Raw genomic sequence first — 57,671 nt, forward strand, 5'->3', positions numbered from 1 at the left:
TTTACAGAGCCTCAATCCGGTCAAAACCGTCGCGACCAATGCGCAAATTCTATTTTTAGTGCTCAATACCTCCTCGGTGACGTTAGTCCCTGTCACTGTGTTTTTGTACCGCGCCCAGCAGGGGGCAGCAGCGCCTGCGGATATTTTTCTGCCGATTTTACTGGCGACCTCGGCATCGACATTAGCGGGCTTGCTGGTTGTGGCCTTGGTACAACGGATTTCCTTATTAAACGCTGTTGTGCTCGGTTATGGGGCTTTGATGCTGGCGGGGTTAGTCGCGAGTGGCTTTTATTTAATGACTTTAAGTGCCGAGGCGATTGGCACAGTATCGACCGTCATGGGCAATGGGGTGTTACTCTTACTCGTATTTGCCTTTGTGCTGGTGGCGGGTATTCGTAAGGTCGCGGTTTATGACGAGTTTATCGAAGGCGCCAAGGCGGGATTTGCCCAATCCATCCAGCTTATTCCCTATCTGCTCGCCATGCTGTTGGCGATTGGATTGCTGCGCGCATCCGGCGCCTTGGATTATCTGTTGCAGCTCATTGCCAGCGGTGTGCGCTTATTGGGATTTGACACCCGTTTTGTCGATGCGATGCCGACCGCATTGATGAAGCCTTTCAGTGGCTCGGGCGCAAGGGCCATGATGCTCGAAACCATGGAGCACCATGGTGTGGATTCCTTTGCTGGGCGTTTAGCGGCGATTTTTCAGGGCAGCACAGAAACCACATTTTATGTGTTAGCCGTGTATTTTGGCTCCGTGGGGATACGCCATGGTCGCCATGCCTTGGCCTGTGGATTAACCGCGGATTTTGCCGGGATCAGCGCCGCAATTGCAGTTTGCTATTGGTTTTATGGTTAACAGGATGGTAAGGGTCTTGAGCGCCTGGAATGTGCTAATAGAATGGTGAGAAGCTAAAAATCAATCAGGCGCATAATGAGCCTGATTGATTTGTAAGAGTTTTAATATTAGGGCTTTGGTAAGTATTTTAATGAGAAGGATTATTGGGCTGGCGCCCATTCTTGCCATTCATTTTCGGCTTTGTGTTGTAATCTAAATACCGTTCCCGTCACCAAGCGATTATCGTCTTGTGTCGTGTCCTTCGTCGCCACATTGATGCCGCCCGCGAGTAAGGTTTCCAGCGAGCCAGTTTCAATTTGCGCCCCCGAGAAGAGGCCCACATCCACTTTAATTCCTGAAGCATCCCAGAACTGACTGCTTTGGTTCACTAAGTGACTGTACTGCGGCTCGATATGGGCCTGCATTAACACACTATTGCCTTGAGTTGATAGACCATAACCGTCGATTTGGCCGACTTTAATGCCCCGGAAGAAAATGGGGCTACCTATCTTCATCGAGCCTAAATTCGTATCTTCTAAGGTAAATTTAAGCGCATCCTCTGGAACATTGGCATAACTGCCCTCAACCATATTGGCAGTAAATTGGGTTGTTTTTTGCCCATTTTTACCCGGTAATACGCTAATGTAGGGACCGGTGATTAAGGTTTCTGGCGCTTTGATCCCCGCGAGGGAAATTTGCGCTTCCACCACATAATACTCACAATCGCTGCGACTAAAATGCTCGGCATATTCGCCATAGAGGTAAGCGGTGGCGGTTAGGGTATTCAGATCTGTGTTTAATTTAACCTGTGAGACTTCACCCACTTGATGGCCTTGATAGCGAATCGCGGCCTTCGCTGCCAGTTTAGCCGAGGCGGGTAGGGTGAGACGAATAGCCTGTGCCTGTGCTAATGCGAGTTGTTGATTCTCGTACAGTTTGAGTGCAGCAGTATTTGGCCCTGTGGTGGTTTTATCAAGCAGCCCTAAGCTGATACTGCCTTTTAATGCACCTTGCAGAGGGGATAAGGCGACGTCTATGCCAGCAAGGCTGGCGCTGATATCAAGGGCACTGTTACGCCAAAACACCTTAGGTTTTTGCAGCAGAGGTTGAAACTGCTTATCAATAGCCAGTTTAATGGCGAAGTCTTCACTCTTACTTTGCCAGTTGACGGATTCTACAGTACCAATTTGCATCTTCTTATAGTAAATCGGTGAGCCTTGACTCACATCGGCGCCATCCTGACTTATCAGCGTTAAGTACACGCGATGTTGGCGTTCAAAATATGCGTCGGCGGCTTCAATTGAACTAAAGAGCGAAAGAGGAGTATTCCCCGCGAGCGGCGTCTTACTGTTACCAGGGATCAGACTAATGGCTCCTTTTGTTAGCGTGGCAAGATCCCTTGTCTTGACCGAAACGCCCTCGAGGGAGGCGTCGATACTCAGGGCCGACTCGGGGACGAAATAACTGTCACTGCGAACTAAACTGGCAAACTCGGGTTGCAGCTCGAGTCGATACTCCACCGCCGATAGGTCTTGGGTTAAGTTAACCGAGAGCACTCGACCAATAGGAAGCTGTTTATACCGAACTTCGGCGCCCGCAGTCACCCCCATGTTTTCAGCGGAACTTAAGGTCAACAGGCGCTTTTTAGATTGCATTAAATCCGGTGCACTTGATTGCAGGGCGAAACTTGCTGGCAATGTAGTGTTAGCACTGGTGCCCGGGAGAAAATTAATCACACTGCCAGTGAGTAACCGTTCTGGGTTTTTGATCCCGGAGAGGGAAATATCGGCGCCCTCAAGCCAAAATATGCCATCACTGGTCAATAAATGGGCATGTTGGGGCTCGAATTTAGCCACTGCGGTAACGCCATTTTCAGAGAGCTGTTTACTTAAAATACTGCCAATGGTGATACCGCGGTAAACAACGTGAGTGCCATTATTTATCCCATTACCCTGCGCCATGGTTAGGTTGACTTCAACCCCACCTAAGGCGCTGATCTCAGAGTCGAATAATGCAAAACTATCACCATTTTGTGCCGTGGGGGCTTTTTCGTCCGAGCTGAAGCTAACACCGCCAGCCAGAATGGACGCTAAACTCTCTGAGCTGACTTTAACGCCAGACAGGGATGCATCAATCTTCACGCCTGAGACGTTCCAAAAGTGGGAGTTTTTCTTCACTAAACTAGCGTATTGCTCTTGAATAAAGGCACTGATAATGACCCTAGCATTGCCATCTAAACGGTAGCTGACAACGCTCCCAACGGGAATTTGGCGAAAGAAAATTGGCGAACCTACGTCTAGTGAGCCAAGTTTATCCGAGGTCAATTCGACCATCACCCCCTCTGAACCGACCTGCATGGGTGGTGGTTGGCGCTCAGCCTCAAAGAAAGCGGTAGAGTTACCTTTGCCTGGTTGAATGGCGATGTAGTTACCCGAAAACAGTGCATCTAAGCCTTCAACGCCGGTGATACTGGCTTTAGGCGTGACTAACCAAAATAAAGTGTGTTTATTTAAGAAAGGCTTAGCGCGATAATCCATCATGACTTTGACATTGACGCCCTTGAGATCCTCATCGATACCAATATCTTTGACTTTGCCGACGGTTAACCCTTGGTATTTGACTAAGGTTTTACCCACCTCAATCCCAGTAGCGCTCGGAAAATGGATTTGAATTTCAATTCCTGATTCTTTTATGCTCTTTATCCCCAACCATGCGCCGAGGACGAGCGCAACGATGGGAAGTAGCCAAATAGGCGAAAAGAGTTTTTTCTTTACAACTTTTGGCGATTCAATTTGTGTCATCTTGAGGTTCCAATCGATCCCAGAGTAAACGAGTATCTAATACTTTTGCGGCAAGCTGAGTCAGCAAAATAACCAATGCAAATGCCGTCGCCGCGGGGGCGGGTTTGGCATCGAGCAACTGCCCCATATTGACGAGGGCAACCGTGAGTGAAATAACAAATAAATCGAGCATAGACCAACGGCCAATCCACTCGATCACATGAAATCCCACCATTAACTTCTTCTTTGAAATCGGCAGATTAAAACTGATGGCGCACAGATACGTGGCAAGCCCGATGATTTTAACCCAAGGCACTAAAATACTGGCAATAAATACGATGATGGCGATGGGGAGCATGTCGGACTGTACTAAATGGACAATGCCGGAAAAAATTGTGTCGTGACGAACTTGCCCCTGATTAGTCAACATAGTAATAGGGTACAAGTTGGCTGGGATCAGTAAAATTGCCGCTGTGATGAGTAACGCCCAACTTTTTTGCAAACTGCCATAATCACGGATCTGCAATACAGACTCACAACGTTGACAATGGGTGCTATCACTCGTGTTGAGTTGCCGACAAACGCGGCATAAACACAGACCTAAGTCGATTCCTTGTTGTTTCATGCTAACTATGCCTATCCAATAGCGTCCACATATGCTCGAGATCGTACTCCCGTTGTAAAAAGAGAGTCACAAGAAATAGCATAGTGAAGCAAAATGTGCCCATTCCAAAATAAATATCCGAAAAATCGGAGAGTTGGAACGACGAAACTAAAAAACTGATGACGTAGATTTCCAGCATAGTCAATTGAGACAGCAGCCCCTGCAGCTTTAATAATTGTTTTAAACTGCGGCGCCAAAAGGCAATTGAAAGCCCCCATTTTACAATCAATATTTGTGCGAGTATGGACAGGATAAGCAAGCCTGGGCCGATAACGGCCGCCGCGAGCACGGCCAGCCCGACAACCCAATAGCCCTGGTCAAATACGGCGAAGGCCCCTTGGAAAACCGTTGTTGTGCGAATGCTACCTAAGAAGTGGATCTCTAAAACGGGCAAAAAATTAGCTGGGAAATAAAAGATCAATGCTGTGACGCACAAGGCTAACATACCATTGACTGAACAGTATGGAGTGTCATAAAGAGCAGTGCTGCAGCGCGGGCATAGGGCTCTAACCCCAGAAGGTAGGGCTCGTTTCCTAATAGCCAAGTCGCAGGAACGACAGAGGATTACAGAGTTTTCTGCGGTATTTTCATGCATATAAAAATATTAACTTAGCCCCAACATCGCTGCAAATGTGTGAATAGCCGATAAAAGCCAAAGAGTCAGTACCCAAAGCTTAAACCCTCAGGCTCAGCTTATAACTAAAACGGCCTAATAATACAGATTAATCAGAACACTTGCATCACAACTTCAATCTATGTCATTCTGCGCACTGTATATAAAAACAGTGCGAGGGCAGTCATGGCAGTTATTACACAGTTTGTCGTGGTAAGAGAAGGGGTTGAAAAGATGACATTCACATCGAAAAAGGAGGCAGATGCCTACGATAAGATGCTCGATATCGCCGATAACTTGATCCCCTTCATTCAAAAAGCGGAATTAGGTATTGATGAGAGTCTGAGCGAACGACTCGCCTTCTATTTTGCTAACAATAAAGATGAGCTGACGAACTTGCTTAAAGGCGCGGTTCAGGTTAATAGTACGCCAACAAATCAAACCGCAGCGAAGAAAGTGGCCAAAAAGGTGGAAGCTGCCGAATAAAGTGGTTAGGAAATGTCATGAAATCTAAATTTTACGAGTCATTGAACCGCCAAGCTCTTGCCCTATTAGAAGGGGAAGATGATGTTGTGGCGGCAATGGCTAATTTTTCAGCCTTACTCAATGATAATCTTACTGAACTCAATTGGGTTGGGTTTTATGTGATGCGTGGTGAACAACTCGTTCTAGGCCCTTTCCAAGGAAAAGTGGCTTGTACGCGCATTCCATTAGGAAAAGGTGTTTGCGGCAGTGCAGCGTTAGCCGACCAAACCCAACGCGTCGCCGATGTGCACCAGTTCGATGGTCATATTGCCTGTGATTCTGCCAGTAATTCAGAAATCGTGGTGCCAGTCAGAGCTCAAGGAAAAGTGATTGCGGTGCTCGATATTGACAGCCCTGTCTTCGATAGATTCGACGAAGAGGACCAAAAGGGACTGGAATTGCTGGTTAAAAGCTTCGAAAGCTGCCTATTTGATTAATTTGCGTACAATAACGCATAATTCATGGTCGCAATCGGTAGCGTGCGCCTTATAATATGCGCTTGCACCGATTATGCTTACGCTGGCGGCCATGTCATCAATAAGCTTGATATGTTAAGCCGTAAAAAATTGTTAAGTTATGTTTTTTTAACTTTAGTAAATGCGGCGAGAATGCTAATTTGTACCTTGGCTCGATAGTGAGCTTAACCAAGATAAACGACACGTAAGAAGCTGATTTATATCACCTCGAATTCGATGTCCCTTTTTGACTGTGGAAGTAATGATGGAATCAACAGATAAGTTGACCGACACCAATGCAATTTTGGCGTATTTGTATGAAACATTTCCTTTGTGCTTTATTGCTGAAGGTGAAACTAAGCCATTAAAAATCGGATTGTTTCAAGATTTGGCTGAAAGGTTGGCTGATGATTCTAAAGTCAGTAAAACTCAACTGCGAGTGGCCTTAAGACGTTATACCAGCAGCTGGCGTTACCTGAAGTCTGTGAAAGCAGGCGCGCAGCGCGTGGATCTTGATGGTGAGCCTTGTGGCGAGTTAGAGCAAGAGCATATCGATCACGCTCAAGCAATGTTGAAAGAGAGTCAGGATAAAGCGAAGGCAAAACGTGCCGCACAGGCGCCTAGCCCAGCGAAAACGCCAGCCAAACGCGCGCCTAAAAAAGTTGCCGTTCCCCAGCGTCCTAAGACTGAGCGTCCCGCTAAACCTGCTCCAAAAGCCGCACCTGTGGTGAATTTAGTCCAGGCGCAACTCACGGATTTAGCGAAGAAACAACGCGTCAATGTTAAGTTAGGTATGACACCCGTAGCCGGTGTGATCACTGACATTAACAAAGAGGATATTCATGTTCAGTTAGATAGTGGCCTAACCATAAAAGTTAGAGCAGAACATATCCTGCTGTAATCATTTATTAAAACGGAGTAACTTGTTGATGCGAAAACTCACTTTGGCTACCTCAATCGCCACTGTTTTTGTCGGATTCTCGGCTTGGGCTGTACCACCCACGATTCAAATCAGCGAGTTACCCACTCTCCAGCAGGAAGCACAACATAAAGTTGCTAGCAAAAGAGTGACGGACTTATACACTCGTTCGCACTACCATAGATTTGCGCTAGATGACGCGTTTTCTGCGCAGATTTTTGACCGCTACCTACAGCAACTCGATTACCGCCGCAATGTGTTAACACAGGCGGATGTCGACAGCTTTAAGCCTTATACCAATCAGTTTGATGACATGCTGACTTCAGGCGAGCTTGAACCCGCATATAAGATGTTTGATGTGGTGCAAAAACGCCGTTATGAAGGTTTTGTCTATGCCTTGTCTCTGCTGGATAAAGAAATAGATTTCAGCGTGCCCGGTGATGCGTATGAATACGACCGAGATGATGCTGCTTGGCCAAAGGATCAGGCTGAAATTAACGAATTATGGCGTCAACGTGTTAAATATGATGCGCTTAATCTCAAATTGACGGGCAAGAAATGGCCTGAAATCGTTGATATTCTGCAAAAGCGTTACAACAACGCCATTAAACGTCTGACTCAAACCAACAGTGAAGACGTATTCCAAGGCGTGATGAATGCCTTCTCCCGCAGCATTGAGCCACACACTAGCTATCTTTCTCCACGTAATGCCGAGCGTTTCCAAATGGAAATGAACTTGAGCCTAGAGGGGATTGGGGCGCAGTTACAACTTGAAGATGATTACACTGTGATCAAGAGTTTAATCGCTGGCGGTCCTGCCGCAGGCAGTGAAAAGCTCTCTCCTGAGGATAAAATTGTCGGTGTCGGCCAAGAAGGTGGCGAGATTGTCGATGTGATCGGCTGGCGTTTAGACGATGTGGTCGATCTGATCAAAGGTCCTAAGGGCAGTAAGGTGGTTTTGCAAATTCTGCCAAAGAAGGGCGGTTCAAATGCTAAACCCTTCAATGTGACCTTAGTGCGTGACAAAATTCGCTTAGAAGATCGCGCCGCGACCTCTAAGGTGATCGAGCCTAAAGAAGGCGAATATGCGAATCGTAAGGTTGGCGTGATCCAAATTCCTGGTTTTTACATGAACTTGTCCCAGGATGTAGAAAAAGAGCTCGTTAAACTTAACGAAGCCAAAGTCGAAGGCATAGTCATCGATTTACGGGGTAATGGTGGCGGAGCCTTAACCGAAGCCGTATTACTGACGGGCCTCTTTATCGACATGGGTCCTGTAGTGCAAATTCGTGATGCCGATGGCCGCGTCTCTGCACACCGTGACAATGATGGTAAAACAAACTATTCAGGTCCCTTGACTGTGATGGTTGACCGCTATAGTGCTTCAGCCTCTGAGATTTTTGCCGCCGCATTGCAAGATTATGACCGTGCGCTAATTGTCGGTGAATCGAGCTTTGGTAAAGGCACAGTACAACAGCATAAGAGTCTTGGCCGTATCTACGATATGTATGAGAAGCCAATCGGCCATGTGCAATATACGATTCAGAAGTTTTATCGCATTAATGGCGGCAGCACTCAGATAAAGGGTGTCACCCCCAATATTGCTTACCCCAGTGCCTTAGAGCCGGGTGAGTACGGTGAAGCGGAAGAAAAGAATGCCTTGCCTTGGGATAAAGTCCCCATGGCACAATATGGCACGCTCAATGATATTACCCCTGAGTTAGTGACTAGCCTTGAAGCTAAGCACCTTAACCGGATCAAAAACAGTGTAGAGTTTGCTTATATCAATCAAGATATTGCAGACTTTAAAAAGCATCATAAAGAGAAGACGGTTTCTCTGGTTGAAAGTGAGCGTATCGCCTCCCGTGAAGCCGATGAGAAGAAAGTGCTCGATAGAACCAATGAACGTCGAGTGGCAAATGGTTTAGCCGCCGTTAAATCAATGGAAGACATTGAAGACGAGGCCGAATTACCGGATGCATTTTTAGATGAAACCGCTTTTATCACCTTAGATATGGTCGATGCTAAAAAGCTCGCCAAAACTAACGCACAATAGGCGATAATCGACTCGGTTTATCCCATTTAAAAACGCGCTTATGGCGCGTTTTTTCTTATTTAGATCAATGTTAAAGGGTTCGAAATGACACAAGCTCAAGCAAAATACTTAAAAGATTATCAAGCGCCTCATTTTACAATAGAAACCATCGATTTAGCCTTCAATTTGGCGGGTAAAGATACCCACGTGAAAGCCGTAAGTAAGGTCAAGCGCACGTCGGCCCACGCATTGCCACTGGTACTCAATGGCGATGATTTAGTCTTGCTTGCCGTTACCATTAATGGTGAAACTGTGCCTTATCAGGTGAGCCAAGGTCAGCTCCAGCTTGAGACAAACCTTGATGAATTTGAACTGACCATAGAGACACAACTCGACCCAGAGTCTAATTCAAGCCTTGAAGGCTTATATATGTCCGATGGTGCCTATTGCACGCAATGTGAGGCGGAGGGGTTTAGACGTATTACCTATTTCCTCGACCGTCCCGATGTGTTGGCAAAATATACTGTACGTATCGAGGCCAATAGGGCGGCATTCCCGTATTTATTGAGCAATGGCAATTTAATCGAACGGGGTGAATTACCCGAGGGACGTCATTATGTTTGCTGGCAGGATCCTTTCCCGAAACCCGCCTATTTGTTCGCCTTAGTTGCAGGGGATTTTGACCTGTTAGAAGATGAGTTTATCACCCGCAGTGACCGTAAAGTGTTACTACAAGTTTTTGTTGATAAAGGCAATTTACACAAAGCATCCCACGCAATGGCATCGCTCAAGAAGTCTATGGCTTGGGATGAGTCTCGCTTTGATCTCGAGTATGATCTTGATATTTATATGATAGTTGCCGTCGATTTCTTCAATATGGGAGCGATGGAAAACAAAGGCTTAAACATTTTCAATACTAAATATGTGCTGGCGGATACCGTAACGGCGACCGATGAGGATTATCACGGTATTGAGTCTGTGGTGGGCCATGAGTATTTCCACAATTGGACGGGTAACCGGGTGACCTGCCGTGATTGGTTTCAGTTAAGCTTGAAAGAAGGATTAACGGTATTTCGCGATCAAGAATTTAGTTCGGATTTAGGTTCGCGGGCAGTGAATCGAATTCACGCAATTAAAGTGATCAAGAATCAACAATTTGCTGAAGATTCAGGGCCTATGTCCCATCCGATCCGCCCAGAATCTGTGATTGAGATGAATAATTTTTATACGGTGACTGTGTATAACAAGGGCGCCGAAGTCATTCGCATGATGCACACTCTGCTCGGTGAAGCTAAGTTCCAGGCGGGAATGAAACTGTATTTTAAACGTTACGATGGCCAAGCGGTGACCTGCGATGATTTTGTGGCGGCCATGGAAGATGCCAGCGGCGTAGATTTAACCCAATTCCGTTTATGGTATAGCCAAGCAGGCACGCCGTCCGTAACCGCGACGGATAGTTTCGATGCGCAAACGGGCATCTATCAGCTGACGCTCAAACAAAGTTTAGCGAACTGTGCATCGCCGTTACATATTCCGTTCAGCATCGAACTCTTAGATGCGAAGGGCCAATCTTTAGTGAATCAAGTGCTCGACTTTACTCAAGCCGAACAGGTGTTTAGCTTTAAAGGATTAACCCATAAGCCGGTTATTTCTCTGCTGCAAGATTTCTCTGCCCCGGTAAAACTGCACTACGATTTTGAGGTTGATCAACTGGTTCACTTAATGCGTTTTGCAACGAGTGAAGTCGCCCGTTGGGAGGCTTCAGTGGTGCTTGTCAGCCAAGCCATTTGGCAAAACGTGGCCCATTTACAGCAACAACAAACGATGACACTCGATGAAAGAGTGCGGGATAGCTTTAAGGGAGTATTGCTGGATACTGAGCTTGACCCAGCCTTAATTGCTGAAATCCTAACGATACCGACGGCCTCAGCCTTAATTGAGCAGGCGGAAAGTGTCGATTTGGACGCCTTAGCATTGGCCCGGGAGTTTGTATTAACTGAACTGGCTTCGTATTGTGAAGATGAATTGGTTGCCTTGTACCGTACCTTAGTGGCCGTAGAGGGTACGCAGGCCCGCGCCCTTAAGAATCAATGTTTAAATTGGTTGAGCCGAGTATCGGCTGAAGCGGAAGATTTTGTGGTAAGCCAGTTTGAGCAGGCGGGTAATATGACCGACTCCCTAGGGGCATTAATGGCCGCGAATGTCGGTGATTTGTCCTGTCGCCATGACTTAATGCTGGCTTTTGAGCAGCGCTGGCATGATACGACATTAGTGATGGACAAGTGGTTTATGCTGCAGGCAACACGTGATGCCGATGATGTGATTGATACCCTGCGACAATTACAGCAGCACGGTAGCTTTAGCATGAGCAATCCTAACCGGGTTCGCGCTTTGATTGGCAGTTTTGCCGCGGGCAATATTTATCAATTTCACCGCGCCGATGGTAAAGGTTATGCTTTTTTAACTGAGAGCCTCATTACCTTGAATAAACTCAATCCGCAGGTCGCAGCGCGTATGGTGACCCCTTTGATCCAATTTGGGAAGTTTGATAAGGCGCGGCAATCGCAGATCAGGGCATGTTTGGGACAACTGTTAGCTTTACCTGAATTATCGAAAGATATGTATGAAAAAGTCTCAAAAGCCTTGGCTAACTAAGACTTGATAGAGGAGGGCGGCAGTGTTTGCCGCCTGAATATTCATGGAATTTTATTTTAAACTTACAATTAGTTATCAAGACTTTTTACCCTATTATCAGGGGCTCGCCGATAAGGTGGAAGTGCGTGAAAGTCAGGGGCGAATACTGTGGATCAATGGTCGACATTTCAGAGGTTTTTTAACTGAAAATGGTATTCATGGCCATTTTAAGTTGGTTATTGATGATAAAGGACAATTTGTTTCATTAAATCGTGTTTAGGGGTAATTGGGCTATTTTTTATTAGAGTAATTACTTTAAACGGTCGGCTGATTACTCATTTTAGCGGATGACATTTTCTTTATCATTATGTTAATGAAATATATGATTTTTTGATCTGTTTTTACCCTCACATCTTATCTTCTGCTTTTCTAATTTAAATATCCTCTGTGTTGCCTGTGACATAAATGTGTCTACGTGCTTAATTCTTTAGAAAATTTTCTCTAACTGTGCCTTGCTCATGGGGATTAATTGCTGTAACAATGATGTTACCTGTGAGCTAACAAGATGTTGGTTGTAATTCCTAAAACAAAGAATCCAGCAGGGTACGGAGAGCTAAAATGAAAATTGTTAAAAATAGTTTTAACAAGTCGGCGCTTGCTTTGGGGGTGGCGTCGGCATTGAGTTTATTGGTGGTGTCGAACGTTAATGCGGTCTCATTTGATTGGGGTGAGGTTGAAGGTACATTTGACTCAACTTGGACCGCTGGTGCGAGCTGGCGTGTTGGGGAGCGTGATTGGGAAGGTCAGATAGGTAAAGTTAACCAACCTCAGTTCGATTGGTCTAACTACTCTGCCTTTGGTAATACAAAATACACATCTGCGGAAATTTGGGCCCAACCCGGCTCTTATTCCAGTAATAACGATTTAAGTAACTTGCTTTATTCTCAAGGTGATACCACCTCTGAAATTATCAAAGGGTTACATGAACTCTCGTTAAAATACGAAAACTACGGCTTATTTGCCCGTGGTATGTATTTCTATGATCGCAAGTTAAACGATGGCAGTTATGACTTCAATGATCCCATAACGGGTGAAGAGTTTGACCCCTGCGCTGATAACCGCGCCTCAGAAGTGCAATGTAAAGATATCCGTTTGTTAGATGCCTTTGTCTACGCCAATTTCGATTTGAATGATGGCGCCAATCCACTCTCCATTCGTGTCGGTAATCAAGTGGTTTCCTGGGGGGAAAGTACCTTAATTGCCCACGGGATCAGTGAAATCAACGCGGTAGATTTGAACATTCTCAATGCCCCCGGCGCTGAATTAAAAGAAGCTTTCAGGCCCCAAGGCATGGTATGGGCATCCCTTGGGATCACAGAGTCATTATCGGTAGAGGCTTTCTATCAATATGATTGGGAACCGATTTGGGTGCCTACACCAGGTTCTATTTTTGCGACGAACGATTTTGCGGGCTTTGGTGGTTATAACCAAAATGCGCAGCTGGGTTTTAACGCAAACCCTGACATCAATTTAGACTTTGTGATCCAAGAATATGAGCGTTTAGCGGGCATGATCGCCAGCGGACAATCTATTCCAACGGCGCAGTTGGCGGCAATGGCCCTTGCTTATCCGACTAAAGTGACACTCGTGCAGGACGAAGAAGAGCCAAGCAATGACGGTCAATACGGTATTAAACTGGGGTATTACGCACCTGAGCTAGGTGAAACCGAGTTTGGTGTTTATTTTATGAATTACCATAGTCGCCGCCCACTGATCAGTGGTACTGCGGCGGACTTTAGCACGGGCGCACTCCTATCGGATCTCGCGACCGTTGGCCAAAATGCGGGTGATATCAATCGTGAATTGTTGTTGAGTCTAAAGAGTTTCTCTAAGGCGCAAATCGTCTATCCAGAAGATATTAAACTCTACGGCTTTAGCTTTAACACCTTAGTAGGTGACACTTCTGTTGCGGCCGAAATTGCCCATCGCCAAGATGAGCCATTGCAAATTGATGACGTAGAACTGCTATTTGCGGGTATGCCACAACAGCTAGCGAATGCGGGAATTCGCCCGGATCTCGATGGTATTTCACAGATTGATGGCGTTGATCCAGGTGAAACCGTCGATGGTTTTATCCGCCTTGATACCACTCAAGCGCAGGCGACTTTTACCCATTTATTTGGTCCAACCTTAGGTTTAGATAACTTGACTATGTTGGCGGAAGTCGGTGGTGTGTGGATCCATGATATGCCAGGTTTTGATGAACTGCGTTTAAATGGTCCAGGTACTTCTCGTTCTGGTGGTAATCCAGATATGCCAGGGATCATTCAGGCACTGCATAATGGCCCTGAAACTAACCCATTCCCAACGGATTTTGCTTGGGGCTACCGTTTAGTGGCAAAAGCCGAGTTTAACAACCTGTTTGCGGGTGTGAACATGGCGCCTCGAGTGATTTTCTCCCACGATGTTGACGGTATCACGCCAGACCCTATGTTCCTGTTCACTGAGGGACGTAAATCTGTCGCGCTAGGGGTGAACTTCGATTACCAAAACCGTTGGGGCGCAGATCTGTCCTATAACAGTTTCTTTGGCGGAGTCGGTACGACAAATGCGATGGCAGATCGTGATTATGTTTCATTCAATATCAAGTATTCGATCTAAAAGGACTAAAACAATGAAGAAACTGACGATATTGGCGAGTGCAGTCATGCTAGCACTCGTAGCCCCAGTCGCTATGGCTAAGGTGTCAGAGGCTGATGCGGCTAAACTTGGCAATGAGTTAACCCCATTAGGGGCGGAAAAAGCGGGCAATGCTGACGGCTCTATTCCGGCGTGGGATGGGGGTATCACTAAGCCTGTAGCAGGTTATACCAAGGGAATGCATCATCCAGATCCTTTCCCCGAGGATAAAATTGAATTTACCATTACCAATGCTAACAAGGCTCAATATAAGGACTTTTTGACTCCGGGTCAGATGAAATTATTTGAGCTTTACCCTGAAACCTACAAGATGAACGTGTATAAGACGCGCCGCAGCGCCTCTGTGCCACAGTTTGTCTATGATGCGACTAAAACTAACGCTACCCGTGCGGAATTAGTCGCTCAAGGTAACGGTATTTCCGGTGCGTCAATTGGTATCCCATTTCCGCTGCCGGCCAATGGTTTAGAGGCGATTTGGAACCATATTTTACGCTTCCGTGGTGTGGATGTTGAAACGTCTCGTAGTCAAGCTGCACCTACCGCGGATGGGGCTTATACCTTGGTTGAGACTGCGGAAGAAATTCGTTTCGAGTATTCTCGCCCAGAAATCACCTTAGATCAGTTAAAAGCCAGCAATACGCTGTTCTACTTTAAGCAAGTCGTGACGCAACCGGCACGTTTAGCGGGAACGGCATTGCTGGTGAAGGAGACCATGGATCAAGAGGCGCTTCCACGCCAAGCTTGGACTTACAACACGGGACAACGTCGCGTGCGTAAGGCACCAAACGTGGCTTTTGATACGCCGGGTACAGTGTCTGACGGCTTACGTACCACGGATGATTTCGATATGTTTAACGGCTCACCCGTGCGTTACAACTGGGAGTTAGTCGGTAAGAAAGAAATTTACATCCCGTACAACGACTACAAACTGCATTCAGACAAGTTGAAATATGACCAAATATTAAAACCAGGTCATCTCAATCCTGAATTTGTTCGCTGGGAAAAACACCGCGTATGGGAAGTGAAGGCGACGTTGAAAGACGGTATGCGCCATATTTACAAAACCCGCGTAATGTACCTAGACGAAGATTCATGGCAAGTCTCGATTGCCGATCTCTATGACAACCGCGATGAGTTATATCGAGTGGCGGTTGCCCATGGTATCAACTACTACGAGGTGCCCACACAATGGGATACCTTAGAAGTGTTCCATGATCTGCAATCTCGTCGCTATTTGGCCATGGGATTAGACAACCAGAGTGGTATGTATAACTTTGATGCCAAACTGAGTGAAGCGAACTTTACCCCCGACGCATTACGTCGTGAAGGTATTCGTTAATCAGCCACGGTAGTAGGGGCGCTTAGCGCCCCTCATTAGTTTAAGGAAGTTTGTATGTCGTTTCGCATCCTTCATAGTATTGCTGCGTTAGGTGCCGGTTGTTTATTGTCCCTCCCTTCGTTTTCTGCGGTGTCAGATACGCTTTCATCCCAAATTCAGCCCTTGGCCGCATCCTCTTTGGTGCTCGATATTGCCCATGCGGGTCAACACTTAGTCGCCGTTGGTGAACGTGGCCATGTACTCGTGCTCAATGACCACTGGCAGCAAGTGCCGACACCGACATCGGTGCAATTAACTAAAGTGTTTTTCCTCAACGAAAAACTCGGTTGGGCTGTGGGTCACGATGCGACCATAGTGCATACACAGGATGGCGGTCAGACTTGGACACTGCAGATGCAATCCTCTGAGATTGAAAAGCCTTTCCTCGATGTGCTGTTTCTAAATGAGCAGGAAGGCATGGCGATTGGCGCCTATGGCCTGTTTTATCGCACCCAAGATGGCGGTGCGACTTGGCAGGAAGAGTTCCACCAAGAGCTGCTGGCCGAGGAGGATGTCGCCTATTTAGCTGAGCTTAAAGACAGTGATCAGGCGGCATATTTAACGGAGCGGGCCTCCCTGTTGCCACACTTTAATCGTGTAGTGGCACTGAAAGATGGCCGACTGTTATTGGTAGGTGAATTGGGGCTCGTTGCCGTATCAGAGGATAAAGGGCTCAGTTTTACCCGTACTGCCTTTGATTATGATGGGTCAATGTTTAATGCCATTGAAACCCAAGATGCTGTGTATGTGATGGGGCTACGCGGGCACGTATTTAAGGCTGAACGCAGTTTAGCCCAGTGGACTGAAATTGAAATGCCAGTGCAATCCTCAATCAATGGTGCTATGGCCGTTTCGGATAATGCTTTGTATTTAGTCGGTAATGCGGGCATCGTCATCCAGTTAAATCAGGATGATAGCACCAGCATAGTGACCCGTCGCCAAGGGGAAAACTTAGTTTCAATTGCAAAGGATAATCAAGGGAATGTGTGGTTATCGGGCAGCCAAGGGCTGTTTATTCTTAAGCCATAAAACTTTAAAACAACAATAACAGGGCCGAGAAGATGTTAGAAAAACTGGTCAACGGATTTGAGTCATTTTTATTCCGCAATCGTGCATGGGTCGTGAGCATTTTTGTGCTGCTGACATTTTTTTTGGGCTATCAAGCCAGTCAGCTTAAAATGGATGCGGCTTTTATTAAAAATATTCCGCTTAATCATAGTTATATGCAAACCTACCTCAAGCATCAAAAGGATTTTGGTGGCGCGAACAGCATTATGGTGGCGGTTGAGGACACCAGCGGCAATATTTTTAATGCCAACTATTTTGATACCTTAAAAAATGTCCATGATCAGCTGTTTTTTATTCCCGGCGTAGAACGCTCACAGGTGAAATCGCTCTTTTCGCCTTCGACACGTTTTACTGAGGTGGTAGAAGATGGTTTCGCCGGGGGGCCTGTGATCCCCGCCGATTTTTCAACCACTCAAACTGGGTTGGATACGGTTCGGGATAACATCGAGAAAGCGGGGATTGTCGGGCGCTTAATCGCCAATGATTACAGTGCGGCTATGGTCTCTGCCCAGTTGATGGACTTCGATCCTCAGACGGGTAAACCCTTAGATACGATTGCCTTTGCGGCTCAATTGGAAAAAGAGCTTAGGGGCAAGTACGAAACTGACAAGGTTAAAATTCACATCATAGGTTTCGCTAAGATGGCGGGCGATGTGGCCGATGGCGCTAAGGGCGTGTTGTTATTTTTCGTGATCGCTATTTTGATCACCGCGGCTATGGTGTACCTCTTCTCTAAATCAGTCATTCTGACCGTTTTACCTTTAGTGTGTAGCTTAATTGCCGTGGTATGGCAGCTCGGCTTATTGACTGTGATTGGTTTTGGTCTCGATCCCATGTCGATTTTGGTGCCTTTTTTAGTGTTCGCCATTGGGGTGAGCCACGGGGTACAAATTATCAACGCGGTAAGGCGCCGTGTGATGGACGGACAAACCACTAAAGCGGCGGCGGCTTCGGCTTTTCGTAGTCTATTAGTGCCAGGCGGCGTGGCATTACTCTCTGATACCGTGGGTTTTATTACTCTGTTAGCTATCGATATCGGTATTATTCGCGAGTTAGCGATATCGGCATCCCTCGGCGTTGGAGTCATTATTTTCACTAACCTGGTCCTCTTACCCTTAGTGATTTCCTATACAGAACTGAACGTGGTTTCATCGGATAAGCCGACGGCTGAAGAAGTCCGCGTCGAGGCCATTTGGCGTTTTCTGGCCAAGTTTGCGACACCTAAATACGCTCTGGTAGTGATTGTGGCGACCATTGCCTTATATTTTGTGGGGCTGCAACAGGCCAACCAGATGAAGATCGGTGACTTGCAGGGCGGCGCGCCCGCATTACACCAAGATTCCCGCTATAACTTAGACACCTTCTTTATTACGGACCACTTTTCTATCACTACCGATGTGATGACTGTGATTGTGGAAGCGAGTCCAGAAGCCTGTACTTACCACGATGTACTGACTCAGATTGATGAGTTTGAATGGCGAGTGCGTAATACCCCAGGGATTGAATCGACGGTGAGCCTCGCTTCGGTGGCTAAAAAAGTGAATGCGGGCTTTAACGAAGGCAATCCAAGATGGGAGGTGTTACCCCGTACTACCGCGAGTTTAGTGCAGGCGATTGGCCAGATCCCAACGACATCAGGCTTGTTAAATGGCGATTGTTCTGTGATGCCTGTGTATCTGTTTATGAAGGACCATAAGGCAGAAACCATTGAAACTGTGGTGACTAAGGTCAAAGCTGTTGCCGCGCAAATGGATAACGATAAGCTGCAGTTCAAACTGGCATCGGGCCCTGTGGGCGTAATGGCCGCGACCAATGAGGCGGTGGCAGAAGCGCAGTTGCCTATGATGATCTATGTCTATGGCGCAGTATTTGTGCTGTGTTTAATCAGCTTTAAATCCTTTAAAGCCACAGTGGCGGTGATTATCCCCCTGTATGTGGTCTCGACTCTGGCACAAGCCTTGATGACTCTGCTTGATATTGGCTTAGCTGTCAGTACTTTACCTGTGATTGCTCTCGGTGTGGGTATTGGTGTGGACTATGGTATTTATATCCTGTCGACCATGTCTTCTAAGCTCTCTAACGGTATGCCAGTGCAACAGGCTTACTATGAGGCTTTAGTCGAACGGGGCAGTGCGGTGATTTTCACTGGCTTAACCTTAGCCATTGGTGTGAGCACTTGGTTTTTCTCGGCGCTCAAGTTCCAAATGGACATGGGGATCCTGCTCACCTTTATGTTTGTGGTAAATATGCTCGGTGCCATAATTATCCTGCCTGCGCTGGCAGCGGTATTTTGGCCTAAGGCTAAGTAAATAAGCTTAATGGGGAGTAATCACTCCCCATTTGTTTTGCATATAAAAGCTAATTTTTTGATTTTTTGCTCACGTGTTGCGCCATCTTTACGCTGTTGCTGGATTTACAGAGGATGTACCACTAAAATTTTCCTCGAAATACAGAGGATTTAGTAATAAACTTCGCGCGACGATCTAGATCACACTAATATTCTGCGATCGTTAAGCCGAAGCATCCAAATAATGAAAAAAAGCGCTGCCATAGACGCTTAAGGAAACAGCAACATGGCCTTGAAAGATGCAATGCCTTCAGTACTACTTGAAAATGTAGTCAGTTTAATTCACGCTAAAGTCCCTAATTCACAAGCCAAGCAAGTTGAACAGTTCGCGACCTGCCTTTACGCCCACATGTCGAAAGACGACCTCAATGCGCGTAACGATAGCGATTTGTACGGTGCCGTTCTCAGTTTATGGAACGCCTTAAATAAGACCCCTAAGGGTCAAACTCACCTAAGAGTATTTAACCCAAGTCAGTCAAAACACGGCTGGCAATCGACCCATTCGATCATCGAAGTCATCCAACCTGACATGCCATTCCTGGTAGATTCAGTTGGTATGGCACTGAATCGTATGGGTATTACTGCTCATATGATGTTGCATACACCACTGGCGATCGAACGTTCTGCAGCAGAAGTTACTAAGGTGACTTATCTGAACCAGAGCCCAGACAGTACTGAGCAAGTGGCGGTTTTCTTAATTGAAATTGACCGTCAAAGCAGCACAGTGGATATCAAAGCTCTGGAGCGCGAAATTCAATCCGTGCTCGCCGATGTTGCCGCCTCAGTCAATGACTGGGAAGCCATGTCCGCTAAATTGAGCGAAACCATTAAAGATTTGCCAAAGCGTCCGTTCCCCGGTGAAAAGCAAGAGTTAGAAGAAGCGATTAACTTCTTAACTTACTTGAATAATCATCATTTTACCTTACTGGGATACCGTCAATACGATCTAAAACGTGTTGAAGGCGATGTCGAGCTAGTGCCTAATCTTGCCTCTAGTTTAGGTTTGATGAACAAGCACCACAAAACACAACCAGAGCAAGGGTTGTTGTTATCTAGCTTCTCCGACAGTGCCCGTAAAGAAGCCCTAGATCACAGCTTACTGATCCTGACTAAGAGCAGTGCTAAGAGCCGCGTTCACCGTCCTGCCTATGTCGATTATATCGGCATCAAGCGTTTCGATAAGAAAGGCAATGTGGTGGGTGAAGACAGATTTATCGGTTTGTATGCGTCAAACGTGTATAACCGCAGCCCACGTGAGATCCCACTGCTGAACGAAAAAGTGCAGCGTGTGTTAGATCGTTCAGGCTTAACGCCACGTTCCCATGACTATAAAGCTCTGCTAAACATTCTTGAGAATTTACCGCGCGATGAGCTAATCCAAGCCAATGTGGACGATTTAGCCCACACGGCCCACGGTGTGCTCGAGATGCAAGACAGGGACAAGCTAAAACTCTTTGTTCGCAAAGATGGCTTTGGCCGTTTCTTATCCTGTTTAGTGTATGTTTCTAAGGATCGTTACAACACTAAACTTCGCCAAGATACCCAACGTATTCTGGCCCAGCATTTTAACAGCAAAGAAGATGTAGAGTTTACGACGTATTTCTCCGAGTCGACCCTGGCCCGTACTCACTACATAGTCAAAGTTGATAACAATAATATGGATGTAGATGTGGCTGCCATAGAAAATAATTTAATAGAAGCGGCACGTTCTTGGGAAGATAAGTTAAATACTGCGCTAAACAACGCCCTAGGCGAAGAAGCCGGTACTCATCTGATGAAGCGTTACGCTAACGCCTTTGAACAAAGTTATAAAGAAGACGTACTACCAAGCTCAGCCGTTGTTGATATGCAACAGCTCGAAGCGCTGGACGATGAACACAAGCTCGGCATGTTGTTCTATCAACCGCAGGAAGCGGCGCTGAACGACAACAAAGTGCGTTTAAAGCTATTCCATAAAGATGAGCCAATTCATCTTTCTGACGTACTGCCAATGTTAGAAAACTTTGGTCTGCGGGTGATCAACGAGCGCCCCTATGAAGTCACAACAACCGATGGTTCAACCTTCTGGATCTTAGACTTCTTGATGACAGTTAAAGTGGTCAACACTGACAACATCGCCGATAGCCAAGACAGATTCCAAACTGCACTTTCCCAAGTGTGGCAAAAGAAATTAGAGGATGACGGCTTTAACCGCATCATTCTGGCCTCTGGTTTAACTGGCCGTGAAGTGTCTGTACTGCGTGCTTACGCTAAGTACATGCGTCAAATCGATGCGACCTTCAGCCAAGCCTATATCGAAGAAACCTTCGGTCGTTACCCACAAATCGCCGATTTGTTGGTGAAGATGTTTATCCGTAAGTTCAATCCAAAACTCAAGACCCGTACGCTGGGCAAGTTTATGGAGCAGATCAATTTACGTTTAGACGAAGTATCGAGCCTAGATGATGACCGTATTATTCGTCGTTATTTAGACCTGATTAACGCGACGCTGCGTACCAACTTCTATCAGCTGGATGCCAAAGGCGAATCTAAGAGTTATATCTCGTTTAAATTCATGCCTTCGCTGATCCCTGAAATGCCACGCCCATTGCCGAAATTCGAAATCTTCGTTTATTCGCCACGGGTTGAAGGTGTGCATTTACGTTACGGTAAAGTGGCCCGTGGTGGTCTGCGTTGGTCGGATCGCCGTGAAGACTTCCGTACCGAAGTATTAGGTCTGGTAAAAGCCCAGCAAGTGAAAAACACCGTAATCGTGCCAGTGGGTGCCAAAGGTGGTTTCGTTTGTAAACAATTGCCGACCGAAGGCGGCCGTGAAGCTTTCTTCACCGAAGGTCAAGAATGCTACCGTATCTTTATCCGCGCCTTGCTCGATATTACCGATAACATTTTGAACGGTGAAATCGTCCATCCAGTGGATGTGGTGCGTCACGATGAAGATGACCCCTATTTAGTGGTTGCGGCCGATAAAGGTACAGCGACATTCTCCGATATCGCGAACTCGATTTCCCTTGAATACCGTTTCTGGCTGGGTGATGCATTTGCATCGGGCGGCAGTAACGGTTATGACCATAAGAAAATGGGCATCACCGCTAGAGGTGGTTGGGAGTCGGTTAAACGTCACTTCCGCGAAGTGGGTATCGATTGTCAAACCACAGACTTTACCTGTTTAGGTATAGGTGACATGGCGGGCGACGTATTCGGTAACGGTATGTTGTTGTCTAAGCACACTAAACTGATTGCAGCCTTTAACCATATGCATATCTTTATCGATCCAAATCCAGATACGGCATTAAGTTATGATGAACGGGCGCGTTTATTCGCACTGCCACGTTCAAGCTGGGAAGATTACAACAGCAAGTTGATTTCTAAGGGCGGTGGGGTTTTCCTGCGTTCATCTAAATCAATCCCGCTATCGGCAGAAATGAAGCAAATGTTGGCCACAGAGAAAACCTCTATGACCCCAACTGAGCTGATGAAAGAACTGCTGAAAATGCCAGTGGATCTGATCTGGAACGGCGGTATCGGTACTTATGTTAAGTCATCCCGTGAAACCCACGCTGAAGTTGGCGATCGCGCTAATGATGCGCTGCGGGTTAACGGCGGCGAACTGCGCGCTAAGATAGTCGGCGAGGGCGGTAACTTAGGTTGTACTCAGTTAGGTCGTATCGAATATGCATCTAACGGCGGTCGTATCAACACTGACTTCGTGGATAACGTGGGTGGTGTGGACTGTTCAGACAACGAAGTGAACATCAAGATTTTGCTGAACGCTATGGTGACTGAAGGTGAACTGACGCTTAAGCAGCGTAACCGTTTACTGGAAGAAATGACCGAAGAAGTTGGCCAAATCGTACTGCAAGACTGTAAAGATCAAACTCGTACTATCTCTGTCACCCAAGTACGCGGTGCTGAGCAGTTAAAAGAGCAGATCCGCTTTATCCAGTATCTGGAAAAAGAAGGCAAGTTAGACAGAGCGTTAGAGTTTTTACCCTCTGAGGAAGAACTGGCCGAGCGCTTAGCCAGTGGTCGCGCGTTAACACGCCCTGAGCTATCTGTGCTGGTTGCCTACGCGAAGATGGTGCTGAAAGAGCAGTTAGTGACGCCAGAAATCACTGAAGATACGCTATTAAGCCAATTGCTCATCGCCTATTTCCCGAAAAAACTTCAGGAAAAATACAGTGACAGAATGGCGACTCACCCACTGCGCGGCGAAATCATTGCGACCTCACTCGCCAATGAACTCGTTAACGACATGGGGCTGAACTTCGTTCAACGTATGCAAGATGAGACTGGTGCCTCAGTTGCCGATGCGGCGATTTGTTACACTATGGCTCGCGAAGTATTTGGTTTAGCTGAATTAACTAAATCGATCACTGACTTAAACGGTATCGTACCTGCTGTGGTTCAAGGTGAGATGTTGCACCAGTTACGCCGCAATATGCGTCGTGCTTGTCGCTGGTTCCTGCGTCACCGTAACCGCACTTGGAGCATCGAGCAGACGGTTGCCTTCTTCAAACCTGTATTTGAACAGATAAAAGCGAATGTTCATTTATATCTGGTAGAAGATGAAGCTAAAGGTATCCAATCTGAGATCAATGCCTTGATCAGAGAGAATGTACCGCAGGATGTTGCGACCGTTGTGGCTAATATGAGTACCTTGTTCTCAGCCTTAGACATAGCACAAATTGCCCAAGCAGAAGGTAAGACAGTGGCATTAGTTGCCGAAACTTACTTCAAACTCGGCGCCCGCGTTGAGCTGCACTGGTTCTTAGAACAGATCAGCGCTCAACCTGTGGCGAACCATTGGCAAGCACTGGCCCGTGCCGCCTTTAGAGAAGAGTTAGATTGGCAACAACGTGCATTAAGTTCAGTGGTGCTAAGAACCTGCAGTGAATCCTGTGATGCCGAAAGCGTGATTTCTCAGTGGATTGAGATCAATCAAGGCTTATTGGAAAGATGGTTCCACATGCTAGCTGACTTCAAAACGTCGCAAAGCCATGAGTTTGCTAAGTTCTCTGTCGCCCTACGTGAACTTAATCTTCTGATCCTTCACTGCGAAGGCCAAAAGTAAACTTTTATAATAATCAGAAGCCCTGGCGATCGCCGGGGCTTTTTTTAGGTCGAGGAAAGTACATGTTTTATAAAATCGCACAGAAAGTCATGTTTCAGATGGATCCTGAGCGAGCTCACAATCTTGCTATAGGCAGTTTAAAAATGACTGCCAATAGTCCATTAACCTGCCTGTATGGACAAACGATTGCCCCCGCCCCCGTAAACTTTATGGGGCTGACCTTTCCAAATCCTGTTGGCTTAGCGGCGGGTATGGACAAGGATGGCGAATCGATTGATGCCTTTCATGCGATGGGATTTGGCCATGTCGAAGTGGGCACTGTTACCCCAAGGCCACAACCCGGTAATGATTTGCCCCGCTTATTTAGATTAAAACCCGCCAAAGGCATTATCAATCGCATGGGTTTTAATAACAAAGGTGTCGATAATTTAGTTAAAAACCTGCTCGCCAAGAAGACGAATATAATGGTCGGCGTCAATATTGGTAAAAATAAAGACACGCCAGTAGAGCAAGGTAAGGACGATTATTTGATCTGCATGGATAAAGTTTATCCCCATGCGGCGTATATTGCGGTGAATATTTCATCACCCAATACCCCAGGATTGCGATCGCTGCAATATGGCGATCTATTAGATGAATTATTAAGCGCCATTAAAACCAAGCAACTTGAGCTTGCTGAAAAGCATAAAAAGTATGTGCCTATAGCGCTTAAAATTGCACCAGATTTAACCAGTGAAGAAATTGAGAATATTGCTCAGGCTCTGATTAAAAACAAATTTGATGGCGCAATTGCGACCAATACCACCTTAACCCGTGATGGTGTTAGTGGTCTTGCGAATGCCAATGAAAGCGGCGGCTTAAGCGGTAAACCTTTGACTGAGCTGTCGACGAAAGTGATCAAGCAGTTAGCGACATGCTTGAAAGGACAGATCCCGATCATCGGCGTAGGCGGTATTAATAGTGCCGAGGATGCCTTGGCCAAATTTGATGCGGGTGCCACTATGGTACAGATTTATTCTGGTTTTATTTATCAAGGTCCAAAGTTAATTAAAGAAATTGTAGAAGCCTACCGATTAAAATAATGATCTTAAGATCAATATAGAGATCTAAAATAAGATCTTTTTAAATAACTGCGATCTAAAACGATCTTTAGATCGCAGTTAAGATCAAGGAATAGATCTACTAAGCTGTTGTTAAATAATTTGTATTTTATTATTTTTATTTTGATATTGAATAAAATATCTACTATTATGTCCCAGTGTTCAAATACTGGGTAAACGTTATGTTATTAATGCCGCAAAAGGATTGGCAATGGAAATATAACGATTCGTATGGTGTATTAGGCGTATCGTTAGGTTCCGAGATAGAATTTCTGACGGCTTATAAAGCAAAATCATTAATTCCTGATGCCTTATCGAGGATGGAATTTAATATCGCGCACGCCAAATTCTATATGAGCCTACTCGAAAAGTTGCCTAAAACCCTCTCTTTAACCGATGCCGCCATTGTGCAAATTGCCCTCAATGCCACCGCAGCCCATTTTATGCTGACACCACAAATGCCAAAATCTTGGTTTTTTGATACCAGCGATGTCTGTGTTTATAGCGATGTGGGTAAAGTATTTGAGCTTAAATGCCAAAAGCAAAGGGCACTCGTGCTTGTGGTTGAAAATACCCTGCAATCGGCCTTAGTGATGTTATTATCGCCCGAATGTGTTTTATCCGGTGCTAAAACCATGGTGCAGTTTGAAACCATTAAAGTGATGCATAACCGCTTACACCCACTACGTGCACAGCGCCATGTGGTTGCGGCATAATGTGGTTGCAGCAATAGTCATCATTGGTTTTTTGATATTAACCATTTACCGATAATTCGTGAGTCTTAGTTTTCTCTATTTGGCCCTGCTTTTAGTATTAAAATCACTGCGCAGTCTGGATTGCCATGGTATTAACTCGTCGACTCGCAGCGAGTCCATCCTTGGATGCTCGACCGCCCCATCTGATGTGAAAGGATTCACGAATGCCGCGATGGCATGGACGCCAAAGAGCGGCCATGGGGCGGACGGTCGTCTCGCCAACCACCATGGCGCACCTTTCAGAATTTGCGTAGTCTGTAGATGCAAAAGATTAAAGATTAGATTTAACTGTGGTTGCTTTGATTTTTAGTGTTGTCTGTGTAGCGCTAAAAGCAAAAAAGTTATGGGTGTCCGGTCTTTCTATAATGTCCACAATTGATAAGTTAGATAAGTATTCTGCAGCGGCAACAAAGAACTTTATTAAGCCCAAAACATAACAAATAAGGATAGGCCGCGCATAGCCGCGACCTTATCCCAAGTGTTGAACAAGCCCGATGCTGGTTGTTGGCACTTTATTATGCAAATAGCTGATTGAGAATTTGTGCTGGCGAAGGTCTTATTTTCAAAGAAACTTTTGTGCAGATATGACCCGCCCTTAGCGAACGAGCTAATATTTTTATCGCTTGTTCATCAAACCGTTATCTAGTCCTCATTCAGAGTGATTGACCCGTTATTCTTATACTTCTCGCTTTAAGCGGTGATGTTAGCGCCTGTCGGTCGATGACGCATATGAACGCTCATAAAATGCATAGCTTGATGGCAACAAGGGCAATAGCGCACGGCTAAGGCACGTTTGACCTCTGGTAATGCGGGGAAAGTGGCTCCTGCGACAGCCAACATCAGTTGGATTTGTTGCCGTAGCTTTTTGGCATTGCCTTGCAGTAAGCCATAGTCTCGTACTCGCCGTAATCCTTTGGGTAACACATGTTGTAATATCAACCACAGAAATTCGACCGCGGGCAAGCTGCGTACTTGTTGGCAGCGGCTCTGACTGTCTTGATAGCTAAAACTCACCTGATTATCGACATGACGACAAATACTGCTGTCGGGTAAAACGCCCCGATAAAGGTAGCGCGATAGATATTGCAGTGCAGGTTCGCCTTTACCTACGAACTGACAATCGACCACCCATTTCGACTGGGATTGATGTGGTAGGGTGAGTTGAAGCGTGTCACTCAGATAAGCCAGTAAACGTGCTCGCCACACCTTGGCAAGATTAAAGGCGTTAAATAAGTAATGGGTTTGACACTTACGCCATTGCCGCTTGCCTGAGTGGTAGCTCCCTGCTGGGATAATGAAGTGCAGATGTGGATGGTAGTCTCTGCGTCGACTGTGAGTATGCAGTACGCCGGTGAAGCCGATGTCACCACTGAGCTTAGGGGAGCGTGCGGCAAAGTCTTTGAGTACACTCGCTGCCACGGTAAACATGGCGTGATAGAACGGCTCGGGTTGCGATTTCGCTATGGCTCTTAATTCAAACGGCAAGGTAAAGGTCACCATAAAATAATTCACCGGTAATAACTTAGCTTGTTGTTTACTCAGCCAGTCACATGTGGTGCCGTGTTGACACTGTGGGCAACTGCGATGACCGCAAGAGAGCGGAAACTCAAGCTGTTGCTCGCAGGTTTGACAACCCCAGCAGCTAACCCTCGCCGTGTTGCAACGACAGCTGAGCATGGCATGGATAGCAGCATGTATTTCTGGGGTGATTTGATGGGCATAACGCCGCCGAAAATCCGCCAGATGTTGGCGTAAAATATTGATAAACTGGCTCATAACCCACACTCCCACCTCAAGGCCAAGTCGTTGGTCAGTTGGTTAATTGCCTCACAGGTATTTTTACGGGTGATATCAGTGAGCCGCGTGTAACGGGCGGTGGTATTCAGGCTGTGATGGCCAAGCAGTGTTTGCACTGAGCGCAAATCGAGTCCTTGCTCCAGTAAATGGGTGGCATAACTGTGGCGTAGACTGTGCGGACTGATGGCTTTATGAATGTTGCACTCGGAAATGACTTGCTTCATGGCTTTTTGGAGCCCGCCTCTGTCCATGAGTGAATCAGGTTGATTATCTTTACCCGGAAATAGCCAACGAGGATGACGGTGGGTGCGCCAATAATAGCGTAAGGCTAACAAGGTGCGTTGAGGTAAAGGCACCAGTCTATCCTTGCCACCTTTAGCATCACGGATATGCACCTGCATGAGTCCTGCATCAATATCCCCGACCTGCAATGAAATCGCTTCACCAAGGCGCAATCCCATGCTGTACAGGGTTAAGAAACAAACCTGATAACGCAGTTGACGCGTGAGGCTGATAACTATCGCGACTTCGCAGGGCGTCAGGATATCGGGCAGGTGTTTCACCTGTGGAGGCTTAACAATATTAAGCCACTGCCAAGATTTATTGAGGACGTGAAAGTAGAAAAACTGCAAGCCGTTGCGGTCGAGTTTGACGGTGCTCCATGAATGTGAGGCAATTAAGTCGGCAAAATAGCGCTTTAAATCATCGGAGGTCAGGGTATCGGGGCAGCAGTCAAAATATGCCGCAATACGGCGTATAGCTCGGCTATAGGCATCAATGGTTGCAGGCCGCTTGCCTTGCAAGGTTAAGTTGGTAAGATGTTGTTCATAAAGTAAATCAAAGCGTTGTTGTTCGTGAATGTCCATGATGATACTCCTAGGTTTGCGACCGAAGCAGGTCGCGTCTAGCAAGTATTTAGGATGAGGGGCAAAAGGATGGTTTTATCTTGTTCCTGCCGCAAAGCGGCTTCGTTCAACAAACGCCTCAAGAGGGACTGTCAACGCGTAGCGTTTCCTGTCTCAATGAGCCACGGTGATTGCAGTTGTTGTGTTGAGTATAGTTGTAGTGCGTTGCCAGTTCTTAGGTTTTAGGCGGACGTTATCTATAGAAATTTAAATTCGACCTAAATTTTAACTCGGAATTGTCCCAAAGCTGACTCGTATCTTCTTAAAAAACTACAGATTACTCCGATGCTAAACAGGTGAGCCATGGTGATTAGCGAGACGACCGTCCGCCCCATGGCCACTTTTTGGCATCCATGCCATCGCGGCATTCGTGAATCCATTCACATCAGACGGACGGTCGAGCATCCAAGGATGGACTCGCTGCGTGTCGATGAGCAAATGCCATGGCTTGCCAAACGTTGTCAATAACTGCCATCTGTAAGCTTTTAATAATTAATACTATTAGTTTGCCTGTTGTATTAGTTTGGTTATGTTTTTGCGGGCTACTGTTCGCAAAAATTTCTAAAAATCCCCAAATCATATCCTTATAAAATAGGGGAGTGCGATAAGGGCTATACCTATAGCGATAAGTAACGCTAGATTGCTGACAAAATAAGGGTAAATCATCAGGGTGAGGCCAACGGCCAGAGGGATGGGAGCGGCTTGGCGTTTGCCGTAGGTGAAAAAACCAAGACCAAAGAGGCTAAAGACAAAACTCCATAGTAATAATGCTGGATTATCAAACACTTTGAGTTCCTCAATGGTTAGCCTAGGTAGGCTTTGACCTTATCGCAGCGTCAAATGGGTCAATCGATTGCTTAAACTATTGGTTAAACGGCAGTGTCGCTTGGTTGAGTCTAATGCTAACTATCCCTCAGCGTAATTAAGCTTTATTCATTTTACTCGCGGCATTAATGCGCTGTTTTTATACAGTGAGGATTCACGCTATAGCTCATATAACTCTAAGGGTAAGCCGTCGGGATCGCTAAAAAAGCTGAATTTTTTACCTGTGTATTCATCAATGCGGACGGGTTCGACAGCGATATGATGGGCATTAAGGCGTGCTATGGCTGATTCGATGCAATCAACGCGAAAGGCGAGATGCCTAAGGCCGCAGGCTTCGGGATAGCTTGGTCGTTTGGGTGGATTGTCGAAGGAAAATAACTCAATTTGGCTCCTATCGGGCAGTTGCAAATCGAGTTTGTATGAGCGGCGTTCCTCGCGGTAATGCTCTGCAAGCACGCTAAGGCCAAGAATAGTCACATAAAAATATTTGGATTTTTCATAGTCACTGCAAATAATCGCTGCATGGTGAATGCCGAGTAACATCGCTTCCCTCTATAGTTTTTAAATGGCTTTGACATGCTTTTTAAATGGGTTTGAGCGTATCACGGTTAAAAAAAGATAGCGTCACAGCTTAGTGTGACGCTATCGGTCGATTGCACTTTTAGCTCGAATATGACCGAAGACAGCGGCGCGAGTTGCAGTTGAACTTGCCCTTCACCTTGTTTAATGACCAACTGCGCCGCATGATCTTCAAGCAAATCCTTCAGCGGATAGGCCCCATCCGTTAACTGCCATTGAGCGATAAGTTGCTTTGGCAGCTTGAGGGATAATGGCTTTGTATCGGTTTGGCTAAAGTTACTGACAATAATCAGCTTTTGGCTCGATTTATCGGCAGTATTTGCCTCAAAGCGGACAAAGGCGAAGGTTGAGTCATCATAACCCGTTGCGGGTTCAGTAGGGCTACGATTCGCGGCATCGAGCGAGTAGTACTGGCCTAAAAGTGCCGGCGCCGTTCGGCCCGTGCTTAAGTTAAGCAGTTTTTGATAGTACGCCCGCAGGGATTTTTCCTGCGCCGTTGATTGGCCGCCATCAAACTTGCCTTCATTCATCCAGCGTTGATGGGCGGGGACACCCGCATAATCAAAGATACTGCTACGGGAGGCTCGGCCAAAACCGAGATCTTGGCTAGCGGCTTCGCCCACTTCTTGGCCAAAATAAATCAGCGTCGGCGAAGTACTTAGGGTGGCCGACACCACCATGGCAGGTAGAGCGTAACGGGGATCGACGGCGCCAGTTGAGGCATTTCCCATCAAACTGCCAAGAAAGGCAGCGTTACCAATACGTTGCTCATCATGGTTTTCTAAAAAGTGCAGCATATGGGAGTCGATATCTTGCACTTTGGCTTGGTCTAAGGCGATTTGTGCGGTGCTTTCTTGCCCCGCCATAACAGCTTTAAGGGTGTCGTAAAGATCGACCTTATCGTACAGATAATCCATTTTGCCAAGCTGAATATAATCGCGGTACAGCTTAGGGTTATAGACTTCCGCCAGAATAAAGGCTTCGGGATGTGTGTGTTTTATCTGGCTATTGAGATAGCTCCAAAACTCAACGGGCACCATTTCGGCCATATCGTAGCGAAAACCATCTACCCCTAAAGCCAGCCAATATTGAGCAATTTGATTGAACTTAATCCAAGAGTTGGGTAATTCACTCGTTCGTTGCTGCCAAAAAGCATAGTGCTGCTCAGCGTCGCGTTTGGCATAGCTTGGCGGCAGACTCGGAAAATCCTGTGTGCCATCGGGACGCACACCGTAATTGATTTTAACTGTCTCATACCAATCATTAATATCGGGTTTAGCGAGGCGTGAGCCATTGCCTGTCCATTTCGCGGGGAGTTCCTTAAATTGGCCATCGCTTAAGGGATGAGGCTCGCCACCTAAGGGTTTTAGGTTTTCAGGTAAGTCTGGCACCTCAAAGCCACGAGGCTGATGCTCTTGAGACTGATGGTTATCTATCACATAGTAAAAGTTATTATGCTTTGTATATTCAAGGGTTTGATTATCGTCTTCGCCAAAGTCGCGCACGCCTTCGGGTTTAGTGATGGAGTGATAATTGCGCGCCACATGGTTGGGTACTATATCGATAATCACCTTTAACCCTTGCTGATGGGTACGCTTAATCAGCGCTTGAAACTCCTGCAAACGTTTTGCTGGATCCACGGCCAAATCGGGATTGACGTTGTAGTAATCCTTTACCGCATAGGGCGAGCCCGCGCGGCCTTTAACCACATCGGGATCGTCGCTGCTCACACCAATCGCGCTGTAATCCCCAATTAAGGCGTGGTGGGGCACACCCGTATACCAAACATGGGTAACACCTAAGCCTTTGATACTTTTGAGCGCAGTGTCATCAATATCATTAAATTTTCCAACACCGTTTTCGCTAATGGTACCCCATGGTTTATTGGTTGGATTCTTATTGCCATAGAGACGGGTAAAAATTTGATAAACCACAGGTTTAAAGCTGTTGGCTGTTTGCTCGGCACTCTCATTTGCCTTTGCTGTATTACTATGGGATGGGTTGTGCTTTGCGGACATCGCTTGAGCGGCATCCTGGGCGACTGAGGTATTGCTTGCAAAGCTACAGGCGGCAAAACCCGCTAAAACCAGTAGGGTTAACCCTTGTTGCCAACGATAAGCACGGCATTGAGTGATTGGCGCTAATGGAAAATTCAATGTGGATTCCTTTGGTACTCAATGGTTGCCAAACAATCGTTTGGCAACCCAGTTAATCATTCACTATTGGTTTTGGATCTCGAGCAGTATTACTCCGGCATGGGGCAGCTTAAGCGGTTGATTAAGCATGATCTTATCCCCCGTAAGTACTGATTTTGCCGAAACGCTGTTACCGAGTACGCTGTTAAAGCGGGCTAAATCCAGCGGCTGTGGTTGGTCATTTTTGTGGTAGATCACCATCACTTTATCCGCATCCGCTTGGTTACAGGCATGCTGTTTTGTTGGGGCGACGTTATTCGTAAGGCACCTAAATTGCACATATACGCCATCCTGCGGCACAAAATGCAGTAAATCACCGGTTTGTAGCGCAGGGGAGTGTTTGCGGTAGTTGAGTAGGGTACGGACAAACTCCTGTGCCTGTAACTGTGTATGGGTTAACCCTTGGCCGCTAAAACCATTGACTTTGCTATTGGCAAATCCGCCGGGGAAGTCGCTACGCACCACACCATCGTGACGGCCTTCTGTCGGACTAGTCATCAACACTTCGGTGCCGTAAAACAGTTGTGGAATACGTTTAGCGGTCAGCACATAGGTGAGTGCCATTTGGTATAAGTCGATATTTTCTTTCACTAAACTGAAAATTCGATTGGTATCGTGATTACCTTCAAATAACACTAGCTTACTGGGTTCGGCATACACTACATCGTTGGCTAACATCTCGTAAAGTTTAATAAAACCTGTGTCCCAGCCCTCTGGTTCATTGAGGCTGGCAATCAATTTTTCATACAGCGGAAAATCCATCAAACTGGGTAAATCTGAGGTATAGCCATCGGTATTGATTTTTCCCTTCTGCCAGTAGGATACGGTAATAGGGTTGGCAGTCCATTCCTCGCCGACAATATTAAAATTCGGGTATTCCTCCATCACGGCCTTAGACCATTTTGCCAAAAAGTCTTTGTCGGCGTAGGAATAAGTATCTTCGCGGATCCCCGACAGCCCTGCGTACTCCGCCCACCAAATACTGTTTTGGATAAGATAGGTGGCAAGTTTGGGATTACCTTGATTCAGATCCGGCATAGTGTCGGTAAACCAGCCGTCGACAAAGTCGGCCTTATCCTGCGCGGCGCCATAGGGATCTTGCACTGTGGTGCGCCTATGGCTGGTATAGCGGGGCATATTCTCAATTGCAGGATTGTTTAACCAATCTTTACTGGGTAAATCCTTAAGCCACCAATGGTTTGAGCCAATATGGTTCACGACTACGTCTTTAATGACGCCAATGCCAAGTTTTTTGGCCTTAGCGACGAGGGCTTGATAATCCTCGTTGCTCCCAAAGCGGGGATCGACACGGTATAGATCGGTAATCGAGTAACCGTGGTAGGAATATTGCGCCTGATTATTCTCAAGCAGCGGGTTTATCCATAACTGAGTCACTCCAAGTTTTGCCAGATAGTCTAACTGCTGGCTTATCCCTGCAATATCACCACCATGGCGGCCATCGGCGTTATCGGGCGCGATGCGCTCCAGCATATCCGCTTGATTATCATTGCTTGGGTTGCCGTTGGCGAATCTATCTGGGGTGATAAGGTAAATCACATCCTTATTGCTAAATCCTTGGCGTTCACGGCTACCCTTAGCCCGCGTTTGTAATGTATAGGGTAGGCGATAGAGAGGTTTTGGATTTGTTGCGCCGGATTGGGTATTGGAAATCAGCAACTCAAAGGTTTGTGGCTCAGCTTGGCTCAGATCTAAATTGATAAAGAGATAGTGAGGATTATCAGTGTGTTCAAGGCTTTTTAGCGTAATACCTTTCCCTTCGATATCCACCTTAAGCTGCTGGGGTGAGCTTGGTAAATCGCGGCTATAGAGCATCAATTGCAACTCAGGATTTTGCATCTCCGCCCACCAGAAAGCGGGTTCAAGTTTTACATTCGATGATATATTCGGCGCTAAGGTGTTTGCATAGGCCGTGTTAAATGAAGAGTAAACCAAGCAGAAGTAAAGCGCTATTAGCCAATATTGACGGATCATAATGTAAGCCTTTTAAAGATAGGTATGTAAAATTCGCTGGCATGATGAATTTTAAAATAGCTGAAATCTAAATAAGCAAAAGCCTGCTTCTAAATTGAAGCAGGCTTTATTCATAATGACTTACAGAGAATAACTAAAACCTAGGAAATACTGTCTACCGAAGTATTGAATAGTGCCTGTTTGGTGCTCTTCACCAAAATAGGTTTTGCTTGGCTCATCGGTTAAGTTATTAATTTGGAATAAAAACTTAAGCCCATTTTCCAGTGCATATGATGCTTGATAATCCACAATTGTTTCAGCATCGAAGAAGGCGAGTTGTGACTCAACTGCAACTTGCTCAGATACATAACCACTGCGATATCTCATGCTCACGCGGGTATCGAATCCGTCCAATGTATAAAATAAGGTTGTATTCAATACATCTTCTGATAGACCTGGCAATGGAATGGTTAAGTTTGATCCACTTAAGTCGGTAGTAAATTCCACTTCACTGTCTGAATAGGAGTAACTACCAGTAAAACCAAGGCCACTCAATGGTGATGGAAGGAAATCAAACACTTGGGTATAACCCAATTCGATACCACGAATATAACCGCCATTGTCGTTGTTGATCGCAGTTTGATATTGACCTTCATCCTTTACAACAGGGAATTCTACGCCATTATCGACAATAGTATCGGGAACAATAAATCCATTACCTTCAAAGTCATAAGGTTGGATTGTGAAGTTGTTGATGAAAGATTTAATATCTTTGTAGAACAAGGCTACAACAACCGCACCTTCAGATTCTTCAAAGTAGTGCTCGTAGGACAAGTCATATTGATCCGCATAGAAAGGATCTAATAGCGGGCTGGTGTTACCCCACGCATTGTACTTTTTATATCCAGGGGTTGCTGAGTCATCATACCAAGAACCCATTCCTGATTTTAATTTATCGATAGGCGGACGTGACATCACTGATGCTGCAGCAAAACGCAGTTGATCATTTTCAGTCAGGTGGAAAGTCAAGTTGAGTGATGGCAGATAGTCAGTATAGGTTTTACCAATTTCGTTACGAATATAATCGGTACTGATCACTCCGAGCTCATCGGTAATCGCTTCGCCTAGACCATAGCCAACTTGTTGTAGACCTTTACTGCTTTGGTCTGTGTGAACAACACGCACACCCAGGTTACCTGTGACTTTAATATCGCCTAAGTCAAAATCAAGATTACCTTGAACATAACCCGCTAGTACGTCTTCATTCACCGAACCACTTTGGATCATTGTCCAGTTGTTAGCCCAGTTTGCCGTTGGGGTAAAGGGAGATTGGCCTGTAGCTGCCAATTGTGCGTTAACAAGTTCAAGCGCTTTATCGAAGTCAATCGCAAGGAAACTAGGGTAACTAGAGAGCTCTCCACCAAAATCGACGACATTTGTCATATCACCATTCATGGCTAGAACAGGTTGATTATCTGGGTTTTTACCAAATTCAAAACCATAACCCGCCTGTGAACGTTGGGCATTAAATTCACGCTCGGAGTAACGTACGCCAAAATCAACTGAAGAAATAAAGCTAGAGTCTAAAACATAGTTAAAGTCTAATTTATAGGCGACAAGATCATTTTGTTGATCATATGGCCACATACCCACTTCTTTTAGGCCCAAAGTTGCCGTATCTGTATAGTCGTTTGAAAAACTGACATCCGCAGGACTTAAACCATTGAGTTGATAATTAACAGATTCGGCCGAACGAACTTCATTACCAATATCATCATATAAGACGGCACGCGTACCACCGTTAACAAATTCACCATCGGCTTTTGAATAGCTAACATCGGCAGCGACGGTTAATGCACCGCCATTATTCCACTCGACATTGACTGAACCCGATGTGAGTTCGGAATACTTAGAGTCGTTATCGTTGATAACGAAAACAGCAAAGTTATCATTACCATCGGTCGATACTGTTCCGCCAGTCATAGAACCATTTTCGACAACCGCATCACTAATAGTGCCATTCTTTAATGACTTAACACGGAAACCACGGGCAAAGTTTTCAGAGGTAAATTTAGAGTGGAAAAGATCGCCCTTGACGCTCAGACTATCGACAGGCTGCCAATGGATCGCAGCCATGTAGCCATCACGGGTATCATCCCCCCCTTTTTGCTGCAGTTCAAAACCTTCACTTATTGATTCTGTAGTGCCATCACCGTTGACATCTTTTTTATCATCATTGAAACGTAAGCCGATGAATTGGCTAGCAACATAAGGTTGGTACAAGTGCGCATAGCCGAGAGCGACCCCAAGCGTGTCTTCAAGGAACTTACCTTGATAAGCAAAACTTAGGCGATTGCCATATTGCTCGGCGTCGGAAATTTCATCGGCTCTGTCATTGAAACTACCGCGGGCATTGATGTTAAATGATTGGTCTTTATCACTTTTAAGAGGGTCTGCAGTTTTTAATTCCACAGTACCAGCAACGCCACCTTCAATGAGTGATGCTTTTGGTGTTTTATAGACGGCAGCTTGGCTAATTAATTCAGATGGGTATTGATCAAACTCAATGGCGCGTTTGCCACCCGTTGTGACTTGTTCATGTCCATTGAGTGTTGCGAATACAAAATCACCATCTAGGCCACGAATATTCAGGCCACTGGCTTGACCGCCGGTTCTCACCGCAGTCACACCGGGTAAGCGCGTTAGAGCATCGGCGATGGATTGATCGGGTAGTGCACCAAGATCATCGGCTGAGATAGATTCCGAGACAGTATCACCAAATCGTTTATCATTGAGCGATTTGATAACACTGGTTCTAAAGCCTTTAACTTCAATTACTTCAATTTCAGCTTCTTTTGCCTTAGCCTCTTTATCTGCCACAGCATCTGCGGCGTAGGAGTGCATGCTAGCACCTGCAGCGACGAGCGCTAAGGTCAGCAAACTGGGTTTAAATCGCATCATATCTTTCTTCCCCTTGAAGTCGCTTTTATCGCTTTTATAGAGCGTTTTATCGTTATCACCGCGTTATCTATGCGGCCTTTTTTGGTATCTCGGCGCTTAATTGACTGCATAAGTGCTGCGTTTATGACCAAATTGTTATGCAACGGTGAAGATACTACTCCCGAGTTTCTCGCTGTCACAATATTGTGCATACGTATTCAATCCGCCTTCGACTCCGCAAACGGCCGCTTTAGGGCAATAAATGCGCTGGGGTAATAGAAAAATTTATCACATAAATCATTGTTAATTATAAACTAAATTTATATTGGTTTTGTGGGCTTTTTGGTGCTCGGCATTGCATACGTATGCAGGTGTATTGAACCTTATTTCCCTCTTCACGTATGCTCGGTGTCACAAAATAAAGTCGCAGCGTCTTTACTCTACAGTAACAATGCCGTAACTGTTGATATGAGTCTTTCTGGGTTAGCTCGCTGAAGAATAATGATAAAGGGGCAACAATGAGTGAGTTAACTTGGTGGCGTGGAGCCGTGATCTATCAAATCTACCCACGCAGCCTTTTGGATACCAATGGCGATGGTGTCGGCGATTTGCGCGGTATTATTACTAAGTTAGATTACATTGCTAGCCTGAATGTCGATGCCATTTGGATTTCGCCTTTCTTTAAATCGCCGATGGCGGACTTTGGTTACGATATCAGTGATTACCGCGAAGTGGATCCGCTCTTCGGTTCGATGCAGGATTTTGATGAACTGATTGAAAAAGCCCATGGTCTTGGCATTAAGGTCATTATCGATCAAGTGTTAAGTCATACTTCAGATCAGCATGCTTGGTTTATCGAGAGTAGAGAAAGCCGGAGCAATCCCAAGGCAGATTGGTATGTATGGGCCGAACCTAAGGAGGACGGCACTGCACCGAACAACTGGCTCGCGATTTTTGGTGGTTGTGCCTGGGAGTGGGAGCCGCGCCGCCAACAGTATTATCTGCATAATTTTTTACGTAGCCAACCCGACATTAATTTCCATAATCCGCAGGTACGCCAAGCTGTGCTCGATAATGTCGAGTTCTGGTTGAAAAAGGGCGTCGATGGCTTCCGTTTAGATGCGATTACCTTCTGTTACCACGATGAACAACTCAGGGATAATCCCGCCAAGCCTAAGGATAAACGTCAGGGCCGAGGCTTCAGTGAAGATAATCCCTACGCCTATCAATATCATTATTACAATAATGACCGACCACAAACTATTCAGTTTATTGAAGATCTGCGCAAGCTTATCAACCGCTATCCCGGTGCCGTTACCTTAGGTGAAGTGTCCGCCGAAGACTCGCTCGCCGTGATGGCCGCCTACACTAAGGGCGAAGATCGTTTGCATATGGCCTACAGCTTTGAGCTGTTAACCGAGGATTATAGCGCCGCTTATATTCGCCAAACGGTTGAAGCATTAGAGGCCAGTATCGGCGATGGTTGGCCCTGCTGGGCAATAGGTAACCATGATGTGCAGCGGGTGGCGAGCCGTTGGGGGCAGGGTATCCCCGATTCGGATTGCGTCAAAATGCTCAATGCGATGCTCAGTTCCCTGCGTGGCAGTGTGTGTAGCTACCAAGGTGAAGAGCTGGGATTAACCGAAGCGCCCATAGAATACCATGAGCTGCAGGACCCCTTCGGCAAAACCTTTTGGCCAATGTTTAAGGGGCGAGATGGTTGCCGTACCCCTATGCCTTGGCAACAGCATGAAGATTTCGGTGGCTTTAGCCAGGTATCGCCTTGGTTGCCCGTGGCCGCAGCCCACCGAGAATTCGCCGTAGATGTGCAAGAAGCCAATCCAGATTCCGCGCTCAATGGTTATCGTCGCTTCCTTGCGTGGCGTAAATCCCAGCCTGTGCTTATCGAGGGGGATATTCAATTTATCGATGCACCCGAGCCGTTATTGGTTTTTGTGCGTAGCTTAGGACAACAGCGCGTGTTGGTCTGCTTTAACCTTATGGATGCAGATACTTCGTTCAGTCTGGCGGGGCTCGAGATACAACAAGCACTCACGGGTCACGGGTTGAAAACCGCGCAATTAGCCGGAGAAATGTTGAAGTTTGCAGCATTCGCCAGCTATTACGCTGTTTTAAAGTAAAAAAGCTTCAGCTTAATTTGGGTGGGGTGGTGTAGATACGGGATCTTTACCTCCTATCCTTGTACGACAAACGCCCTAGGGGCATGGGAAGCAGTGCCGATTTATCCCCATAGATAATAAAAACATTATAGAGAGTACTATTATGGCGTCATCAATTAACACTAGTAGCCCCACGAGCAGCGTGAGCGATGCCGGAAACGGTAACTATCGTTTCGCACTCGTGTCATTGACTTCACTGTTTTTTATGTGGGGTTTTATCACCTGTTTAAACGATATCCTGATCCCGCATCTTAAAGCGGTATTTTCATTGAACTATACCCAGGCGATGTTGATCCAGTTTTGCTTCTTCGGCGCTTATTTTCTGGTGTCTATCCCTGCGGGGAATTTAGTGAAAAAACTGGGTTATCAGAAGGGAATTGTCACTGGTTTAGTGATTGCCAGTATAGGCTGTGCGCTGTTTTATCCCGCGGCCACACTGGCGACTTACGGTTTATTCCTTGCGGCTTTATTTGTGCTCGCATCTGGGATCACCATACTCCAAGTGGCGGCGAACCCCTATGTTAATGCGCTGGGGAGCAGCGAGACCGCTTCGAGTCGTTTGAATTTAACCCAAGCATTTAACGCTTTGGGGACGACGGTTGCGCCATTCTTTGGGTCAATATTGATTTTATCCGTTGCGGCATCGGTTTCGGCGGATTTAGCCCAAGCCAATGCTGAAGCGGAAGTGGTGAAATTACCTTATTTGCTGCTCTCTGCGGCGTTAGCAGTTTTAGCCATCATTTTTGCTAAGTTAAATTTACCCACTATTCGTGAACATACCGAGGGTGCGCTGGGGGAGACTCAGACTCACTTAGGCAAGACAAGCGCACTGCAGAGTACGCACCTTGTACTGGGTGCCGTAGGTATTTTCGTTTATGTCGGGGCGGAAGTGTCGATCGGCAGTTTCCTAGTTAACTTCCTAGGTGAGTCGCATATTGCCGCTATGCCAGAGGAACAAGCTGCTCATTATATTGCCTATTATTGGGGCGGTGCTATGGTAGGGCGGTTTATTGGCTCGGCTGTGATGCAAAAAATTCCCGCGGGAACCGTGCTCGCTTTTAATGCGCTAATGGCGGCGTTACTTGTCGTTATTGCTATGGCCACCAGTGGCAGTGTGGCAATGTGGGCGATTTTGGGGGTTGGCTTATTTAACTCTATTATGTTCCCAACCATCTTTAGTCTCGCACTGCGGGATTTAGGGCCCCATACGTCACAGGGTAGCGGTATTTTATGTTTGGCCATAGTTGGCGGTGCGATAGTGCCATTACTCCAAGGTGTGCTGGCCGACAATTTGGGTATTCAACTGGCCTTTATTTTACCTGTGATTTGCTATGGTTTTATCTTGTTCTATGGCGCCAAAGGCTCAAAAATGTAAGCCATCATTGCTTGTTGAACTACAAAGCGATCCATAGGATCGCTTTTTTTATGGCTTTATCCTGAACGAGGCGCCAGTATGCTTGCGTATTGGGGCTTGACCTCCTATGATCCTCCGGTTTTATCATTCACGGTGACCTTTAAATGTTGAATTCTCCGCTTTCTGCCAGCTCGAACGAATTAGTGATCAGTATCTTAACTATGGTGTTGAGCCAAGGAAAACCCCTAGATCGGGCTTATTCTCAGCATTTTTCTGGGTTGCAACTTGTGCCCGCCGAACAGGCTCGAATCGCCCTAGTGACCGGAGATATTCTGCGCCGCTTGAATCTTTACTGTTTTCTCGCGGAAATTAGCCCAGATGAAATGGAGCGATTCGGTTCTAAATTACTGAACGCTTGGCATTTATTTCACAATCTTGATTTACCTAAAATGCAGTATTCACTGCCAGTGGACAATGCCCGCCTTGCCGAGCGTATCGAACAAGCTAAAGGCAAACCTGTGCTGTGGGACGGTTGTCCCGAGTGGCTCGATGCTATGGGGCATGAGCAGTTAGGCGATGGATGGCAAAAGGAACGGGCGGCTTTAAGCATGGCGCCAAAGCGTTTTTTACGGGTTAACGGCCTAAAAGTGACCCGTGAAGAATTAGCCCAAAAACTTGCCGCAGAATATGTGAGTACGCTGGTGGTACCTGAAGTCGATTCTGCGCTTGAGGTGACCTCTGACTCGGCGTTGTTCCGTACTAATAGCTTTAAAGAGGGTTTGTTTGAGCAGCAAGATGCTGGCTCACAGCGAGTTGCGGCTGCGCTGGATGCCAAACCTGGCATGAGAGTCATCGATGCCTGCGCCGGCGCCGGCGGTAAAACCTTACACATAGCCGCGCAAATGCAGGGCAAAGGGCGTTTGCTGGCCATGGATGTGGAGCAATGGAAGCTCGATAAACTCAAAGAACGTGCCCGTCGTAATGGTGCCCACAATGTGGAGACGCGCCTCATTGCCAGTAGCAAGACTATTAAAAGGTTAAAATTGACCGCTGATCGGGTTCTGCTCGATGTGCCATGCTCTGGATTAGGCGTGTTGAAACGTAATCCCGATGCAAAATGGCGCGATACTGCCGAGCGTTTACCCGTACTGATGGACCTGCAAAAACACATTCTCAATAGCTACAGCCGAATGGTTAAAGTGGGTGGGATAGTGGTTTATGCCACCTGTTCAATCTTTCCCTGTGAAAATCGTGGTCAAATAGACGCATTTTTGGCTGAGAATCCAAACTTTCGCTTAATTGAAGATGAAACGATTAGCCCAGCGGATACGGGCTTTGATGGTTTTTATCTGGCTAAATTGGAACGCATTCAAGAGTAATCACCTTCGCCCTAAAGCCCGTACTCCCTGAGTTAAAAGGTTGCTTTGGGGCGCCTTAGTGCCTAAAATTCACCCTTAGTTTACAAAGGTTGCTGACCTTAGTAACAGTTTATCTGCCCGCTAAACAATTAAGGGATGTATGGACGAAGGCATTAATGTCTCAGTGAAACTCGATGGGATCCCACTCATACTAGACCATGATGTGAGTCTTGAATGTTATAGCGGCATTCTCTCTATGTTGCTTAACGGCGCCCCCCTCGGTGAAATTCTCCACGCGCTTGTGCTTAAAATTGAAGCACAGCGTATTGGTACTCGTGCATCCGTTCTGTTACTCAGCGAGGATGGTAAACGCTTGCTCTTTGGCGCAGCTCCCCATTTACCCGATAATTATAATCAAGCTATTCATGGGGTTGAGATAGGTCCTGATGTAGGCTCCTGTGGTACCGCCGCTTTTACGGGTGAAAGGGTGATTGTTGAAGATATCGCTAATCATCCCTTTTGGGAGAAGTATAAAACTATCCCACTGAGTGCGGGCCTTAAGTCCTGTTGGTCTGAACCTATCAAAGATAGTCATGGCAAAGTGCTGGGGACCTTTGCTATGTACTATGATGAAGTTAAATCCCCTACAACACAGGATTTAACCTTAATTGCCGAGGCCGCAAGATTAGCCAGCCTTGCCATAGAACGTAGCCGTTCTATGGAATTCCAGCGATTAGCCGTGAATATATTTGATCGCCTCCCTTTAGCCTTAGTGATCACCAATGCGTCTAATAATGTGCTATATGCCAACCGGGCATTTAGCCAAATTGTCCAACCCCAAGCACTTGTTTCCCTTGAGTTTAATCCCGCTTTATTCCTCTCACCTTCAGAGCCCCATGAAGTCGATATGCTGTTTCAGCATCTTGCCGAAGGAAAAATGTGGCAGGGTGAGTTAATTGGCCTGCGGGGCAATGGTGAACATTTTCATCTCGATCTTACCGTAACCGTATTTCGTGAACCCCACAGCACTCAAAATGGCTTTGCTTGGCTATTTTCGGATATTAGTGAGCGCAAGAAAGCGGCACAGTTGATTAAATACCAAGCTAATAATGATTCCCTTACTGGGCTTGCCAACCGTAATGCCTTATTCCGGCAAATCCAAGAGCTGATTACCGCCGACAGTTTAACCCCAGGTTTTAGCTTTATGTTGATGGACTTAGATAATTTTAAGCAAGTTAACGATACCTATGGGCACGACAAAGGCGACATGCTATTGATCCAAGTTGTCGAGCAAATTAAGGCTTGCTTGAATGACAGCATAGTATTTTCTCGCCTTGGGGGAGATGAGTTTGCGTTGATATTACCGGGTGTGGTGACCCAAAAAGAGCTTTCACAGCTTGCTGAGACCATTAATAAGCAGGTTTATCGCCGCTATGAATTATCTAAGGATAAAGGCGTTTATAGCTCTGTCAGTATCGGGATCGCACGTTTTCCGGAGGATGCGCTCGATTTAGAGCAATTGTTAAACTGCGCGGATCAGGCCATGTATATTTCTAAGGCAAATGGGCGCAATCGTTATCATTTTTTTACCGAGCAAATGCAGCAAAATGCGGAGCGAATCGCCAATTTACACACTCTGCTTAAGCAAGCTTTAGATCAAAAGGCATTTGAGCTTTATTTCCAACCTATTGTTAATGCAAGTACTGGCTTAATTGTGCGGGCCGAGGTGTTATTGCGTTGGCAACATGAGGGTCAATTTATCCCCCCCGCTGAGTTTATCCCTATCGCCGAGAATAGCGGTTTAATCGTGGATATTGGTCGTAATGTCCGCCGGAGCGTGATGGAAACCATTTTAGAGATGCAGGCCCAGGGCTGGCCCATCAGTTTAGCCATTAACGTCTCTACCTTTGAGTTTTGGTCCCATGAGTTGCAGGATGAGTTTTGTGACTCCTTCGCCGATATTATTGATGATTTAGGCCGAGTGGATTTTCCCTACGAGTTAATTACGCTGGAGATCACTGAATCGCTGTTGATGAAGCAGCATGTGCATTTAATCAAAGTACTGAATGAGTTACGTGGCAGAGGCGTAAAAATTGCCCTAGATGATTTTGGTACTGGCTACTCCTCTTTATCCTATTTAGCCAACTTTCCGATAGATCAGATTAAGATAGATAAAAGCTTTATCGACCGACTAGAAGAGGGTGAACGGCATGAGGCGTTAGTGGAGGCTATAGTGCGTTTGAGCCATGCGCTAAACCTCAGTGTCACGGCGGAAGGGGTGGAGAATGAATCGCAGCTGAGGTTTGTGGTCGCCAATCATATTCAAGAGATCCAAGGTTATCTATTCTATAAACCTATGACTAAGGCGGCTTTTTTTGAATTGCTGGCTAAGCAAGCCTAGAAAGGTTTTTCCCTTTATCTGAATTTGTTCCATTAAAAAAGAAAGAGCGCCTAAGGGCGCTCTTTATGCTTTAAAACAGTAGATTATTTTTTAAAACCAGCAACTTATATTTTAAAGCCCGCAGCTTCGTTTTTAAATCTGCAATTTAGTGCATTAGGCTTTAGGCGTCAGTTGACTGTTGATCACCACACTTAAATAGTCAGTGAAATCGTGCCCGTGATTTTGCAGCATTTTAGGGAACATTGAAATCGGAGTTAAACCTGGAAAGGTATTGATTTCATTTAGTAAAATTTCATTGTCAGCGGTTAAGAAAAAGTCAATACGCGATAGGTGACGCAGCTTCATACCAGTAAAGGCTTTAATGGCATAGGCACGAATTTGATCGCTGATCTCAGCTGGCACATTTTGCGCAACCACATCGGTGCGGGCCTTGCTGTTCTTGGCGTACTTTTCATCGAAGGTATAAAATGTATTGCTGTCGCAGATGATCTCACCCGGCAGCGTTGCCACAATTTCACCCTTGTATTCGTATACCGCGACTTCTAACTCCCTCGCCTTAATCGTTTTTTCAACCACAACATAGGGGGCGTAACCAAAGGCATCCTTGAGCACTTTGCTCACTTTACTGCTGTCATCCACTTTATAGCAACCCACAGAAGAGCCTTGGGATGCGGCTTTGACGAAAATGGAACCCCAGTTTTCGAGCACTGCCTGGGTTTGGGCAATCGCTTCCTCATCGTATTGATTTAAGAAGATATAAGGCGTGTTAGGAATGCCTAGGGCAGAGAACCACATTTTGGCGGTGATTTTATTGAAACAATTACTGCTGGCTTCGGATTCACAGCCAAAATAGGGCAATTGGATCAAATTAAAATAGGATTGAATATCGCCGGTTTCCCCGGGATAACCGTGGATGCAAGGAATAACATAATCCACTGGCCAAGGGGCTTTCGTTTCATCACGAAAGCGGATCTCACGGTTATTCGTGAGTTCACAATCGTCACCCGCCGCGGTGCGGTACTGGCCAAATTTATCCAGCTCAACGCGTAGGACGGAAAACTGATCGGATTTTGCCAATGAGGTTTCAAAATAATTAGCCGACATTAGGGAAATATCGTGTTCCGCACTTCCACCGCCGCACAGCAAAAGTAGATTGATCTTAGACATTGGGATTCCTCAAGTGAGCAAAATCGGAGCGGGTAGCGAACGCTTATCCTGCATCCTATAACATAGCGTTGCCATCTTAGTTTTCTTATCCCCATCAGCGCAAGGGCTGTGGCATAGGACAGTGATCGAGTGGTGAATTTTAACGCAGCATATTCCAAGGGCGCTTTGGCTTAGCGACTAAAATGCAGCAAACGATTATTGGCCGGCATGGAAAAATCCTGTCTGAGCGAAAAACCTTGTGCATTTGCTAGCGTACAGATCCATTCAATATCCCGGATCCCACTTGCGGGGTCACGTTGCCTCAAAAATGCATCAAACTGGCGATTGCTGTCACTGGTAAATTGGCCTTGATAGTTGAAGGGACCATAAATGCACAGGGTGTTTAGCTGCGGCAGATTGGCGCCTAGGCCGCTAAAAAAGGCTTCCACCATCTCTTTACTCATAATATGTAAGGTATTAGCGGTGAATACCGCATCAATATCGGGCGAGAGACTATGGGTTGGCCATGGCTGGGTGACATCAAGGCAGAGCGGTAAGCGTATATTTGACGCGGGGTTTGGTAACAGGGCTTCCTGCTCGCATCTGGCTTTGATAGCCTCAAGATACTCAAGCTGATCGCTGGTTTGCCAAATCAGATGGGGTAGATTAGCCGCAAAATAAACGGCATGTTGCGCCGTGCCACTGCCAATTTCGAGCACATGTTGGCTTTGGGAAAAGGCCTGTGTTAACAGGGCTAGAATTGGCGCTTTGTTGTTTTCACAGGCTTGGGAAAAGGGCAGTGCTAACATAATATAATTTTTAACCTATTGGTTTGTTTTATTAAATTTTAAGTATCTTGTATTGCCGCTTGAATTGGATATCTCTATTCATTCCCACTGGCAGGGCTAAGAGTGGGAGTATGAAGAGTGGAAAGTGTCGGTATCGCCCTATAACCTAAGCTAGTAGCCTAACCCAAGCGAGGGGAAAGCGTAAGTCTCTATATCCCTCCTTGACGTCATTTTGAACTTAGTTATACTCGCAATATTGAACAAGTGTAAAAAATATAAAACAAATTAAGCTTGCCATCCTCGGATACTGGTACTGATCGGCTGCCACTATCAAGACTTAAACACTATTACCGACGACTTTTTGCCAAAGGAATGTTATGCCCGCAGAACGCTGTGCCTCCTACTACAATGCCACCATTAACCAAGAGTCTGATTATCCTGTGCTTGAAGGCGACATTCGAGTCGATGTAGCCATTGTCGGTGGCGGGTTTACCGGTGTGGCAACGGCGCTGGAGTTATCCGAGAAGGGCTACAAAGTGGCGCTTATTGAAGCCAATAAAATTGCGTGGGGCGCGACCGGACGCAACGGTGGGCAGGTGACGGGCAGTTTGTCCGGCGATGTTGCGATGACAAAACAGCTGCGCCGCCAGATTGGCAGTGAAGCTGAAGATTATGTGTGGAATATGCGTTGGCGCGGTCACGACATTATTAAAAATCGGGTGGCCAAGTACGGCATCGACTGTGATTTAAAGTTTGGTCATATCCAAACCGCCTACCAGCCAAAGCACATGCAGGAGCTTAGGGGTATGCATGATGAGGCGCAGCGCCGCGGCATGGGTGAATTTATGACGCTGGTATCCGCCGATGAAATGCCCGCCTATTTAGGCTCGCCCTTGTATCACGGTGGCTTAGTCAATCGGCGCAACATGCATTTGCACTCAGTTAATCTATGCCTGGGTGAAGCTCGCGCCGCAGCAGGTCTTGGGGCATTAATCTTTGAACACTCACCCGTACTTGATATTAAGGAGGGCGATCTTGCTACCGTTATTACCGCCAATGGCAAAGTGCGCGCCAACAGTGTGCTGATCGCGGGGAATGCCTACCATAAACTCGCCCGTTCAAAACTGCGCGGCATGTTGTTTCCTGCATCTTTGGGCAATTGCGCCACGGCAATTTTGCCCGATGAGATCGCTTTGCAACTTAATCCGCAGGATTTAGCCGTGTACGATTGCCGCTTTGTATTGGATTATTATCGCCTTACCGCAGATAAACGGCTGATGTTCGGCGGCGGCACTAATTACAGCGGCCGCGATCCTAAAAATGTGGCGGCGGAACTGCGGCCCGCAATTGAGCGCACCTTTCCACAATTAAAGGGGGTGGATATCGAATTTGCCTGGGCCGGAATGGCGGGCATTGTGATTAATCGTATCCCGCAGCTCGGTAAAGTGTCGCCTAATGTATTCTATTGCCAAGGCTATTCTGGGCACGGTGTGGCGACATCGCACATTATGGCCGAGATCATGGCCAATGCGATGGATGGACAACTGCGTGAGTTTGACTTGTTTGCCGCCATGCGCCATACCCGCATCCCGTTAAATGAATGGTTTGGCAATCAAGCGCTTGCCTTAGGCATGTTGTATTACACCATGCGGGAAAATTGGCGTTAGTTCGCGCCGTGTTGCCTGCTACCAATCAATCGGCTCAAACATCACTTAATTTTGTTCGATGAGTTTTTCGGCAAGGTAATCGACTAATACGCGGACCTTGGCCGATAAATGGCGGTTTTGTGGATAGAGTGCCCAAATGCCTTCTTTGGCTTCGCGGTGACCGTCCAGTAAGGAGAGTAAACGTCCGGCTTGAATATCTTCTTCAATATAATAATCAGGCAGTTGTACTATTCCAATGCCCTTAAGCGCCGCATCCCTTAAGGCGTAGCCGCTGTTACAGTTGAGATTGCCGCGCACTTTAATATTGCGCTCGCGGCCATTTTCCACAAAGCGCCAGTAATTATGATTCCCGATCAAACAATTGTGTTGATTGAGTTCGGATAAGGTATGGGGCTGACCGTATTTTTCCACATAACTGGGTGAGGCCGCCACATAGTGAGTGCGACTGCTAAGCGGTTTGGCCATCAGGCTAGAGTCGGCAAGTTTGCCGAGGCGAATCGCTAGATCATAACCGCCTTCAATCAAGTCCAAGGTGCGATTGGTGAGGTCAACGCTAAACTCAATACTTGGATATTGCACCATAAAATCATTGAGTAACGGCATGATAAACTTCTCGCCATAGGCGACGGGCGCCGTGAGTTTGACTAAGCCTTGGGGTGAGTCCTTTAGGTTTGAAATGGCGCGCTCGGCTTCTTCTAACCCCGTTTGTAATTGGCGGCAATGGCGATAATAAATCGTACCTTCTTCGGTGAGCGATACTTTGCGGGTGGTGCGGTAAAAGAGTTTTGTGCCGAGGCGATTTTCCAATGCCGTGATTTGGCGACTTACGTGGGCGATAGAAATATTGAGGCGCTGTGAGGCCAAGGTAAAGCTTTCCGTCTCGGCCACGGCGACAAACTCAGAAATACCATCCCAGAGATACATTATTGTTACTCGGTAAAAATGAATTGCAAGAATGCTAGATTATCAATCATTAGGAAATAAATACAATCAGGTTTATCTATAGCCCCTTTATATAGCCCCTTTATATAGTCCAGCCGTTTTTGGGGATACGAGTCACTGCATACCAGAGGAAGGAATTAACATGTCAAATCAAGCACCACAGTTTATTAAATCAAAGGCCGCCGTTGCTTGGGGGCCGGGCCAGCCACTAAAAATTGAAGAAGTGGATGTGATGCTGCCTAAAGCGGGCGAAGTCTTAGTGCGCATTGTCGCCACAGGCGTGTGCCACACGGATGCCTTTACCCTGAGCGGTGATGATCCTGAAGGGGTATTTCCTGCGATTCTAGGTCACGAAGGCGGCGGTATCGTTGAGCAAGTGGGCGAGGGCGTGACCAGCGTACAAGTGGGTGATCATGTGATCCCACTTTATACCCCAGAGTGCGGCGAGTGTAAGTTCTGTCTATCGGGCAAGACGAACCTATGCCAAAAAATTCGGGCGACCCAAGGTAAAGGCTTAATGCCCGATGGCACTACGCGTTTTTATCTCGATGGCAAGCCTATTTTCCATTACATGGGCTGCTCGACCTTCTCTGAATATACTGTGTTACCTGAGATCTCATTGGCTAAAGTCAATAAAAGCGCGCCATTAGAAGAAATTTGTCTGCTGGGTTGCGGCGTAACTACAGGTATGGGCGCTGTGATGAACACGGCCAAAGTGGAAGAGGGCGCGACCGTGGCGATTTTTGGCCTCGGCGGTATCGGTTTATCGGCGGTCATTGGGGCGACTATGGCTAAAGCCAGCCGCATTATCGCGATTGATATCAACGAGTCAAAGTTTGAGTTAGCCAAAAAACTCGGCGCGACCGATTGCATCAATCCAAAGAATTTCGATAAGCCTATTCAAGACGTCATTGTTGAGATGACCGATGGCGGCGTAGATTACTCATTCGAGTGTATCGGTAACGTCAACGTGATGCGCAGCGCCTTAGAGTGTTGCCATAAGGGCTGGGGTGAGTCGGTGATCATCGGTGTTGCTGGCGCAGGACAAGAGATTTCAACCCGTCCATTCCAGCTTGTTACGGGCCGAGTATGGCGCGGTTCTGCCTTTGGCGGCGTGAAAGGGCGCTCTGAACTGCCCCACATTGTTGAGCGTTATTTAGCCGGTGAGTTTAAGCTCGATGATTTTATCACCCATACTATGGGGCTTGAGCAAATCAATGAAGCGTTCGAGCTGATGCACCAAGGTAAGAGCATCCGTAGCGTGATCCATTTTGATAAATAAGCGATTTTGCATTTTAAGTTGATGCATCATCTAATCATCTAGAGGTGACAGACCAGCAGACAGGGGCAAATCTGTCTGCTGTGTTGCCAACTGAGCAGATGACTAACGCTAAGACAAGCGCTAACAGATTGAGCTTAAAAGGACTTGTATGACCATAGAAAATATCAGTTGTAACAAGAGTTTCGGCGGTTGGCATAAGCAATATCGCCATCAATCTCAGTCGTTAAACTGCGAGATGCGCTTTGCTATTTATCTGCCGCCAGAAGCGGTGAATAAACCTGTGCCTGTGCTGTATTGGCTCTCAGGTCTAACCTGCACCGATGAAAACTTTATGCAGAAGGCGGGTGCCCAGCGCATGGCGGCTGAACTTGGGATGGCGATTGTCGCCCCCGATACCAGCCCTCGCGGTGACGATGTGCCCGATGCGGCGGATAAAGCCTACGATTTAGGTTTAGGCGCTGGGTTTTACCTTAATGCCACTAAGGCGCCGTGGAATCGCCATTACAAAATGTACGATTATATCGTCCACGAGTTGCCCGCGTTGATTGAAGCGCATTTTCCTGTGACTACCCAGCGCGCCATATCCGGCCATTCTATGGGCGGCCATGGGGCTTTGGTGATTGGTCTGAGTAACCCACACAGATATAGCTCCATTTCGGCCTTTAGCCCGATTTCGAATCCAAGTAATGCGCCTTGGGGCATTAAAGCCTTTAGCGAGTATTTAGGTGAAAATCGTGAACATTGGCGCCAGTACGATGCCTGTGAATTGCTTAAGCTCGCGATTAGTGAAGTGCCAGTCCTGATTGACCAAGGTGAAGCCGACAGCTTTTTAGACACCCAATTGATGCCACAATCGCTGGTGGATATTGCCCATGCTAAGGGTTATCCCTTAGATGTGCGGATGCAGCCGGGGTACGACCACAGCTACTACTTTATCGCCAGCTTTATTGAAGAGCACCTTAAGTTCCATAGCTTGTACTTTAAGCCTTAAATAGCCGATTCAGCAGTCATGCCGATGCGCTAAAACAAAAATGCCGCTACTCAGTGAGTTGCGGCATTTTTTATGGTGCTATTTAAGCGGTTAGCGAAAGTGAATTAACACTCAGCACTTAGCACTCAACAATGTTGACCGCTAAACCACCTTTGGCAGTTTCTTTGTATTTGCTGCGCATATCTTTGCCTGTATCCATCATGGTTTTGATCACTTTATCCAGTGAAACCTTATGGTTACCGTCACCGCGTAAGGCCATACGCGAGGCGTTGATCGCTTTGATCGCGCCCATGGCATTACGTTCGATACAAGGTACTTGCACTAGGCCGCCCACGGGATCGCAGGTTAAACCTAAGTTATGTTCCATGCCGATTTCAGCCGCGTTTTCAACGTGCTCAACCGTGCCTCCCATGATTTCAGTCAGAGCGCCAGCGGCCATAGAACAGGCCACGCCCACTTCACCTTGGCAACCGACTTCGGCGCCAGAAATTGAGGCATTTTTCTTGTACAAAATACCAATCGCAGCAGCAGTTAATAGATAACGGGCGCAGACATCGATATCCACTTCTTGTACGAAGGTATCGTAATAGCATAAAACCGCAGGAATAATCCCAGCTGCGCCGTTTGTGGGTGCTGTCACTACGCGATCGCCAGCGGCATTTTGCTCGTTGACCGACAGGGCGAATAAATCGACCCAATCCATAGCGGTTAATGGATCGACATTGTTACGGCCTTCGGCTTTCAGGCGGCGGTATAGCGCAGGGGCGCGGCGACGCAGTTTTAGGCCTCCGGGTAAAATACCTTCCTTCTGATAACCGCGTTCGATACAGGTTTTCATCGTCTGCCAAATATTCCACAGCTTGGCTTTGACTTCCTCTTCGCTGGCTAAACTCAGTTCGTTCGCCATCATCAAAGAAGAAATGCTAAGACCTTGTTCGCCACATAATTCCAGTAAGTGAGCCGCACTCACAAAATCAAAAGGTGCCGATTCAATTTGTGATGCCGGTGAAGCATTGCGTTGGCTAATTTCATCTTCATCTAAGATAAAGCCGCCGCCGACAGAATAGTAAGTGCGTTCGAAAATGCATTTGTCTTTGCTATAGGCGTATAAGGTCATCGCATTGGCGTGGGCTGGCAGGGTTTTACGTCTGTGGTAGGTGATACCGTCTTCACGGGTAAATTTAACGATTTTACCTGTGCTGAGTGTCAGGGTTTCACTCTTAGAGACATGCTCAAGGATGCCATCTATGCTGTCGGTCTCTACGGTTTCAGGATCTTCACCCATCAGGCCTAAAATAACCGCTTTACCTGTACCGTGGCCTTTACCTGTTTGTCCGAGGGAGCCAAAGAGTTCGGCTCTTAGTTCATCCACTTGGGAAATAAGATCGCCGTCGGCGAGGTGCTGCATAAAAATTTTGCCCGCTTTCATTGGGCCGACAGTATGTGAACTCGAAGGGCCAATGCCGATCTTGAACATATCAAATACGCTAATCATGGTTGAAGTCCTGTTGTGTCTTACTTTTTATTCTAGTCTGAGCCCACGGGATTGCTCGCCGTCCGGTATAAAGCAGGCTAGCCTTGTTGACGTAAACTCTGGCAAACTGCAGGCAGCTTTTCGACGGGATCTGCTTGTGTGATACTCTTGCTATCAGTATCACATAGAACCATGCGACAATTCACATTAGTTTTTTTGATTTGAAAGTCTTCGGATAAGTTGAGCTTAACTCGCCATGTCGGTTTACCCTGCCAAAGGGTAATATTGTCGGTTTTAAAAGGGCTGTGATAGTGAATAGTTCGCTTTTTTGGTGATTTGTGTGACACACACTGACTTTGGCTATTGTGGTTATTTTTTGAGTATGAATGAATATTTTTAGGGAGAAGTATGAGTTATTTAATGTTGGATTTGCTCTCGGTGGATGTCAGTGAGGCTGAAGCTGCGATGCTTAGCCATCCACAGGTGGGTGGCTTAATTCTATTTTCCCGCAATTTTTCGAGCCGTGATCAGTTGATCCGTCTGGTACAACAGATCCGCCAAATCCGCCCCGACATTCTGATCGCCGTTGACCATGAAGGTGGCCGGGTGCAGCGTTTTCGGGATGGTTTTACGCTAATTCCGGCGATGGGGGATATTTTACCTGCCGCTAAAGGCGATATGACACTGGCAAAACGTTGGGCCTGTGAACTCGGTTTCTTAATGGCCATTGAGCTATTAGCCTGCGATATCGATTTAAGTTTTGCGCCAGTGCTGGATCTGAATGGTATCAGCCAAGTGATAGGTAAACGCAGCTTTAGCCCTGAGCCTGCTGAGGTGATTGAGTTGGCCGAAAGCTTTATTGCTGGCATGGCCGCAGCTGGTATGGGCGCCGTGGGTAAACATTTCCCCGGCCATGGCAGTGTTGCCGCCGACTCACATATCGCCCAACCCATAGATGATCGCGAAGCCGAAGCTATCTTTAATAAAGATATTTTGCCCTTTAAGGCGTTGATAGCGAAAGGACAATTATCTGGGATCATGCCTGCCCATGTAATTTACCCTAAGATTGATCCTAATCCTGCAGGTTTTTCACCTTATTGGCTGCAACGGGTGTTACGTGGGGAACTGGGCTTTAAAGGGGTGATTTTCTCCGATGATTTAGGCATGAAGGGCGCCTCATTTGCTGGTGATTACCTTGGCCGCGCACAGGCGGCATTGGATGCGGGCTGTGACATGATTTTAGTCTGTAATGATAATCCGGGTGTGATGTCACTGTTAGAGGGCTTTGTTTGGCCCGAGGCGGCACCCCAATATCCCGCCAGTTTGCTCAAGCCTAATGCGGCTCAAACGGCGTTGGCGTTGGAGAATAGTGTCCGCTGGGAAAATGCAAAGCAGTTGGCGGAGCAAATTTGTTTGGCACAACAGGAAAAAGTTTGATGCAACGCAAGGTTATTGCGTAAACTTTTGCTAGGGTAAAGGGTGTCACTCGTTAACAACCCGCGTTATCTCACACAGTTAAAAGGCCTTGATATGATTTTCTATCTTCACGGATTTGATGCTACTAGCCCTGGTAATCATGAGAAAATGCGGCAGTTGCAGTTTATTGACCCCGATGTGCGTTTATTAAGTTACAGCACATTACACCCTAGACATGATATGCAGCATCTGCTCAAGGAAGTCGCGAAGCAGATGCAATATACCGACGACCCAGCGCCTTTGATGGTTGGTGTTGGGCTCGGGGGATATTGGGCCGAGCGCATTGGATTTTTAAACGGCCTTAAATCTGTGCTAATTAATCCTAACTTGCACCCCGAAGAGAATATGCAGGGTAAGATTGACCGCCCTGAAGAATATGCCGATATTGCCAATAAGTGTGTATCGCAATTTCGACTTAAAAACACCCAAAGAGCCATGTGTATCTTTTCTGTCAATGATGGAGTGTTCGATAATCAGCAACTCGCTAGTGAATTAAAACCCTATTATTCGATTGAATGGGATGACGTTCAGCCCCATAAATTCCCCCAGCTCGCCGCACATCTCCCCAAAATAAAAGCCTTTAAATTGGCTTAATTTATATCGATTGGGTAAAAGTACCGCTCCTCTTTTTATATTAAAGAGGGGAGTGGATTTATCTTATCGGCTGTTCCGCCTTATGGTTTTGGCTTTGATACTTCATCTGACGGACATTGTGACTATTGGGGATATTTTTAAGTAGGGCACATTGAGGGCTCTAGATTGTAAAATTGACTATGTTAGTTTTGGATAGAAATTTGTTGGTAACCAGTGCGGGGTATAGGCAACTTGGGTTTTGGGTTTTAGAGGTTTAGCGTTGACTGGTATCCACGCATTTAGGCTTGCCATGGCATTCACTCACCGACTCGCAGCCAGTCCATCCTTGGATGCTCGACCGCCCCGTCCATGGGGCGAACGGTCGTCTCGCTAATCACCATGGCACGCCTTTCGAGCGCACGCGTAACCTGTAGGTTATAAAGACTAGATCTAACACTAACTTTTTATAAAATTTAGTTATAAATGCTTTAGAAAAGCCGTTTTGTTAAGACCAAAAACATGCAGAGCTTAAGGATGTAACGCTTGGCTTGACGCTTTGCCTTTACACCAATGTCCGCTGTGATGTTGCTTTTTGAATTCACACATTGCATCCCACCGACCGCTTATACCACTGTATTGACGACGAAATTCCTTTGCTGAAGTGAGCCAAGCATCGGGCGCAATACCTAATTCACGGAGCAGTTTTGGCCGCTGATTATCAATATAACCTTTTTTATCAAGGCGAATCGCTCTGCCAGTCCAATCAATCAATTCGAGATAATCAGCAAAATGACACGGAATGCCAGATTGCTGGCTTAGATGTGTTGAACCATTAAATTTGACGAGGGATTGGTGTGTTGTTTGCGGTCGTTTATTTGCGGATTGAGACAGTGTGTTAAGTGAGGGAAAAGCGTTATCTTGCGGGGCTAGCGAGTTAATCCGCTCTTGAATTGATGTAAAATCAGAGGATTGCAAAGAATTGGCAATCCCCGCCCTGATTGGATTTAAATCCACATACATCATGCAGGCCAGTAGAGCTTGTTCATCTAACAGTGCTTGCGACTTAAATCGGCCTTCCCAAAACGCTCCTTTGCATTCATCTTCACGATTGGCCTTACGGGCAATTTCTTCATTTAAACAGCGCATAAACCAAGATATGCTGGATAAGCGTTCATGCCACTCGGCAAGTAATGCATCAAGTAACATCACTTCACCGTCGATTAACGCATCACCATTCATATACTTAGAGGCGACAGCGTGGCCCTTAGTGATTTGACACCAGCGGCTGATAATATCTTTTTGCGTTAATGATTTAGCATTGTCGACATCAATTTTAAGCACTAAATGATAGTGATTATTCATCACGGCATAGGCACAGATATCAATACAGAAAATCGCAGATAATGCCTTGATTTTATCCACAATCCAGCCACGTCTATGTCCATAACTGCGACCTGTGAGTTTATCCTCGCCACATAAAAAAGCCCTACGAACACAACGATTTATCACATGATAGAAGGGCGTTGCATTGGCATCAATTAACTGTCTTCTGGCCGAGGTCATCACAAACTCCACACAGACAACATCAGAATAATTTAAAGCCTAGTAGAAGGGGGCAGGAAAATACAAAAAGATATGCCTGTCCTGAAAATTTTTTGAAAATTTTTGCTGAAAATTTTTGGAAACATGTTAAAAAATTACACATTTTTAAACAAAAGATGAGACGACTAACGAACCGGAACTGGGGCGTGAGTATGAGTTATCAGCTGTTTAAAGTGCGGCAGTACATGCAAGGTTGGATCAACTACTTTGGCATAGCCAACGCTTACAAAGGGTGTGTCGATTTAGACCACTGGATCCGTCGTCGAGTACGTATGTGCTACTGGCGTCAATGGCGAAAGCCACGGTAAGGTACAAAACTTACTCAAATGTGGCGTCAGGATTCAAGCGGCCGTTGCCTGTGGAATTACAAGCAAAGGGCTATGGCGAAGCTCGAAAACACCAGGAATACAGCAAGCGCTGAGTAACGAGTATCTTAAGAGAGCAGGATTGTATTCACTGAGAGATGGATCGCAGTTCATTATCCTAACCAGAACGTTTAGGTTAGGTGTTTCTAAATGAACCGCCCTGTGCGGAGCCGCATGCAGGGTAGTGTGGAGGCTGGAGGCTAAATACCTCCGGCTACCCGATTAGGTGTGCTAGTTCAATTCACCGAAGCCGAAGCTACTCAATTCAAATCCATTTTCTTTTTGCGTAAAATATAGCGCTAGATAAGCATGATCATGAGTTCTAACCCAGACCTTATACACATTCTTACTTTCTAGACTTATATACCCAATTTTCGAATAACCTTTCAACCACTGAGGCACAGATTCTTTCTTGTTACCCAGACAACTAAGATCAGAGCACATCATTGACAAAGTGATTAAGTCGCGAGCAGTAGCCTCCGAGATAAGGCCGATAATTTTAACGCCATCAACTTCTTGAGATGATGAGTTATTTGACTCACATCCAAGAAATGTTAATGAGCATACTAAAATTAAACTATTAAGTTTCATGTCTTCACCCAGACACCTAACGCCGCGTTAAGGGGCCGGAAAACTGCGCTGCAGCTTGGAGGTTGAAAGTTGTGAAGCTGCTGATTTTGAACTTTTTATTATGTATTTCGGCGCTTAATTTCTTCATAGCATCCCTCGCAGATTAGCATTACTTGAGCAAAACCTTCAGAGACATCATTCCAGCCCCCTTGCTCAATAGCGACAGCTTCACAATCTGAACACCAAGCGCTTTTAAATGGCCACGCTGGATCGGGCTCATCTTCAGGTTCAAAAAAACCAACGCGTTCGCCATGCTGGAGATGCTTGCAAATAAACGCAGGCCTCCGTAGACCGTGCCTACCACACTCCATTTTTGAGTCTTTATTTAGAGGATTGCTCATAGTCCCT

The 57,671-nt window shown here is 46.4% G+C and carries 40 protein-coding genes and 2 pseudogenes (1 of these 42 cut by a window edge); 24 read left to right on the plus strand and 18 right to left on the minus strand.

Annotation, left to right across the window (positions count from 1 at the left end):
• On the plus strand, nt 1–859 hold the 3' portion of the coding sequence (locus MJO46_RS01070) for a spore maturation protein (RefSeq protein ID WP_253987734.1). It extends 368 nt beyond the left edge of the window; 859 of the gene's 1,227 nt are visible here — the last part of the coding sequence; the start codon falls outside the window, past its left edge; its stop codon occupies nt 857–859.
• A 140-nt stretch (nt 860–999) separates the two neighbouring features.
• Here MJO46_RS01070 and MJO46_RS01075 read toward each other — a convergent pair whose 3' ends face one another.
• The 3 genes from MJO46_RS01075 to MJO46_RS01085 are packed head-to-tail and all read right to left on the minus strand — an operon-like array spanning nt 1,000 to nt 4,877.
• Complete coding sequence (locus MJO46_RS01075) at nt 1,000–3,639, minus strand: MlaD family protein (RefSeq protein ID WP_253987735.1); 2,640 nt, start codon at nt 3,637–3,639, stop codon at nt 1,000–1,002.
• Nucleotides 3,626–4,243 carry a paraquat-inducible protein A gene (locus MJO46_RS01080; protein ID WP_198780154.1) on the minus strand — a complete coding sequence of 206 codons (618 nt, stop codon included), beginning with the start codon at nt 4,241–4,243 and terminating at the stop codon, nt 3,626–3,628. The genes MJO46_RS01075 and MJO46_RS01080 overlap by 14 nt, the downstream gene beginning before the upstream one ends.
• Nucleotide 4,244: 1 nt before the next feature.
• Nucleotides 4,245–4,877 carry a paraquat-inducible protein A gene (locus MJO46_RS01085; protein WP_253987736.1) on the minus strand — a complete coding sequence of 211 codons (633 nt, stop codon included), beginning with the start codon at nt 4,875–4,877 and terminating at the stop codon, nt 4,245–4,247.
• Nucleotides 4,878–5,081: 204 nt separating this feature from the next.
• Between MJO46_RS01085 and MJO46_RS01090 the strand changes: the two genes are divergently transcribed.
• The 13 genes from MJO46_RS01090 to MJO46_RS01150 all read left to right on the plus strand — a co-directional run bounded on the left by MJO46_RS01090 (nt 5,082) and on the right by MJO46_RS01150 (nt 25,843).
• On the plus strand, nt 5,082–5,381 hold the full coding sequence (locus MJO46_RS01090) for a YebG family protein (RefSeq protein WP_198780152.1): 300 nt from the start codon (nt 5,082–5,084) through the stop codon (nt 5,379–5,381).
• A 17-nt stretch (nt 5,382–5,398) separates the two neighbouring features.
• Nucleotides 5,399–5,857 (plus strand): GAF domain-containing protein, encoded by a 459-nt coding sequence (locus MJO46_RS01095; RefSeq protein ID WP_253987737.1) that lies wholly within the window; start codon nt 5,399–5,401, stop codon nt 5,855–5,857.
• Between the two features lie 283 nt (nt 5,858–6,140).
• Entirely contained in the window at nt 6,141–6,776 is a 636-nt protein-coding gene (proQ, locus tag MJO46_RS01100; RefSeq protein WP_198783555.1) for an RNA chaperone ProQ, read from the plus strand.
• Nucleotides 6,777–6,804: 28 nt separating this feature from the next.
• A complete protein-coding gene (prc, locus tag MJO46_RS01105) occupies nt 6,805–8,850 on the plus strand; it encodes a carboxy terminal-processing peptidase (RefSeq protein ID WP_253987738.1) in 2,046 nt (681 codons plus the stop codon).
• Nucleotides 8,851–8,934: 84 nt separating this feature from the next.
• On the plus strand, nt 8,935–11,484 hold the full coding sequence (gene pepN, locus MJO46_RS01110; protein ID WP_253987739.1) for an aminopeptidase N: 2,550 nt from the start codon (nt 8,935–8,937) through the stop codon (nt 11,482–11,484).
• A 43-nt stretch (nt 11,485–11,527) separates the two neighbouring features.
• Nucleotides 11,528–11,743: a DUF2835 domain-containing protein gene (locus MJO46_RS01115; protein ID WP_198780148.1), complete on the plus strand. Its 216-nt coding sequence runs from the start codon at nt 11,528–11,530 to the stop codon at nt 11,741–11,743.
• Nucleotides 11,744–12,081: 338 nt separating this feature from the next.
• Nucleotides 12,082–14,124, plus strand: coding sequence for a DUF1302 domain-containing protein (locus MJO46_RS01120; protein WP_253987740.1), 2,043 nt, complete (start codon nt 12,082–12,084; stop codon nt 14,122–14,124).
• Nucleotides 14,125–14,137: 13 nt separating this feature from the next.
• Nucleotides 14,138–15,502, plus strand: a complete 1,365-nt coding sequence (locus MJO46_RS01125; RefSeq protein ID WP_253987741.1) for a DUF1329 domain-containing protein — start codon at nt 14,138–14,140, stop codon at nt 15,500–15,502.
• A gap of 54 nt (nt 15,503–15,556) precedes the next feature.
• Nucleotides 15,557–16,570 (plus strand): YCF48-related protein, encoded by a 1,014-nt coding sequence (locus MJO46_RS01130; RefSeq protein ID WP_253987742.1) that lies wholly within the window; start codon nt 15,557–15,559, stop codon nt 16,568–16,570.
• A gap of 32 nt (nt 16,571–16,602) precedes the next feature.
• Nucleotides 16,603–18,918, plus strand: coding sequence for an RND family transporter (locus MJO46_RS01135; RefSeq protein WP_253987743.1), 2,316 nt, complete (start codon nt 16,603–16,605; stop codon nt 18,916–18,918).
• A 264-nt stretch (nt 18,919–19,182) separates the two neighbouring features.
• Nucleotides 19,183–24,027, plus strand: a complete 4,845-nt coding sequence (locus tag MJO46_RS01140) for an NAD-glutamate dehydrogenase (RefSeq protein WP_253987744.1) — start codon at nt 19,183–19,185, stop codon at nt 24,025–24,027.
• 62 nt (nt 24,028–24,089) lie between these two features.
• Complete coding sequence (gene pyrD, locus MJO46_RS01145) at nt 24,090–25,109, plus strand: quinone-dependent dihydroorotate dehydrogenase (RefSeq protein ID WP_253987745.1); 1,020 nt, start codon at nt 24,090–24,092, stop codon at nt 25,107–25,109.
• A gap of 200 nt (nt 25,110–25,309) precedes the next feature.
• Complete coding sequence (locus MJO46_RS01150) at nt 25,310–25,843, plus strand: cell division protein ZapC (protein WP_253987746.1); 534 nt, start codon at nt 25,310–25,312, stop codon at nt 25,841–25,843.
• Nucleotides 25,844–25,918: 75 nt separating this feature from the next.
• On the opposite strand, the pseudogene MJO46_RS01155 reads toward MJO46_RS01150, so the two are convergent.
• The 9 genes and pseudogenes from MJO46_RS01155 to MJO46_RS01195 all read right to left on the minus strand — a co-directional run bounded on the left by MJO46_RS01155 (nt 25,919) and on the right by MJO46_RS01195 (nt 37,115).
• A pseudogene (locus tag MJO46_RS01155) lies at nt 25,919–26,111 on the minus strand (hypothetical protein).
• A gap of 461 nt (nt 26,112–26,572) precedes the next feature.
• Complete coding sequence (locus MJO46_RS01160; protein WP_253987747.1) at nt 26,573–27,658, minus strand: IS91 family transposase; 1,086 nt, start codon at nt 27,656–27,658, stop codon at nt 26,573–26,575.
• On the minus strand, nt 27,655–28,545 hold the full coding sequence (locus MJO46_RS01165; protein ID WP_253987748.1) for a site-specific integrase: 891 nt from the start codon (nt 28,543–28,545) through the stop codon (nt 27,655–27,657). The genes MJO46_RS01160 and MJO46_RS01165 overlap by 4 nt, the downstream gene beginning before the upstream one ends.
• A gap of 327 nt (nt 28,546–28,872) precedes the next feature.
• On the minus strand, nt 28,873–29,049 hold the full coding sequence (locus MJO46_RS01170; protein ID WP_253987749.1) for a hypothetical protein: 177 nt from the start codon (nt 29,047–29,049) through the stop codon (nt 28,873–28,875).
• Between the two features lie 111 nt (nt 29,050–29,160).
• Nucleotides 29,161–29,370, minus strand: a complete 210-nt coding sequence (locus MJO46_RS01175; RefSeq protein WP_253987750.1) for a hypothetical protein — start codon at nt 29,368–29,370, stop codon at nt 29,161–29,163.
• A gap of 198 nt (nt 29,371–29,568) precedes the next feature.
• On the minus strand, nt 29,569–29,952 hold the full coding sequence (locus MJO46_RS01180) for a VOC family protein (RefSeq protein ID WP_253987751.1): 384 nt from the start codon (nt 29,950–29,952) through the stop codon (nt 29,569–29,571).
• Nucleotides 29,953–30,017: 65 nt separating this feature from the next.
• Nucleotides 30,018–32,144 (minus strand): alpha-amylase family protein, encoded by a 2,127-nt coding sequence (locus tag MJO46_RS01185; protein ID WP_253987752.1) that lies wholly within the window; start codon nt 32,142–32,144, stop codon nt 30,018–30,020.
• A gap of 63 nt (nt 32,145–32,207) precedes the next feature.
• The gene (locus MJO46_RS01190; protein ID WP_253987753.1) at nt 32,208–34,175 is read right to left on the minus strand and encodes a glycoside hydrolase family 13 protein; all 1,968 of its coding nucleotides are present in this window, start codon (nt 34,173–34,175) and stop codon (nt 32,208–32,210) included.
• A gap of 120 nt (nt 34,176–34,295) precedes the next feature.
• Nucleotides 34,296–37,115, minus strand: a complete 2,820-nt coding sequence (locus MJO46_RS01195; protein ID WP_253987754.1) for a TonB-dependent receptor — start codon at nt 37,113–37,115, stop codon at nt 34,296–34,298.
• 497 nt (nt 37,116–37,612) lie between these two features.
• On the opposite strand from MJO46_RS01195, the gene MJO46_RS01200 reads away from it, so the two are divergent.
• The 4 genes from MJO46_RS01200 (at nt 37,613) to MJO46_RS01215 (ending at nt 44,387) form a co-directional block, all read left to right on the plus strand.
• Nucleotides 37,613–39,235 (plus strand): alpha-glucosidase, encoded by a 1,623-nt coding sequence (locus MJO46_RS01200; protein WP_253987755.1) that lies wholly within the window; start codon nt 37,613–37,615, stop codon nt 39,233–39,235.
• 142 nt (nt 39,236–39,377) lie between these two features.
• A complete protein-coding gene (locus tag MJO46_RS01205; protein WP_253987756.1) occupies nt 39,378–40,649 on the plus strand; it encodes a sugar MFS transporter in 1,272 nt (423 codons plus the stop codon).
• Nucleotides 40,650–40,792: 143 nt separating this feature from the next.
• On the plus strand, nt 40,793–42,007 hold the full coding sequence (locus tag MJO46_RS01210) for an RsmB/NOP family class I SAM-dependent RNA methyltransferase (RefSeq protein WP_253987757.1): 1,215 nt from the start codon (nt 40,793–40,795) through the stop codon (nt 42,005–42,007).
• Between the two features lie 139 nt (nt 42,008–42,146).
• Nucleotides 42,147–44,387 (plus strand): EAL domain-containing protein, encoded by a 2,241-nt coding sequence (locus MJO46_RS01215; protein WP_253987758.1) that lies wholly within the window; start codon nt 42,147–42,149, stop codon nt 44,385–44,387.
• A gap of 153 nt (nt 44,388–44,540) precedes the next feature.
• Here the strand turns inward: MJO46_RS01215 and MJO46_RS01220 are convergent, their stop codons facing one another.
• Nucleotides 44,541–45,554 carry a D-alanine--D-alanine ligase gene (locus MJO46_RS01220; protein ID WP_253987759.1) on the minus strand — a complete coding sequence of 338 codons (1,014 nt, stop codon included), beginning with the start codon at nt 45,552–45,554 and terminating at the stop codon, nt 44,541–44,543.
• Between the two features lie 170 nt (nt 45,555–45,724).
• Nucleotides 45,725–46,342 (minus strand): DUF938 domain-containing protein, encoded by a 618-nt coding sequence (locus tag MJO46_RS01225; protein WP_253987760.1) that lies wholly within the window; start codon nt 46,340–46,342, stop codon nt 45,725–45,727.
• Nucleotides 46,343–46,698: 356 nt separating this feature from the next.
• On the opposite strand from MJO46_RS01225, the gene MJO46_RS01230 reads away from it, so the two are divergent.
• Nucleotides 46,699–47,988: an FAD-binding oxidoreductase gene (locus MJO46_RS01230; RefSeq protein ID WP_253987761.1), complete on the plus strand. Its 1,290-nt coding sequence runs from the start codon at nt 46,699–46,701 to the stop codon at nt 47,986–47,988.
• 45 nt (nt 47,989–48,033) lie between these two features.
• On the opposite strand, the gene MJO46_RS01235 is transcribed toward MJO46_RS01230, so the two are convergent.
• The gene (locus MJO46_RS01235) at nt 48,034–48,912 is read right to left on the minus strand and encodes a LysR family transcriptional regulator (RefSeq protein ID WP_253987762.1); all 879 of its coding nucleotides are present in this window, start codon (nt 48,910–48,912) and stop codon (nt 48,034–48,036) included.
• Between the two features lie 160 nt (nt 48,913–49,072).
• Between MJO46_RS01235 and MJO46_RS01240 the strand changes: the two genes are divergently transcribed.
• Nucleotides 49,073–50,212, plus strand: a complete 1,140-nt coding sequence (locus MJO46_RS01240) for an S-(hydroxymethyl)glutathione dehydrogenase/class III alcohol dehydrogenase (protein ID WP_253987763.1) — start codon at nt 49,073–49,075, stop codon at nt 50,210–50,212.
• A gap of 148 nt (nt 50,213–50,360) precedes the next feature.
• Nucleotides 50,361–51,203 carry an S-formylglutathione hydrolase gene (fghA, locus tag MJO46_RS01245; RefSeq protein WP_253987764.1) on the plus strand — a complete coding sequence of 281 codons (843 nt, stop codon included), beginning with the start codon at nt 50,361–50,363 and terminating at the stop codon, nt 51,201–51,203.
• A gap of 118 nt (nt 51,204–51,321) precedes the next feature.
• On the opposite strand, the gene MJO46_RS01250 is transcribed toward fghA, so the two are convergent.
• A complete protein-coding gene (locus tag MJO46_RS01250) occupies nt 51,322–52,698 on the minus strand; it encodes an L-serine ammonia-lyase (protein ID WP_253987765.1) in 1,377 nt (458 codons plus the stop codon).
• A 387-nt stretch (nt 52,699–53,085) separates the two neighbouring features.
• Here MJO46_RS01250 and nagZ point away from each other — a divergent pair, with 387 nt between their 5' ends.
• The gene (gene nagZ / locus MJO46_RS01255; RefSeq protein WP_253987766.1) at nt 53,086–54,114 is read left to right on the plus strand and encodes a beta-N-acetylhexosaminidase; all 1,029 of its coding nucleotides are present in this window, start codon (nt 53,086–53,088) and stop codon (nt 54,112–54,114) included.
• A 93-nt stretch (nt 54,115–54,207) separates the two neighbouring features.
• Nucleotides 54,208–54,747, plus strand: a complete 540-nt coding sequence (gene ycfP, locus MJO46_RS01260; protein WP_253987767.1) for an alpha/beta hydrolase YcfP — start codon at nt 54,208–54,210, stop codon at nt 54,745–54,747.
• Between the two features lie 507 nt (nt 54,748–55,254).
• Here the strand turns inward: ycfP and MJO46_RS01265 are convergent.
• Complete coding sequence (locus MJO46_RS01265) at nt 55,255–56,289, minus strand: transposase (protein WP_253987768.1); 1,035 nt, start codon at nt 56,287–56,289, stop codon at nt 55,255–55,257.
• Nucleotides 56,290–56,423: 134 nt separating this feature from the next.
• Between MJO46_RS01265 and MJO46_RS01270 the strand changes: the two are divergent.
• Nucleotides 56,424–56,828, plus strand: a pseudogene (locus MJO46_RS01270) (group II intron maturase-specific domain-containing protein); the annotation flags it as partial.
• Nucleotides 56,829–57,432: 604 nt separating this feature from the next.
• Here MJO46_RS01270 and MJO46_RS01275 read toward each other — a convergent pair.
• Complete coding sequence (locus MJO46_RS01275; RefSeq protein ID WP_253987769.1) at nt 57,433–57,576, minus strand: hypothetical protein; 144 nt, start codon at nt 57,574–57,576, stop codon at nt 57,433–57,435.
• Nucleotides 57,577–57,671: the final 95 nt, after the last annotated feature.

This window comes from Shewanella sp. KJ2020 (genome assembly GCF_024197625.1).
GTDB lineage: Bacteria > Pseudomonadota > Gammaproteobacteria > Enterobacterales > Shewanellaceae > Shewanella.

Coding starts and splice junctions, on each gene's coding strand:
- fghA (WP_253987764.1), top strand. CDS start 50,361: ATGACCATAGAAAATATCAGTTGTAACAAGAGTTTCGGCGGTTGGCAT.
- proQ (WP_198783555.1), top strand. CDS start 6,141: ATGGAATCAACAGATAAGTTGACCGACACCAATGCAATTTTGGCGTAT.
- MJO46_RS01235 (WP_253987762.1), bottom strand. CDS start 48,912: ATGTATCTCTGGGATGGTATTTCTGAGTTTGTCGCCGTGGCCGAGACG.
- MJO46_RS01210 (WP_253987757.1), top strand. CDS start 40,793: ATGTTGAATTCTCCGCTTTCTGCCAGCTCGAACGAATTAGTGATCAGT.
- MJO46_RS01180 (WP_253987751.1), bottom strand. CDS start 29,952: ATGTTACTCGGCATTCACCATGCAGCGATTATTTGCAGTGACTATGAA.
- pepN (WP_253987739.1), top strand. CDS start 8,935: ATGACACAAGCTCAAGCAAAATACTTAAAAGATTATCAAGCGCCTCAT.
- MJO46_RS01080 (WP_198780154.1), bottom strand. CDS start 4,243: ATGAAACAACAAGGAATCGACTTAGGTCTGTGTTTATGCCGCGTTTGT.
- MJO46_RS01190 (WP_253987753.1), bottom strand. CDS start 34,175: ATGATCCGTCAATATTGGCTAATAGCGCTTTACTTCTGCTTGGTTTAC.
- MJO46_RS01130 (WP_253987742.1), top strand. CDS start 15,557: ATGTCGTTTCGCATCCTTCATAGTATTGCTGCGTTAGGTGCCGGTTGT.
- MJO46_RS01125 (WP_253987741.1), top strand. CDS start 14,138: ATGAAGAAACTGACGATATTGGCGAGTGCAGTCATGCTAGCACTCGTA.
- MJO46_RS01240 (WP_253987763.1), top strand. CDS start 49,073: ATGTCAAATCAAGCACCACAGTTTATTAAATCAAAGGCCGCCGTTGCT.
- MJO46_RS01265 (WP_253987768.1), bottom strand. CDS start 56,289: ATGACCTCGGCCAGAAGACAGTTAATTGATGCCAATGCAACGCCCTTC.
- MJO46_RS01135 (WP_253987743.1), top strand. CDS start 16,603: ATGTTAGAAAAACTGGTCAACGGATTTGAGTCATTTTTATTCCGCAAT.
- nagZ (WP_253987766.1), top strand. CDS start 53,086: ATGAGTTATTTAATGTTGGATTTGCTCTCGGTGGATGTCAGTGAGGCT.
- MJO46_RS01150 (WP_253987746.1), top strand. CDS start 25,310: ATGTTATTAATGCCGCAAAAGGATTGGCAATGGAAATATAACGATTCG.
- MJO46_RS01275 (WP_253987769.1), bottom strand. CDS start 57,576: ATGGCGAACGCGTTGGTTTTTTTGAACCTGAAGATGAGCCCGATCCAG.
- MJO46_RS01195 (WP_253987754.1), bottom strand. CDS start 37,115: ATGATGCGATTTAAACCCAGTTTGCTGACCTTAGCGCTCGTCGCTGCA.
- MJO46_RS01115 (WP_198780148.1), top strand. CDS start 11,528: ATGGAATTTTATTTTAAACTTACAATTAGTTATCAAGACTTTTTACCC.
- MJO46_RS01205 (WP_253987756.1), top strand. CDS start 39,378: ATGGCGTCATCAATTAACACTAGTAGCCCCACGAGCAGCGTGAGCGAT.
- MJO46_RS01200 (WP_253987755.1), top strand. CDS start 37,613: ATGAGTGAGTTAACTTGGTGGCGTGGAGCCGTGATCTATCAAATCTAC.
- MJO46_RS01090 (WP_198780152.1), top strand. CDS start 5,082: ATGGCAGTTATTACACAGTTTGTCGTGGTAAGAGAAGGGGTTGAAAAG.
- MJO46_RS01215 (WP_253987758.1), top strand. CDS start 42,147: ATGGACGAAGGCATTAATGTCTCAGTGAAACTCGATGGGATCCCACTC.
- MJO46_RS01165 (WP_253987748.1), bottom strand. CDS start 28,545: ATGGACATTCACGAACAACAACGCTTTGATTTACTTTATGAACAACAT.
- MJO46_RS01085 (WP_253987736.1), bottom strand. CDS start 4,877: ATGCATGAAAATACCGCAGAAAACTCTGTAATCCTCTGTCGTTCCTGC.
- prc (WP_253987738.1), top strand. CDS start 6,805: ATGCGAAAACTCACTTTGGCTACCTCAATCGCCACTGTTTTTGTCGGA.
- pyrD (WP_253987745.1), top strand. CDS start 24,090: ATGTTTTATAAAATCGCACAGAAAGTCATGTTTCAGATGGATCCTGAG.
- MJO46_RS01120 (WP_253987740.1), top strand. CDS start 12,082: ATGAAAATTGTTAAAAATAGTTTTAACAAGTCGGCGCTTGCTTTGGGG.
- MJO46_RS01225 (WP_253987760.1), bottom strand. CDS start 46,342: ATGTTAGCACTGCCCTTTTCCCAAGCCTGTGAAAACAACAAAGCGCCA.
- MJO46_RS01230 (WP_253987761.1), top strand. CDS start 46,699: ATGCCCGCAGAACGCTGTGCCTCCTACTACAATGCCACCATTAACCAA.
- MJO46_RS01095 (WP_253987737.1), top strand. CDS start 5,399: ATGAAATCTAAATTTTACGAGTCATTGAACCGCCAAGCTCTTGCCCTA.
- MJO46_RS01160 (WP_253987747.1), bottom strand. CDS start 27,658: ATGAGCCAGTTTATCAATATTTTACGCCAACATCTGGCGGATTTTCGG.
- MJO46_RS01250 (WP_253987765.1), bottom strand. CDS start 52,698: ATGATTAGCGTATTTGATATGTTCAAGATCGGCATTGGCCCTTCGAGT.
- MJO46_RS01140 (WP_253987744.1), top strand. CDS start 19,183: ATGGCCTTGAAAGATGCAATGCCTTCAGTACTACTTGAAAATGTAGTC.
- ycfP (WP_253987767.1), top strand. CDS start 54,208: ATGATTTTCTATCTTCACGGATTTGATGCTACTAGCCCTGGTAATCAT.
- MJO46_RS01220 (WP_253987759.1), bottom strand. CDS start 45,554: ATGTCTAAGATCAATCTACTTTTGCTGTGCGGCGGTGGAAGTGCGGAA.
- MJO46_RS01075 (WP_253987735.1), bottom strand. CDS start 3,639: ATGACACAAATTGAATCGCCAAAAGTTGTAAAGAAAAAACTCTTTTCG.